Origin of the sequence: Citrobacter braakii, assembly GCF_009648935.1 — a bacterium.
Classification (GTDB): domain Bacteria; phylum Pseudomonadota; class Gammaproteobacteria; order Enterobacterales; family Enterobacteriaceae; genus Citrobacter; species Citrobacter braakii.
Genome location: NZ_CP045771.1, coordinates 4,201,686 through 4,259,356 on the forward strand (window position 1 = coordinate 4,201,686; position 57,671 = coordinate 4,259,356).

A 57,671-nucleotide genomic window follows, 5' to 3' on the forward strand; every position below is an offset into this window, starting at 1 on the left:
TGTGGGCGTATCCACAATGGCACATCGTTAAAGCGTTCAGCCAGCGCCTGTTGTTCCGTCAGGAAGATTTCGCTCTCCCCTTCCATAATCGCCATATGCACAGGTTGAATATTGGCGGTGATCACTTTTAATTGCGGAAGCTGGGCCTGTAACCATGGCAGCGCCGTACTCAGTTGTGCCAGTTTCGCATCGGAGCGCAGAACAAAACGCAGCATCATACCGCCATCAAACCGGCTTTCCGTTAACAGCAGATATTTCAGCTCCCCGCGTTTGCGCGCCACGTTATAGGGCGTCAACCCCGCACGGGCGATAAACGGTTTAAGTGCGGCAAACACCGGCGCAAAAGACTCAGGATAGAGCGGACACTCGCACAAATCCTCCGGCGTACCGTCACGATGCAGCATCCCCAGCAGCGGTTTTTCCACGCTGCCGCTGACCACCATTTTGGCTTTATTACGAAAAGCGCTCTCCGGGCCGCTGACCGGCGCGCACCATTCTCCGACCGGATAATCGGCCAGCAGATTCTGCAGATCGGCTGTTTTGGCGAAGAGTTGATCGGCGACAGGCTGCGTTATCCACTGACAAGAGCGGCAGCGTTCGGCGTCATAAAGTGCGCACTGCATACAAAAACCTAAAAATTAACAGGGGGCGAAGATTATACACGTTATTGCAAGCGGAAGAACCGCCTGCTGGACGCAGGAACAAACAGCAGTAGCAACACCAGCATATCCGGCAATTTTTGCATCACCAGCGTATGCAGGATTTCACGTCTGGACTCTCCCGCAATACTGAACAGTTCCGGATATCCATAGCCCAATGAGGCCGCCCACAGATAGAAGCTGGCGATAATCTGGGTCAGTAGATAGACCCAGCGTGCCCAGTTCCGACCTTTAACCAGCGAAAATGCGCAGTAAATTTCGATAAACAGCAGCACCAGGCTACCCAGAAACACCAGCGTCAAATTCCAGGTCTGGACGCTGCGATGAATAAACTCGCTGGTTCCGCGAAACCCGAGCGTATTAAAAATCATCAACAGATCGAGACAGCGGATCATGATAATAGCCAGCGCCGCCACCTGCACTAAAGTAGGGACGTTTAAACGGGCATGTGATGTGGATGATTTCTTAAAAAATCCCAACGCGTCGTCTTCCATGAAAACGGCGCAGCCACCGCAGCTGCGCCGTATAGACAGGTTGGCAGATTTTAGTTTTTTCAGCCGCGTCTTGCACGTTGGATATCGCGAATCCGTTGTTTTTCTGTTCGCGCCATCAGATACCACGCGATAAATCCGATAATTCCTACTACGCCAAGTATCAACGTCGCCAGCGCGTTGATCTCCGGATTGACCCCCATACGTACGCTGGAGAACACCAGCATGGGTAACGTTGTGGCGCCAGGACCAGAGACAAAACTGGCAATGACCAGATCATCAAGCGACAGCGTGAAGGCCAGTAACCACCCTGAGATCACCGCCGGCATAATCATCGGCAGCGTGATGACGAAAAAGACCTTCAGCGGCGTGGCGCCAAGATCCATCGCCGCTTCCTCAATGGAGTGATCCAGTTCGCGTAAACGCGAGGAAATCACTACCGCCACGTACGCTGTACAGAATGTGACGTGCGCCAGCCAGATGGTCAACATACCGCGATCCGCTGGCCAGCCGATGGCGTGCGCCAAAGCCACAAACAGCAGCAGCAGCGACAAACCGGTAATGACATCCGGCATCACCAGCGGTGCGGTGATCATAAAGGCGAAACCATTTGATCCACGAAAACGACCAAAGCGCACCATCACCACGGCGGCGATGGTACCGAGAATTGCCGCCATCGTCGCAGCACAGGCGGCAATCGTTAAGCTCATGCCGACGGCGCTTATCATCGCGCTATCGTGGAAAAGCTCACCATACCAACGCGTTGACCACCCCGCCCAGACCGTCACCAGCTTGGAGCTGTTAAACGAATAGATAACCAACATCAGCATCGGCGCGTACAGGAAGGTAAAACCCAGTACCAGGATAAAAATACGCCACGGCGAGCGAACGACCGGTAAGTTATTCATCCGTGTTCCCCCACGCTTTTTTGCTGATATTTATGGAACCACATGATCGGCACAATCAGTAACAGCAGCATAATAATGGCGACGGCAGAAGCCACCGGCCAGTCTCGGTTATTGAAAAACTCCTGCCAAAGCACGCGCCCAATCATGATGCTGTCCGGGCCGCCCAGCAGTTCCGGGATCACAAACTCTCCAACCGCCGGGATAAACACCAGCATTGACCCGGCGATAATCCCGCCCTTGGTCAACGGCACGATCACGCTAAAGAAGGTTTTCAATGGTCGGGCGCCTAAATCCAGTGCCGCTTCCACCAGCGAGTAATCAATACGCGTCAGCGCGGTATAAATCGGCAGCACCATAAAGGGCAAATAGGCGTAAACAATACCGATATAGACCGCCAGATTGGTGTGCAGAATCGTCAACGGTTGGTCGATAACGCCCAGCCACATCAGAACGTTGTTCAGGACACCGTTATTTTTTAGGATCCCCATCCAGGCGTATACGCGAATCAAAAATGACGTCCAGGACGGCAGGATCACCAGCAGCAACAGAATATTGCGTGTCGAGGGTTTGCTGTGCGCAACCGCCCATGCCAGCGGATATCCCAATAGCAGGCAACAGACAGTCGAAATCCCCGCTACCTGCAAAGATTGCAGGTACGCATCAAAATAGAGCGGATCGTCCGTCAGTTGCAGGAAATTGCCTAAATTGAGGGTGATGGATAACTGATCGTCAGCCCATGAAATGAGGTCGGTATACGGCGGAATAGCCCGCGCCATTTCAGCCAAACTGATTTTGAAGACGATCAGAAACGGCAGCAGAAACAGGAGCATCAGCCACACATACGGCAGCGCGATGACCAGCTTGCGCCCGTGCTTCATTTGCAGCCGCGACATAAACAGCGTGAAACGCCCCACGTTATCCACGCGCGCCGGAGGTTCAAGTGTACTCATCTTCGCTCCTTAAACCGTCAACACCACACAGCTGTCCGCATCCCAACATAAACGGACTTCGTCACCCCAGGTTGGTAATCCCTTGCGATAACGATGTTCATTTTGTAACTGAGCGCTCAGCATCTGGCCACTTTTCAAGCGTACGTGGTACACCGACAAATCACCCAGATAGGCAATGTGCACCACTTCGCCTACCGCGAAGTTATATCCCTCTGGCGGAGGGGCTTCGCAGAGCATGATTTTTTCCGGGCGCAGCGCAACATACACCGGGACGTTATCGACAACGGAAGCGTCTGCGTCCACTTTCAGCGGATGTACCAGTCCTGGAGACTCAATAACCAGACCATCTTCCTGACGCTCTTTCAGCAGTCCTTCAAAGACGTTAACCGAACCGATAAATTCTGCACTGTAACGCGTAGTCGGATGCTCGTAGATCTCTTCAGGCTCGCCGATCTGGACAAATTTGCCACGGTTCATGATCGCAATGCGGCCCGCCATCGTCATGGCTTCTTCCTGATCGTGCGTCACCATCACGCAGGTCACGCCGACACGTTCAAGGATATCCACCACTTCCAGTTGCATGCGGTCACGGAGCTTTTTATCCAGCGCCCCCATCGGTTCATCCAACAACAGCAGCTTCGGGCGTTTCGCCAGGCTACGCGCCAACGCCACGCGCTGACGCTGACCGCCAGAAAGCTGATGCGGCTTACGTTTGGCGAACTCCTGCATATGCACCAGGCCCAGCATCTCATTCACCCGACTGGCGATTTCAGCCTTTGGCAGCTTGTCCTGCTTGAGGCCAAAGGCAATGTTCTGCTCTACCGTCATGTGCGGAAACAGTGCATAGGACTGAAACATCATATTAATCGGACGCAGATAAGGCGGGACATGCGCTAAATCGACGCCATCAAGCATAATTTGCCCGGTTGTTGGCTGTTCAAATCCCGCCAGCATCCGCAACAGGGTCGATTTACCGCAGCCGGACGCCCCGAGCAGAGCAAATATTTCGCCTTTATAGATAGTAAGATTGACGTCATCAACGGCGTGCTGACCGTCAAAGGACTTGGTCAGGTTGCGAATTTCAAGCAGCGGGGTCAGCGCCTTGCGGATTTTCGCTTGTGGGCGTGGGGTTGCATCATTCAATTAGGCGCTCTCCGGCATAAAACAAAGAAACGGTGCAAATAACGCACCACGGTGGTGCGTATTGCCGGGTTATATGTGTCCGGGATCAACACTGCCCGGCAGGCGTAAATCCTGCCGGGTCACGTCCCGTACATCGGGTTATTTCCCGCTTTTTACCTTCGTCCAGGCGCGAGTACGTACACGGTCGATCTTCGGATCCTGTACTTTCAGCGTGAACAGCTTGGCGCGAACATCGGCAGGCGGGTAAATGCCCGGGTTGTCGCGCACGTCCTGGCTGACCAGTGCTGTCGCTTCTTTGTTGGCATTGGCATAGAACACGTGGTCAGAAATATGCGCAATTACATCAGGGCGCAGCAGGTAGTTGAGGAACTGATAGGCTTCGTCTTTGTTTTTCGCATCGGCTGGCATCGCGAACACATCAAAGAAGGCCATCGCACCTTCCTTAGGAATTGAGAAGGAAATATTGACGCCATTTTTCGCTTCTTTCGCCCGGTTTGCCGCCTGCCATACATCCCCGGCCCAGCCAATCGCCACGCAGGTATCACCGTTTGCTAGGTCGTTAATGTACTGCGAGGAGTGGAAGTAGCGAATGTTCGGGCGCAGTTTCAACAGCAGATCGGTTGCCGGTCCGGTGTAATCATCCGCTTTGGTACTGTTTGGATCTTTACCCAAATAATTCAGCACGGTGGCAAACACTTCTTCGGGCGCGTCGAGGAAAGAGACGCCGCAGCTTTTGAGTTTTTCCAGATTTTCTGGCTTGAGGATCAGATCCCAGCTATTAACCGGCGCATCTGGCCCCAGTACCGCTTTCACTTTATCCACGTTATAGCCAATACCGGTTGTTGCCCACATATACGGCATCGCAAACTTGTTGTCCGGATCGTGTTTACCCACCAGCTTCAGCAGCTCAGGATCGAGGTTTTTCCAGCCAGGCAATTTGCTCTTATCCAGCGGCTGGAAGACGCCCGCGGTCAGTTGACGCTCAAGGAAACTGGCGGATGGAACGACAAGGTCAAAGCCGGTACTGCCAGCCATGAGCTTACCTTCCAGCACTTCATTGGAATCAAATACGTCATAGATAACTTTAATTCCGGTCTCTTTTTCAAAATTAGCCACCGTATCCGGGGCAATATAATCAGACCAGTTATAAATATGCAGCGTTTTTTGTTCAGCAGCGAGCGTGCCAGCAGAGATGGCCATCAGAGCACCCGCAACCAGGCCTGGTAACCATCGTTTATTTAAGGCGGTCATAATCTCTTTCCTTCTGAAAGTTCGTTAACAAACGAACAAAAATGTCACACTCTAATGATATGCAAGAAACGTGCATATTCTTTCAAGCGGCACCCATGAAAAGAGAGGACTCTCCTCACGCCGCTATTGCGCGCTGTTATCCGCCCATGCATTCAATATGCATTGTGGCCACAGGTCAGGCCACAAGGGGCTGTTTGAATGATGACGTTGATAAGCTTCGCAAGAATAACTTTAGCCAGGATTTGTGGATATAGCCCAGATTAAAAAACGTCTTTTATCAATTTTTTATGCATGAATTGTCTATGACATACAGTGGAAGGCGCTGAATGGAGGTGAATAATTCTTTAATGAACGGTTAAATGCAGAATAAAAACAGGCAATACGCAACCGCTTTGGCAGCGGCTGCGCAATATATGTCCAGATTCAGGAAGAATTAATGGAGGAAATGAACTTCGGCGTTGCTGTTTTGCGCATCTTCTTCAGCGTTAAATAACAGCTGATGCGCACCGGCCTCGAGGATCACCATCGATATTTGCTCTTCACTCTGGCGAACAAAATATTCGAACTGCTCAAACGTCACGCCCGGGATAACGGATAAAGACTGGCAGACCACCAGCTTTGGCAGATTATCATCCTGCATATCCAGAAAGACTTTCACCGTGAGTGAACTGGCGTTAATCGCAGACAGATCGGCGGCCAGCGGCAGTAGTGCAGAAGGTCTGACTTCTGCCATCGCCGAAAACAGAATGACGTTATCGACCAAATCAACTTTTGCATCAAAGATGCCGTCAAAATTCTGCATGTGCGGCAAATGCAGCGCCTGACAGGTATCGCATTCAAAAAAACTCATGCCCAGGTCGTCGAGCCATTGACGCAACGTATCCAGAGTGGGAACGACCAGTGATGTCATAATAATGTGCGACCTCTATTGATGAAAAAAATACCGGCACAGCTTACGCAAAAAGAGCGTGTCATACTACGATCGCAATCGATATTGTGCTTAGCCGCCGATTTTAAGGCAAAATTCAGGCGTAGCGTGACGCTCAATCCACTGGATCATCTTGCCGGCAATGTCTATTCCGGTGGTTTTCTCCACCCCTTCCAGGCCAGGAGAAGCGTTGACCTCCATGACCAGCGGCCCACGTTCAGCACGCAGAATATCAACGCCAGCAACGTCCAGACCCATTGTCTGAGCGGCTTTGAGCGCAATTTCCCTTTCGCGCGGCGTGATATTCGCAATAGTGGCAACCCCACCGCGATGGAGATTAGAACGAAAATCACCTTCTTTGGCCCGGCGCTCAATGGCGGCCACCACCTCGTCACCGACCACGAAACAGCGAATATCTCGCCCTTTCGCTTCTTTGATATATTCCTGAACCAGAATATGGGCATTCAACCCACGAAAGGCATCCACCACGCTTTCTGCGGCCTGGCGCGTTTCCGCCAGTACCACGCCGATCCCCTGCGTACCTTCAACCAGTTTCACCACCAGCGGCGCGCCGCCAACCATGTCAATCATGTCGCTGGTATCGTCCGGAGAGTGAGCAATCCCGGTGATGGGTAAATCGATTCCCTGACGCGCCAGCAACTGCAGCGAACGCAGCTTATCGCGCGCACGCGTAATTGCTACCGACTCATTCAGCGGATAGCTACCCAGCATCTCAAACTGGCGCAACGCCGCAGTACCGTAAAAGGTAATCGCTGAACCAATCCTTGGGATCACTGCATCGAAATGAGGAAGCTGGCGGCCCTTATAATGAATTGAGGACGCCGCCGGGCTGATGTTCATATAGCAAGAAAGGGGATCGATAATTTCAACCAGGTGACCACGCTGCATCGCCGCTTCACGCAGGCGCTTACAAGAATAGAGCGTTCCGTCCCGGGACAAAATGGCAATTTTCACCCTGCACCTCTCTGAATGACCTGGTAAAAGCTGGCGTATCATACACTGCGTTAAAATCTTTAGCGCGTAGCCCATCCCTGTTTATGCAAATATTCCAGGATAAAGGGACGACTTTCTTTAATGATGGTGCGGCGAATATGGTCGCTCCAGGTGTCACGGCGCGTATTGCTCCCGCGGGTCAGATAGTACTGCGCGAGCTGCTCATCATATTGCGATAAAACGTCTTTGTTGAGTGGCTGATACTGATTTTCGTGCACCACAAGCGACGCTGGCAGTCGCGGCTTGATATCCGGGTTATCAGCAGGCCAGCCGAGGCACAGCCCAAACAACGGCAGAACGTGTTGCGGAAGCTTCAGCAGTTCAGTGACCGGCTCAATGTTATTTCGCAGACCGCCAATAAACACGCCGCCAAGCCCCAAAGACTCTGCCGCCGTCAGCGCATTTTGCGCCATCATCGCGGTATCAACAACGCCCAGTAGCAGCTGTTCCGCCAGCCCGAGTTGCGCGTCAGGGCAAATCTGCAAATGGCGATTAAAGTCAGCGCAAAACACCCAGAACTCGGCGGCCTGCGCCACATGTTTTTGTCCGCCGGATAAAGTAGCCAGTGATTCGCGCAGTGCGTTATCCGTTATGCGAACGATGGTTGTGCATTGTAAAAAACTGGAGCTTGAGGTCCCCTGAGCGGCGGCAATAATCGCCTCCCGCTGCGCATCCGAAATGGCATCATCGGTGAAATGGCGAATGGAACGGTGGCTACGAAGTAAATCAATGGTTGGCGTCATCTCTTTTTTCTCTGTCTGAACGTGAAGAATCACCGGGGGTTCGTGACATCAACTGCGGCGCAACCAGTTGAGCAATACGCCACGTTAATACCACCGCGGCGGGAAGCATCAGCAGCACACCCAGAAATATCATCACCACGCAGGCTAACGGACTGCCAAGCGGTGCGGGTAAAGTGAGGTAATCGTTAAGCGATAGCAGCGCCAGCGATAACAAAACCATCCCGATTATTTCCAGCATCAATACGCTTTTGGGTAATGCACCAATTGTGCGCATAAGCGGCCTCCCGGCGAAATGGCTTTCATTATAAAACGTTCCGGCTTGACGTGTTTAACAGTTATAGCTTGAGGATATCAAAGCAACAGGCTGAACCTGCTTTTCATCTGTCACAAATCGCGGCATCATAACAAGTATTGCCATCCGGCCTGATAAGTTCGAGGAGAGAGAGATGTTTGCCGTTATTTTTGGTCGTCCAGGGTGCCCGTATTGCGTGCGCGCAAAAGAATTAGCAGAAAAATTAAGCAATGAGCATGACGATTTTAACTTCCGCTACATTGATATCCATGCCGAAGGTATTACGAAAGCCGATCTGGAAAAGACGGTAGGTAAGCCAGTTGAAACCGTTCCGCAGATTTTTGTTGATCAAAAACACATCGGCGGCTGCACGGATTTTGAAGCGTGGGCAAAAGAGAACATGAATCTGTTCGCCTGATCGCCGTTTCTACGCCCTCCGCTGGAGGGCGTCTTCAGTTCTTTTTCCGTCGATGATGCTGATTGAACAAGTTGCTGATAAACAAAAAACACAATGCGCCAAGCGCGCACCAAAACACCGCACTAAACAACCACGCCAGCTCTTGCCACAATGAACGCGTCGGCATAAAAACGAACCGCATCAGTAACAGACAGCACGGCGCCGCCAGCATGGCACCAAGAAGGGGTTTGAGCACCTCCCGACGATGGGAGAAAAAGCTTGCAGCAGCACCAGGCAGGATAAAAAACAACAATCCGACCTCAGGATGCCCTGCCGCTCTGAATGCCCCTTTCACGTTCAGCGTTAATGAAAGACACACCACAATAAAGAGCACAAAGCAGCAGACCGCACCCGCCCAACTTTGCTTATGTTTCAATTGTTCCTCCTGACACATTCTCTATCGAACACTCTTTTCGCCCGCAGGCGTCCAGTCAGATAAAGTAACCAGGCATTCCATGCCAAAAACACACTCACACGATTCTTATAGCCGTTGATACGTAATGAGATTAAACTAACCGCATATATTGTTATGCTGCATTATTCGGGGCTGTGTACGAAGCTGTCGCCCCTTAATTTCTGGCAAAAACATTAGCGTAAATTGCCATTTCTTTCAATAGCTTACTAGTAAACAAGAAGTTAGTCTCCGTGAATATAAACGTCGCAGATTTGTTAAATGGGAATTACATCCTGTTATTATTTGTGGTCCTGGCACTGGGCCTGTGTCTGGGTAAATTACGTCTGGGTTCAGTCCAACTCGGTAATTCCATTGGCGTTTTAGTGGTGTCCCTATTATTAGGTCAACAGCACTTTAGTATTAACACCGATGCATTAAATCTCGGCTTTATGCTGTTTATTTTTTGTGTCGGCGTCGAAGCCGGTCCCAACTTTTTTTCGATTTTTTTTCGCGATGGGAAAAATTATCTAATGCTTGCTCTGGTGATGGTCGGCAGCGCCATGCTGATCGCCCTGGGGCTGGGTAAGCTATTTGGCTGGGACATCGGCCTGACGGCAGGTATGCTGGCCGGCTCGATGACCTCAACGCCGGTGCTGGTCGGCGCGGGTGACACCTTGCGCCATTCCGGAATGTCGGGGACATCGCTTTCAACCGCCCTCGATAACCTGAGCCTCGGTTATGCGCTCACCTATTTGATTGGTTTGGTCAGTCTGATTGTTGGCGCGCGCTACCTGCCGAAACTTCAGCATCAGGATCTGCAAACCAGCGCCCAACAAATCGCACGTGAACGGGGTCTGGACACTGATGCCAACCGTAAGGTTTATCTGCCGGTAATTCGTGCCTATCGCGTTGGCCCGGAACTGGTGGCATGGGCCGATGGCAAAAATCTGCGCGAGCTGGGTATCTACCGCCAGACCGGTTGTTACATTGAACGCATCCGTCGCAACGGCATCCTGGCCAACCCGGATGGCGACGCGGTACTGCAAATGGGCGATGAGATAGCCCTGGTGGGTTATCCGGATGCGCATGCCCGCCTCGATCCCAGCTTCCGTAATGGTAAAGAGGTGTTCGATCGCGATCTGCTCGATATGCGCATCGTTACTGAGGAGATTGTGGTGAAAAACCACAATGCCGTTGGCCGCCGCCTGGCCCAGTTGAAGCTGACCGATCACGGCTGTTTTCTCAACCGCGTGATCCGTAGCCAGATTGAAATGCCTATCGATGATAACGTCGTGCTTAATAAAGGCGACGTGCTGCAGGTCAGTGGGGATGCTCGCCGCGTCAAAACCATTGCTGATCGTATCGGCTTCATTTCCATTCACAGTCAGGTGACCGATCTGCTGGCCTTCTGCGCCTTCTTTATCATCGGTCTGATGATCGGGATGATCACCTTCCAGTTCAGTAATTTCAGCTTCGGCATCGGGAATGCGGCTGGACTGCTATTCGCCGGGATCATGTTGGGCTTCCTGCGTGCCAACCATCCAACGTTTGGCTATATCCCACAGGGGGCGCTGAACATGGTCAAAGAGTTTGGCCTGATGGTATTTATGGCAGGCGTCGGTTTAAGCGCGGGCAGCGGCATTGGCAATGGCCTTGGCGCCGTGGGTGGGCAAATGCTGATTGCCGGCCTGGTTGTCAGCCTGGTGCCGGTTGTCATCTGTTTCTTATTCGGTGCTTACGTATTGCGCATGAACCGCGCCCTGCTTTTTGGCGCCATGATGGGCGCGCGGACCTGCGCTCCGGCAATGGAAATCATCAGCGATACGGCACGCAGCAACATCCCCGCATTAGGCTATGCCGGGACCTACGCAATTGCCAACGTACTGCTGACATTAGCGGGGACACTCATCGTCATTGTCTGGCCTGGGCTTGGTTAGCGCTGAAATTTACTCTTAAACGAAAATTTTTTGCAGGTAAGCAGAACTTTTCTTCAAGACGTCAGTCATAACTATTGCCACTGCTTTTCTTTGATGTCCCCAATTTGTGGAGCCCATCAACCCCGCCGTTTTGGTTCAAGGTTGATGGGTTTTTTGTTGCCTGAATTTTGCGATCGCTGACTCCCTCCCCCGAAACTCTCTCACATTTGCAGCATGCTGGTTATGACACATACTTTTAGTCAGAGCTAAATGGTAATGGGGGGTGCTATGTTACTCGCAGGCAAAGTCGCGGTAATCTTCGGTGGCAGCGGCGCTATAGGCAGTGCAGTTGCGCATGCCATGGCGCGTGAAGGCGCTCATGTGTATCTGGGCGCGCGCAGTCAGGAAAAGCTGGATTGGGCGGCCAGTAGCATTCGAACCGCGGGCGGTGCCGTCGAAACCTTTGTCACCGATGTACTCGACGAATACGGCACCTCAAAACAAGTTACTCAGCTTGCGCAGCAAACCGGTGGAATAGATGTGGTGGTTAACGCAACCGGCTTTATGCATGAACAGGGCAAACGCATCGAGGCATTATCCCTTTCTGAGTTTATGAGCGGTATCACCCCTTTCCTCTCGGCGCAGTTCAATATCGCAAAAGCCGTAACACCACACATGGGCGGCAATCGTGCTGGCGTCATTCTCACCGTTGTTGCGCCAGCGGCCCCGATGGCGATGCCTGGACATCTGGGACACATCGTCGGTTGTGCGGGAACAGAGGCCTTTATTAAAGCGCTTGCCAGCGAACTGGGGCCGGCGAATATTCGGGTCGTCGGCGTGCGCTCGCATGCGATTGTGGATGCCGTTCAGGCCGGTTCCTATACCGGGGAAATTTTTACCGCTAAAGCGCAGTCAATGGGTATTACCGTCGCACAATGGTTAGCTGGTGCGGCGCAAAGTACCATGCTTGGGCGTCTGCCTACGCTTGCACAAATCGCTGAGGTAATGACCTTTCTGGCTTCAGACCATGCCGGAGCAATCACCGCAACGGTGGTGAATATTACCGGCGGCGCTACGCACAACTGACCGTTGCGGGCAACCCCGCAATACGCTCCACCATCAGCAAGATATCTTCTCGCCGCAGTGGTTTTTTGTCCGTGACAAAATGCAGCGTCATCCCTTCAATAAACGCATCCAGCGCCCGCGCCGTAACCGGAGCAAACCACTGCTCCAGCGTTTGTTGGCTGCGTAACATCCAGTTTTGCATCACCGTTTTTAGTGCCGGTTTACGGCTGGCGAAGGCATACAGCTGATACATGAGTTCCATGTTATCGGGTGTCGTGACCTGGGAGCTGTAAATCATATCGGTAATCGCATGGCAAGCCTGCGACGCATCCGCAACGTCGGCAAAAAAAGCCTGATACTGCAGCATCATCCTGTCAGTAAAACGGTCAAACGCCTCCATTAAAAGCTCATCAATTCCCGAAAAGTAATAGGTCATAGAACCCAAGGGCACCTGAGCAATTGTCGCAATCTTCCGATGTGTAACCGCATGAATACCATGGGCTATTACCGCATCCAGAGTCGCCTGAACTATTTTTTCCCGCCGCTGCGGATCGTTCGCACGTCGCACTGCATTACCTCTTCTTGCATTTGTGTACAAATGTACACAACCTTGCTAAGGTTGTCTTCTTTCCTCTTTTCTTCGGCTCGAATTCATGACTGGCATCTCATCACGCAAAGCCTTAAGACGTCGCACCTGGGCACTGTTCACGTTCTTCTTTTTACCAGGATTATTAATGGCCTCCTGGGCAACGCGTACCCCTGCCATCAGAGATATCCTCTCCATCTCAACCGCCGAAATGGGCGCGGTGCTGTTTGGACTCTCAATTGGTTCGATGAGTGGCATTCTTTGTTCGGCCTGGCTGGTGAAACGATTTGGCACGCGTAAAGTGATCCGCACCACCATGTCTTGCGCTGTCCTCGGAATGGCAATCCTCAGCGTGGCGCTCTGGCTGCATTCCGCATGGCTTTTCGCATTTGGTCTGGGCGTGTTCGGCGCCAGCTTTGGCGCAGCAGAAGTTGCCATCAACGTCGAAGGTGCGGCTGTTGAGCGCGAAATGAATAAAACCGTACTGCCGATGATGCACGGTTTTTACAGCCTGGGAACGCTGGCGGGTGCCGGAGTCGGGATGATGCTTACCGCCTTCAGCGTACCGGCGACCGTGCATATCTTGCTGGCGGCGATGGTGGCTATCACCCCTATCTTCATCGCCATCAAAGCCATTCCTGACGGCACGGGGAAAAATGCCGCTGACGGGTCTCACTCCAGCGAAAAAGGGCTGCCTTTTTATCGCGATATTCAGTTATTGCTGATTGGCGTCGTGGTGCTCGCAATGGCATTTGCTGAAGGTTCCGCCAACGACTGGCTTCCGCTGCTGATGGTGGACGGACATGGATTTAGCCCGACATCAGGCTCGCTGATTTATGCCGGATTTACGCTGGGTATGACCGTTGGACGATTTACTGGCGGCTGGTTCATCGACCGCTACAGCCGCGTCGCGGTAGTACGCGCCAGTGCGCTTATGGGTGCTCTTGGGATTAGCCTGATTATTTTTGTCGACAGCACTTGGGTGGCGGGTGTTTCCGTTATTCTGTGGGGACTCGGCGCATCACTGGGATTCCCACTGACCATTTCGGCTGCCAGCGACACCGGCCCCGATGCGCCAACCCGCGTCAGCGTTGTCGCCACTACCGGCTATCTGGCATTCCTGGTTGGACCACCGCTGCTGGGCTACCTGGGTGAACACTACGGCCTGCGTAGCGCTATGCTGGTGGTGCTGGCGCTGGTGCTTGTCGCCGCCATCGTCGCGAAAGCGGTGGCAAAACCGGATCTCAAAAACACCACTGTGATGGAGAACAGCTAATGCGTATCAAACTGATTGCAGTCGACATGGACGGCACATTTTTAAGCGACCAAAAAACCTATAATCGTGAGCGCTTTATGGCGCAATACCGCCAGATGAAAGAACAAGGGATCCGCTTTGTGGTCGCCAGCGGTAACCAGTATTACCAGCTCATCTCCTTTTTCCCTGAACTGGCCAGTGAAATCTCATTTGTCGCCGAAAACGGCGGATGGGTGGTCAGTGAAGGGGAAGATGTCTTTAACGGCGAGCTGGCAAAAGACGATTTCCAGGCCATCATGGAACATCTGCTGACCCGTACGGACATCGACATTATCGCCTGCGGTAAAAATAGCGCCTATACCCTGAAGCGGTACAGCGATGAGCATAAGACTGTCTCCGCCATGTATTATCATCGTCTTGAATTTGTGGATAATTTTGACAACCTCAACGACATTTTCTTCAAGTTCGGGCTAAATATTTCAGACGATCGTATCCCCCAGGTGCAGGCTGACCTCCATGAGGCGATTGGCGACATTATGGTGCCGGTACATACCGGCTACGGCAGTATCGATTTAATTATACCCGGTGTGCATAAGGCAAACGGTCTGCGTCTGCTGCAACAACGCTGGAATATTACCGACGATGAGGTTGTTGTGTTTGGCGATGGCGGCAATGATATTGAGATGCTGCGTCAGGCAGGATTTAGTTTTGCAATGGCGAACGCCCATGAGCCGGTTATCCAGGCGGCAAAATATCGCGCGGGGTCGAACAACGAAGAGGGCGTGCTGGATATTATCGACCGCGTGTTAAAGAATGAAGCACCGTTTACGCAATAACGCCTCAGCACAGACGGCAACAAAATGATGGCATGATCTATTCATAATCCGCCTCAAATTAACCCGCTGGATTATTACCTCCAGTGAATATTCAGACGAGCGGATTATGAAGAAAAGTGTACTGATAGCGACATTGTTGCTGGGTTTTGCGGGGACAACATTTGCGCAAAGCGTTACCGTTGATGTACCAAGCGGTTATAAGGTGGTGGTAGTGCCCTCTTCCGTCAACGTTCCGCAGGCGGTCAGCGTCACCACCGCACCACAAACGGTGTATGTTGCTCCGACGCCTGCCCCGGCCCCAGTCTATCGCGCACATCCTTATGCGCGACATGTTGCAAGCGTCGGTGAAGGAATGATCATCGAACACCAGATTGACGATCACCACTAAGTTTTTGCCTGGCCCGGGCAACCGGGCTTTAACCTTCCCGTGAATCCCCTACCCGTTTATCTTTCAGGAAGATAACCATCAGAATCACCCACAGTACGCCGCTTGCCAGATTGAACAGGCTGAACAAGCCGTTTCCTCCGAGCAGATAAGCGTGTTTACTCAGCTCAATACCGACGGTAAAAATCAGCATCTGCAACATACCCATGGCGGCAGAAACCGTGCCCTTACTCATTTCACTGGCAAACAGCGTCAGACGTACCAGTCCCGCATTCGCCACGCCAATACCAAACGCATAGATGCTTAAACCCGCCGTCATCCATAGATAAGCATGGGATGACACCACCGTGGCCGCAGCGGCAATCACCAGCCCGACGGCGATTGGCCAGCCGCCCATGATAATCAGCGAACGTACGGTTTTTCGCGAGGTCAGGCGCGCCAGTACCAGGTTACCGGCAATCAACGCGCCAAAAATCGGTACCTGCAACAGGCCATATTCGTAGCTGCTGAGATGTTCACCGCTGATGATAATAATCGGGGACTGCGCAATCCACGCCAGTAACGGCAGGCTGACAAAACCCAATGCCAGCGCGCCTGCAACGAAGCGCACGTTCCTCAGCACCAGCTTATAATCTTTGCCCAGCTCTTTAATCGACAGCTTTTCGCCAAGCCGGGTTGCCGTTTCCGGCATCGCGCGTTGCAGACCAAAAAAAGAGATGGCGGCCAGGGCGGCAAACAGGATAAACATCCCTTCCCACGGCAGAACATGTACCCAGGCAGCGCCGACCAGCGGCCCCAGCAGGGGCGCAATCAACGCTACGTTTGCCATCAGCGCGGTAATTTTTATGCACACCGCTTCTTCAAAGGATTCCTGAATTGCGGCGTAACCCACCGCGCCAATAAAGCACAGGCTTATCCCTTGTAAAAAACGCAGGAAGGTAAATTGCTCAATATTCTGCGCAAGCAGGGTTGCAAGGCAGGTCACAATGAACCAGAGCACGCCGGTTAACATCACCGGGCGACGTCCAATTCGATCCGACAGCGGTCCTAATAACCACTGCAAAAACATGCCGCCAGCCAGATAGGCGGTCATGGATGTGGGCACCCAATCTAATCCGGCATTATATTGCTCCACCACCGCCAACATTCCGGGCTGGATCATATCGTTGCCGATATAAGTAGAGAATTCGTAAAGCACCAGACAGAGAGGGAAAAGTAATGCCTGACGCCCCAAACGGGCGCCTGAAGATAAACGGTTCTGCATGCAGTCTCTTAACTATAGGAAAATCGCGCAAAGTGTAATAAATGCGCCGTACTGGTGATAGTGAATTATGTGATTTGCAAGCAAATTGCGCACATTTTTACACTCAATTGCTCAGGAACATTTTGCGTTAAGGTTAATTTAAGTTGAGGCCGCTATCATGTTCAATAAGTCTCATTAATTGTCTGAAAAATAGTCATTTAACAGACAAATAAGACAAGACCGCTTTTTATCCCGTGAAAGCAATTTTATGCTCTCCCCTCATGGGCCTTTTTAACGATTACACTGAGTCTGGACGTTATGCTGGAAAATCTGAACAACTCACTTTTTTATCTCATCAATGCCACGCCGGACTCTGCGCAATGGATGATATCGCTTGCCATTTTTATTGCCAAAGACCTGATTAACATCGTACCGCTGTTAGCCGTTGTGCTTTGGCTTTGGGGGCCGCGGGCCCAGGTTACTCTCCAGCGCCAGTTAGTTATAAAAATGGCGATTGCGCTGATCGTCGGTCTGACGATTTCATGGCTGATGGGGCATCTGTTTCCTCACGATCGTCCGTTTGTTAACCACATCGGTTACAACTTCCTGCATCATGCGGCGGATGACTCTTTCCCGAGCGATCACGGTACGGTTATCTTTACCTTTGCACTGGCTTTCCTGTTCTGGCATCGCCTGTGGACGGGCGCTCTGCTGATGGTCGTTGCTGTGGCGATTGCCTGGTCGCGGGTCTACCTTGGCGTACACTGGCCGCTGGATATGCTGGGAGGATTACTCGCCGGGCTGATTGGCTGCCTGAGTGCCCAGATGATCTGGCAGCGGTTTGGCACGCCCCTGTACCTCGGCTTGCAATATTGCTATCGCGCCTGCTTCGCTCTGCCCATCCGTAAAGGCTGGGTGCGTGACTAACCCACGGTAAAAAGAGTAGTATTAAGCGCGATACTGAGCACTTATTCTACTCTCCAGGGGAACTATGGAAACTCGACGCGACGAGCGTATTGGTCAATTACTGCAGGCGCTGAAACGCAGCGATAAATTACACCTCAAAGAAGCCGCGACGCTGCTGGGCGTATCTGAGATGACCATTCGTCGCGACCTGAATAATCACGATGCTCCCGTCGTCTTGCTCGGGGGCTATATTGTTCTGGAACCCCGCAGCGCCAATCACTATTTAATCAGCGATCAAAAATCCCGACTGGTTGATGAAAAGCGCCGTGCCGCCCAGATGGCGGCAAGCCTCGTGCAGGCACACCAGACTATCTTTTTCGACTGTGGTACCACCACGCCGTGGATCATTGAGGCTATCGACAATGAATTGCCTTTCACCGCAATCTGCTACTCGCTGAATACGTTTCTGGTGCTGCAGGAAAAACCGCAGTGCCGCGTCATTCTGTGTGGTGGCGAATTCCATGCCAGCAACGCAATTTTCAAACCGCTTGATTTCCAGGAAACGCTGAACAACCTGTGCCCGGATATCGCTTTTTATTCCGCAGCTGGCGTTCATATTGAGAAAGGCGCGACCTGTTTTAACCTGGAAGAGCTACCGGTGAAACACTGGGCGATGTCGATGGCGCAGCATCACGTGCTGGTGGTCGATCACAGCAAATTTGGTAAGGTGCGTCCTGCGCGGATGGGTGAAGTAAAACGCTTTAATACCATCGTCAGCGATAGCCGTCCTGACGAGGCGTTTGTTGAGTACGCGAAAGCGCAACGTATCAAACTGATGTATTAAGCGATACTGCCGGATGGCGATAGCGTCATCCGGCAAACGCTAAGATTAAGAGAACCAGCCGCCAAACCACTGGTGGAATTTCATCATCACAAAGTCCCACATGCGACTAAAGAATCCCCCCTCTTCCACGGCCTCCATCACCATCAGTGGACGCTGCTCGATGGATTTCCCGTTCAACTGGAAGTCGATAGTTCCCACAACCTGGCCTTTCTTCAGCGGCGCGGTTAACTGTGGTTCGGTCAGGGTAAAGCTGGCCTTCAGGTTTTTGAGCTGACCACGCGGGATAGTCACCGAGCCCGCTTCTCCGGCGCCCAAATTAACTTCACTCTTATCGCCAAACCAGACGCGCTGCGTCACGAAAGTGGCATCCGGTTTAATCGGCGTAACGGTTTCAAAGAAGCGGAAGCCCCAGGTCAGCAACTTTTCTGACTCATTAAAACGAATGCGGTCGGTTTTCGCCCCCAACACCACAGAGATCAGGCGCATATCCCCTTGGGTCGCGGAAGCAACCAGGTTGTATCCCGCCCCGGCCGTGGTACCGGTTTTCATACCGTCCACGTTCAGGTTGGTGCTCCACAACAAACGGTTGCGGTTCGGCTGGCGGATTTTATTAAAGGTAAATTCTTTCTCTTTGTGGATAGCGTACTCTTCCGGTACATCGTGGATTAGCGCCTTCCCGAGCAGGGCCATATCACGTGCGGTACTGAACTGTCCTGCCGCATCCAGGCCATGCACGGTCTGGAAAGTGGTATTGGTCAGCCCCAGTTTTTTCGCGTAGCCGTTCATCAGACCAATGAAGGATTCCTGGCTGCCGGCAACGTAATCAGCCAGTGCGATACAGGCATCGTTACCAGACTGGATGATAACGCCTTTGTTCAGATCGGACACTGCAACCTGATCGCCGGGCTTGAGGAACATAACAGACGAACCGCGCAGGGCCGGATTACCGGTCGCCCAGGCGTCTTTGCCCACGGTGACCATATCGTTGAGGTTAATTTTCCCGGCCTTCAGCGCCTGACCGACCACATAGCTGGTCATGATCTTAGTCAGACTGGCAGGATCCAGTTTCTCATCAGCATTACCTTCCGCCAGTACCTTACCGCTGGCGTAATCCATTAGGATCCACGCGCGCGCGTCGACGCTCGGTGGGGCCGTTGGTTGCTCCGCCGCCTGTACGCCCGGCGCCAAAAGGATTAAGAGTGCAGAACCTGCAGCAAAGCTGCGAAGTGAAGAGAAGTATTGCGTCATAAATGCCACCCGAGTATCCATTCCAAAAAACCACGTCATACCACACCGTGTTTACACAAAACCAGCCAGGCGACCCTGACCAACCCATGCAGAAAAGGTCTGATGGATGACGTGTAAAATAAGTGCGGTGAGTAATAACGCACTAACGAGCTTAAAGAAACCGTAAGTTGGTAAAGTTTTTAAAGTTTATGCAATAACACCGCGCTGCGCTGCTCCCGGCACGATTTTTTTAGACTTTGTTGCGTAAATATTAGGTTTACCCCACCATGTGGGCTAGTCAGATGGCATCAGCAGCCATAAAGCTGCTCAATTAATTTGCGGGGTTACTATGATTACACTGTGGGGTCGCAATAACTCGACCAACGTAAAAAAAGTATTGTGGACGCTCGAGGAACTGGAACTGCCGTATAACCAAATTCTGGCGGGCGGACAGCATGGCGGTAACCGCGATGCCGACTATCTGGCACTCAACCCGAACGGACTGGTCCCGCTGCTACGTGATGATGAAACGGACGTTGTTCTGTGGGAATCCAATACCATTGTCCGCTATCTGGCAGCTCAGTACGGACAAAAGCGTTTGTGGATTGACACCCCGGCCGCGCGCGCCGTCGGTGAAAAATGGATGGACTGGGCAAACCAGACGCTAAGTCCTGCGCATCGGGTTATCTTGTTTGGCCTGGTCAGAACCCCTGCCGAGAAACGCGATATGGCGGCAATAGAGGCGGGTAGTCAGGTGTGCGATAACCTGTTTGCTATTCTGGATAACGCGCTGGCGGACCAGCCATGGTTCTCCGGGGCTGAATTTGGCACTGCCGATATCGCCGTTGCGCCGTTTATCTATAACCTGTTCAACGTTGGCCTGAGCTGGACCCCGCGCCCACATCTGGAGCACTGGTATCAGCAACTGACCGAACGTCCGGCGTTTCAAAAAGTCGTGATGATCCCGGTCAGCTAACTAAATCAGGGACTCACTTTCAGTAATTCCCCGTCGGACTCGTCGGTTAGTACGTATAAGTACCCGTCTGGTCCGACACGCACATCACGGATCCGTTGCCCTCTTTCCTGCAACAGACGCCCCTCTTCGGTGACGGCATTCCCTTTGACGCTCAGCACGATCACTTCTTTATCTTTCAACGCGCCAATGAACAACTTCTGCCGCCACTGTGGGAAGGTATCGCTATTATAAAAAGCCATTCCGCTGACCGCCGGTGACTTTTCCCAGTAAAAGATGGGTTGCTCTGTTCCAGCAACAATTGGGCCTTTTGCTTCGGGAATTTTAAGACCACTGTAATTAACGCCCCAGGTCGCAAGCGGCCAGCCGTAGTTTTTCCCTTTCTCGGGGATATTGATTTCATCGCCCCCGCGTGGACCATGCTCATTAAGCCACAGCGTATCGCTCCAGGGATTCATCGCCATCCCCTGCGGGTTGCGGATACCATATGACCAAATCTCTGCCCGCGCTCCTGCCCTCTTCACAAACGGATTATCCGGCGGAATTTTTCCCTCATCGGTCAGTCGTACGACCTTGCCCTGCAACTTATCCAGATCCTGTGCGGTAGAACGTTGATTATTTTCACCAAGACCAATAAACAGATAACCGTTGCCATCAAAAACCATACGTCCGCCAAAATGGTTTCCGCTGGAGAGCTTCGGCTGTTGGCGAAAAATGGTCTGGAACCCTTGCAGATGTTTGAGATCGTCGCTCAGTCGTCCGTAACCAACCGCTGTCCCGGCGTTACCTTCACTGTCAGCTTCAGCAAAGCTAAGCCACACCCGGCGGGATTGTTTAAAATCCGGAGCTAATGCCACATCAAGCAATCCCCCCTGACCATTCGCCCAGACTTTGGGTACGCCGGTCAGCGGGTCGGAAAGCCCCTTCCCTGACTGCCAAAGTCGAAGCTGGCCGCCTTTGAGCGTAATGAGCATGCCGCGATTGTCGGGTAAAAACGCCAGCGACCACGGATGATCGAGTTTCGTTTGCAGCACTTCCACCTCTACCGCGGCGGCATAAGAGGAAAATAGCGCGAGTGGGACAGCACAGAGAAAGAGTCGACGCATAACACCTCCTTAATGGCTCTGCATAAAGCGTAGCCAGCAAGGGGAATTATCCCGCCACATTTACATAATCTTAACGAAAAGGGGGAGCGCCCTCCCCCTGATTCAGACGTGTTCCAGCGTTGAATAAGATTCCAAACACTGGATACTTAGCGTCAGCGTTGTCAGGCAGTTTTCCAGTTTCTCTGCGTTAACGGCGATAAAAGTTGGACAATCGTGATGTCCACTCATAAGACAAACAGCGGCGGCGGCTAACGCCCCTTCAGCACGATGAAGGGCATTCCACTCTTCCTGATCAAGATGCCTACCGTGAAGCTGTGATTGCTCGTGCAATTCGCGATTCAGTGCAAAAAAATTATCACGCAGACGATCGCTCTCGCTGACTGACATGTAGCCTTTCGCTTTTCTCAACAGCAGATAAGCGGCAAGTTCGACACGGGCGTTTATCAATTTGTTGAGAAGATCGGTTCTCAGTCTGTCAACAACCATACTTTGTTCCTCCTCTTTCCAACTATGGTGCAACTTAATAGTATGGTCATTTTTTGAACAAAGTCGTGTCCAGGATCAATCCATCACCGAAAATTAACACAATTTACAAATAATCTTTAATTCCACGCCGGGCGTGGCGACTGATGGTATGAGATTGCGATACAATTTTTATTCAGAACTCTGTAGAATCCGTGCCCTGAATATTCCAATAACTGAACAATTTTTACGCTATGAGCAATGTAACCCACCAGCCGAAAATCGGCTTTGTCTCCCTCGGCTGCCCGAAAAACCTCGTCGATTCTGAACGCATCCTGACCGAACTTCGTACCGAAGGCTATGACGTTGTGCCAAGCTACGACGACGCGGATATGGTTATCGTTAACACCTGTGGCTTTATCGACAGCGCGGTTCAGGAGTCGCTGGAAGCAATCGGCGAAGCGCTGAACGAAAACGGCAAGGTGATCGTCACCGGCTGTCTGGGCGCGAAAGTCGATCAGATCCGTGAAGTCCACCCGAAGGTGCTGGAAATCACCGGACCGCATAGCTACGAACAGGTTCTGGAGCACGTTCACCACTATGTGCCCAAACCAAAGCACAACCCGTTCCTGAGCCTGGTTCCTGAACAGGGCGTCAAGCTCACTCCGCGTCATTATGCCTATCTGAAAATTTCTGAAGGCTGCAACCACCGCTGCACGTTCTGCATTATTCCGTCAATGCGTGGCGATCTGGTGAGCCGTCCGATTGGCGATGTCCTCAGCGAAGCCAAACGTCTGGTGGATGCGGGCGTAAAAGAGATACTGGTCATTTCTCAGGATACCTCCGCGTACGGCGTGGATGTGAAGCATCGCACCGGTTTCCATAACGGCGAGCCGGTCAAAACCAGCATGGTTGATCTGTGCGAGCAGTTATCAAAACTGGGGATCTGGACTCGTCTGCATTACGTCTATCCCTATCCGCACGTTGATGACGTGATCCCACTGATGGCGGAAGGGAAAATCCTGCCGTATCTGGACATCCCGCTGCAACATGCCAGCCCGCGTATTCTTAAGCTGATGAAACGCCCAGGCTCCGTGGACAGACAACTGGCACGCATCAAGCAGTGGCGTGAAATCTGCCCTGAACTGACGCTGCGCTCAACCTTCATTGTCGGTTTCCCGGGTGAAACGGAAGAAGACTTCCAGATGCTGCTCGACTTCCTGAAGGAAGCGCGTCTGGACCGCGTGGGTTGCTTTAAATACAGCCCGGTAGAAGGCGCTGGCGCCAATGACCTGCCGGACCAAATCCCGGAAGAGGTGAAAGAAGAACGCTGGAACCGCTTTATGCAATTGCAACAGCAGATCTCCGCTGAACGTTTGCAGGAAAAAGTAGGCCGCGAAATTCTGGTTATCGTTGATGAAGTTGACGAAGAAGGCGCGATTGGCCGCAGCATGGCTGACGCCCCGGAAATCGACGGCGCGGTATACCTGAATGGCGAAACCAAGGTGAAACCTGGCGATATCATCCGCGTGAAGGTCGAAAACGCTGATGAATACGATCTGTGGGGCACCCGCGTTTAAATAAGCGCAACCCAACAGTAGGCCGGATAAGCGTTACGTCTTATCCGGCCTGTAATTTATCCTTTAATTTTCGGGTCCAGCGCGTCGCGCAGACCATCTCCCAGTAAGTTAAACGCCAGTACCGTCAGGAATATCGCCACCGCCGGGAAAATCGCCACGTGCGGCGCGATCACCATATCAGCGCGGGCTTCATTGAGCATTGCCCCCCACTCAGGGGTCGGCGGCTGCGCACCCAATCCCAGAAATGACAGGCTCGCGGCAGAGATAATCGACGTGCCAATTCGCATGGTAAAAAAGACCACGATCGATGAAACCGTACCCGGCAAGATATGGTTGAAGATGATGGTCGCATCGCTGGCGCCAATACTGCGCGCGGATTCAATAAAGGTCTGCTGCTTTAGCACCAGCGTATTTGCGCGCACCAGCCGCGCGAAGGCCGGAATGGAGAAAATGGCCACGGCAATAATCACGTTTGCAATGCCGCTGCCCAGCACGGCGACCACGGCTATCGCCAGCAAAATACCCGGAAAGGCAAACAGCACATCGCAGATACGCATAATCAGTCGATCCCACCAGCCTTCGTAGTATCCCGCCAGCAGACCCAGCACGGTGCCAATCGCTGCGCCAATAAATACGGCAAAGACCCCCGCCGCCAGCGAGATTTGCGCCCCCACCAGCACGCGGCTAAAAATATCCCGCCCCAGCGAGTCAACGCCGAACCAGTGCAGCATCGACGGTCCGTCATTCAGACGGTCATAATCGAAGTAATTCTCAGCATCAAATGGCGTTAACCAGCGAGCAAAAATCGCCACCATTATCAGCAGCAGGACAAATAACCCCGCTAACATCGCCATGCGCTGGCGACGGAAACGACGCCAGAATTCATGCCACGGCGTGCGTATCTGCTCAGGCTTAACAAGGGGCATCGCATTTAAAATCGCCTGTCGGCGCCAGTTAAAAAATCGCATCCTTACTTGTACCTGATAGCCGGATTAATGGCGGCATAGAGCACATCCACCACTAAGTTAATAAGAATAAACTCCAGAGAAAACAACAGCACCTCGGCCTGAATCACCGGGTAGTCGCGCATTTCGACTGAGTCCACCAACAGCCGCCCAAGCCCTGGCCAGTTAAACACCTTTTCAACCACAATCGAGCCGCCAAGCAAAAAGCCAAACTGTAGCCCCATCATGGTGACCACCGGGATCATCGCATTACGCAAACCATGTTTTAACACCACCCAGGTTTCACTCACCCCTTTGGCCCGCGCGGTACGCATATAGTCTTCACTGAGCACATCGACAAACGAAGCGCGGGTAAACCGGGCTAACACCGCAGCCACCGCCGCACCCAGGGTAATAGACGGGAGGATATAGTGCCGCCAGGTATCAGCGCCAACGGTGGGCAACCAGCCAAGCTCAACGGAGAATATCTGCATGAGCAGCATGCCGAGCGCAAACGCCGGGAAAGAGATCCCGGTGACGGCGAGCGTCATACTCAATCTGTCCGGCCAACGATTGCGCCATACAGCAGCAATGATCCCTGCCGTCATGCCGAATAACACCGCCCACGCCATGCTGGCAATGGTCAGCCATAGCGATGGCATAAAACGACTGGCTATCTCTTCGGAGACCGGGCGACGAGAAACCATTGAGGTTCCAAAATCGCCTTGCAACACGTTAGTAATGTAATGCCAGAACTGAATATGCAGCGGCTGGTCCAGACCCAACTGCTGACGCACCAGTTCGATCACCTCAGCATCAGCCTCCGGTCCGGCAATCAGCCGGGCCGGATCGCCGGGTAGCAGGTGAACAAATAAAAATACCAGCACCGCTACAATCAACAGAGTTGGAATCAACCCCAGCAGGCGCTTGAAAACATAGTTAAGCATCACACTCCCTTCGCCGGCCCCTGCGTGGCGGGGCCGGATGAATAGCTTATTTTAAATCCGCATCATCAAAGCTAAATCCGGTATCCGGCATGATCCAGAACCCGGTCAATCTGGTGTTGTGCGCCGAAATCAGTTGTTCCACTACCAGTGGGATCCACGGCGACTCTTTCCAGATAATATCCTGCGCATCCTTGTACAGCTTCGCTTTCTGGGCCGGATCGTTGGTTTGCAACGCTGCTGCTAAATCACTGTCCACCTGCTTATTGCTGTAGAACGCCGTATTAAACAGCGTTGGCGGCCAGTTTTGAGATGCAAACAGCGGTGACAGCGCCCAGTCTGCTTCACCCGTAGAGGCAGACCAGCCGGTGTAGAACATGCGTACCCCGCTCTCTTTCTGCGCTTTACCTTCGACTTGCGCCGCGCGCTGACCGGCATCCATCGCCGTCACCTGAGCCTTAACGCCCACCTGCGCCAGTTGCTGCTGGGTAAATTGCAGCACTTTCTGCGCGGTACTATGGTTATGAGAAGACCATAGCGTGGTGGTAAAACCGTTCGGATAACCCGCTTCTTTCAGCAGTTCGCGCGCTTTTGCCGGGTCGTATGGCCATGGCGTATAGCTTTGCGCATAGGCGATCGACGGAGGGAGAACGCCGGTTGCTGGCGTCGCATAACCGGCAAACGCCACTTTTACCAGCGCCTGACGGTTGATGGCATAATTCAGCGCTTCACGCACCTTCGGGTTATCGAACGGTTTTTGCGTGACGTTCATGCTGATGTAACGCTGCATAATAGACGGACTGGCCACCAGTTCCAGGTTTTTATTCTTCGTCAGTAGCGCCGCCTGCTCGTAAGGGATCGGAAAGGCAAACTGCGCTTCCCCGGTCTGCAGCATTGCCGCACGCGTGTTGTTGTCGGTCACCGGACGCCAGGTAATCGTATCCAGCTTTGGCAGCCCTTGCTGCCAGTAACCCGCGAACTTCTTAACCTTTACAAAATCCGTCTGATTCCAGGTCTCAAGCTGATACGGCCCGGTCCCCACGGGATGGAAACCGATCTCCTTGCCGTATTTCTCCAGCGCGGCGGGAGAGATCATCGCCGTAGCCGGGTGCGCCAGAATATTGATAAATGCAGAGAACGGCTGCTTCAGCGTTATCTTCACCGTCGACGGATCGACGACCTCGGTTTTATCGATATTCTTATACAGGTTGTAGCGTTTCAGATGGTTTTCCGGGTTGCTGGCCCGGTCGAGGTTAGCTTTAACCGCATCGGCGTTGAAGTCGGTGCCGTCCTGAAACTTCACGCCCTGTCGCAGCTTAAGGGTATAAGTCAGGCCATCATCAGAAACCGTATAACTCTCCGCCAGCACATTTTTCAGCTTCATCTCTTTATCAAGGCCAAACAGCCCCTGGTAAAACGACTTCGCTACCGCCTGCGACAACGTGTCGTTTGCGTCGTAGGGATCGAGGGTGGTGAAATTGGATCCTACCGCCACTACTACATCTTTGGCGGCCCAGCCAGGTGTGGCGGCCAGCGCAGAGGCCACTCCCACAGCAACCAGCCATTTTCGAGCAACAATTTTTGTCATGTTATTCTCCTTAAACCCTGCCTGCCTGTTATAAACGCGAAAGCGCATTTTCTGGTTGCGGACGCGCAACATAATGCCCCGGGCCAACTTGCTGGAGTGAAACGGGGGAAATCTCTTCACCGCGTTTGCGGATATTACTGGGGATATCATCCGACAGCAGCACGCGCTGGGGCCGGTGATGTGAGGGATCGGCGACCGGGACTGCCGCCATCAGTTTGCGGGTGTACGGATGCTGCGGATTTTCAAACACCGCGCGTCGGGTGCCGATCTCGACGATTTGCCCAAGGTACATCACCGCCACCCGATGACTGATCCGCTCCACCACCGCCATATCGTGGGAAATAAACAGGTACGCAATCCCCATTTCTCGTTGGAGGTCGAGCAACAGGTTGATAATTTGCCCGCGAATTGAGACATCCAGCGCCGAGACTGACTCATCGGCAATAATCACCTTGGGATTGAGCGCCAGCGCCCGGGCAATACAGATACGCTGACGCTGACCACCGGAAAACTCATGCGGATAGCGCCAGGCATGCTCAGGGAGCAATCCTACGCGTTCCAGCAGCCATGCAACCCGTTTTGCCGCCGCATCGCCTTGCAGTAGCCCATGCACCCGCAGCGGTTCTAAAATGGAATATCCCACGGTCTGACGCGGATCGAGCGAAGCATAGGGGTCCTGGAAGATAAATTGAATATCCCGACGCAGCGGCTGTAGCTTACTGGCGGCCAGGGTATCGATACGCTGTCCGTTGAAAACAATCTCCCCGCGTTGAGACTCTACCAGACGTAGCAGCGCCCGACCGGTGGTGGATTTCCCGCAGCCTGACTCCCCCACCAGCGAGAGCGTCTCTCCGGGCCACAGGTCAAAGCTAACGTTTTCCACCGCATGCACCTCGCGGGTCACCCGATTAAGAATGCCGCTGCGCAGCGGAAAACGCGTCACCAGATTACGTACCTGCAAAATAGGCTCGCCTTCAACCACTGTATCCTGTTCAGTCTGTGGTTCTACATGACTGGGATCGTGTAACGAAATGAGAGGAAACCGGCGCGGGTACGCTTGTCCGGTCATCGCCCCAAGCTGCGGCACGGCTGCCAGCAGCGCTTTGGTGTAAGGATGCTGGGGAGCGTGAAAAATCTGCTCAACGCTGCCGGTTTCTACCGCCTCGCCCTGATACATCACCAGCACGCGATCGGCAATATCCGCTACGACGCCCATATCGTGGGTAATAAAGATCACTCCCATCGACATATCCTGCTGCAACACTTTTATCAGTTGCAGGATCTGTGCCTGAATAGTGACATCCAGCGCGGTAGTCGGTTCATCGGCAATTAAAACCGCAGGGCGACACGATAGCGCCATGGCGATCATTACCCGCTGGCGCATGCCGCCAGAAAGCTGGTGCGGATAGCGCGATAAAATAGCCTTCGCCTCAGGAATACGCACCTGGTCGAGCATCCGTTTCGCTTCCACCATCGCCTCTTCGTGGCTGGCCCCCTGATGCAAACGGATTGACTCAGCAATCTGCTCACCCACGGTAAATACCGGATTAAGCGATGTCATGGGCTCCTGGAAGATCATGGCGATATCCGCGCCACGCACGTGACGCATCCGCGACGCGCTCTGTTCACCCAGCTCAATAACCTGTCGGTTACGGCGTCGAAGGAGCATTTCATCGCAGCTCACCTCACCGCCTGACTGTTCAATCAAACGCATTAGCGACAAGGCTGTTACCGACTTTCCTGAACCGGATTCACCCACTATCGCCAGCGTTTCACCACGCTTCAGGCGAAATGACAGATTACGCACCGCACTGATGCGCTGTTGCTCCTGTTCAAAGGCAATGTTCAGGTTGCTGACTGCCAGCACGTCGCTGGCGTCAAGCTCATCACTGTGTGGCAACGGTATCTCCTTTTTCCTGATAAATACCGGTGGTTGGCGTATCGCCTGCATATCCCCAGGCTCGGTACATGCCTTCGCTGTTAAACGGCAAGGCGACGTTGCCCTCGTGATCGATGGCAATTAAACCGCCGCTGCCGCCGAGCGCCGGTAATTTTTCCATTACTACGCGTTCGCACGCCTCCGATAAACTCAGGCCGCCATAGTCCATCAACGCCGCAATGTCATAGGCCGCCAGCGCACGAATAAAGACTTCACCGGTTCCGGTGCAGGAAACGGCCACACTTGCGTTATTGGCATAACAGCCTGCGCCGACCAGCGGACTGTCACCTACCCGCCCCGGTAATTTGTTGGTCATTCCGCCGGTCGATGTTGCCGCCGCCAGATTGCCAAACATATCCAGCGCGACCGCACCCACAGTACCCATTTTGTTGTTTTCATCCAGCGGGGTCGCGCTATGATCCAGCACCGTTTCACCCGCCGATTGCGCTGCCAGCAGTTGAGCGTAGCGTTCTGGCGTCGAGAAAATATCCGCCGAAACGCGCTCCATCCCCTGCGCAATGGCAAAGTTTTCAGCCCCTTCACCTATCATCATGACGTGGGGGCTGTGCTCCATCACCAGGCGAGCCGCGAGAATTGGGTTGCGCAGATGGCTAACCCCGGCGACGGCTCCCGCGTTTAGCGTATTACCGTCCATCACACAGGCGTCCAGTTCATGGGTTTCATCACGGGTATACACCGCGCCAATTCCGGCATTAAACAACGGACACTCTTCCAACAAACGCACGGCTTCGGTGACCACATCCAGTGCGCTACGACCGTCTTCAAGCATCCGTTGGCCGGTTTCAACGATATCCGACAGCGCTTGTATATAACGCAATTCTTGCTCCTGGCTCAGTAACGCGCGGGTGATAGCCCCTGCGCCGCCGTGAATTGCAATGACTGCTTTACCCATTTTATTCGTCCATTAGGTGGCGGGTACCGGGGGGTTATAAATATCAGAATTTCGGTGACTTATTGATTCGATTTTTGAATATAGAAAGATGCAGACGTCATGTAAAGGTAAAGGCCCGCACCTCACACCCCGTCTCATCAGGTCATTCAGATGTGTTTAACGGAAAGGAGATCTCTCGACGTTGGTGCTAAATTATTCAAGCCGATCGGTAATCTGTTTTTTTGCATAAAACACAAAGCGTTCTACAGACGGCATACACGCTGCCCAGTTATGTTTGGTTAACCCCAGATATTCCGCACGCGCCGCTTGCAGCAAATCAGCATGCTCAGCGGGTAATTGCGGCAGAAGCCAGGATGCGGCCTCATCTTTAGCGACAATATTACCCGTAACCACGCTATACCAGATACGTGCCAGAGCAAGGATGATATTACGCTCGTCCCCCTCTAAATCAGCCGGTTTCTGCCACATCTCAAGGATATGCCGAAATGTTTGCAATACATCGCTAAACGGAATGACGTTAAATAACGTCTCAGCCGGTTCACCGAACAGCGGTACGCTGGCGCGCCGGGCCTGGGTTAGCAGAATAGAAAGATCAGGATCCACCATTGCCGGTTCAAACACGCCAGCGCGAATATCATCACGCAGCCATTCGCCAAACTGCATTTCTCTCGCCGGTGGGAATCGCCACGGCACGATCTGCGAGTGCAGAACCACGGTCACTTCCAGCGCACGATATGGCCCGGAGGTGCCGGGAGGCGCTGAAATGGTCAGCAAATCCTGCATCAGTTTTTTTCTTTGTCGGGCATTTATTGGTTCACGCAGGGTGACCAATAAATCAATGTCGCTTTGGGGTTTTAAGCCGCCTTCAACCGCAGAGCCATACAAATGAAGGGCAATGAGATTCCCCGCGAAAATCTGGCGGATGCACGCACTGGCGGCCTCCACCTGTCGTCGAATTGCGTCTGGAATAATATTAGCCATTTAGCCCCAGGGAAAAATGAGCGGAAATATTGAGTCTATACTGCATTCTTCTTGCAGCGCTATCCCTGGCACAAAACCTTTACCAGATCTGATTCTAAGCCTGAGGTAGCATACTGCCCGCGTCCATTTTCTGACATAATGAGCAGATTCGATTTTGCCCCGCAGGAGTCTTCTCATGGAATTTACCGCCGGACTGATGCCGCTTGAAACGGCTCTCTCTCAGATGCTTTCGCGTATTACCCCGCTCACCGCCGTCGAAACGCTGCCGCTGGTTCAATGCTTTGGCCGTATTCTGGCCACCGACGTTGTCTCCCCCATTGATGTACCGGGATTCGATAACTCAGCAATGGATGGCTATGCGGTACGATTAGCCGATTTACAATCTGATCAGCCGCTTGCTGTGGCGGGTAAAGCCTTTGCCGGTCAGCCTTTCCATGGCGAGTGGCCTGCGGGAACCTGCATCCGTATTATGACCGGCGCCCCGGTGCCTGCTGGTTGTGAAGCGGTGGTGATGCAGGAGCAAACGGAACAAACTGACGACGGGGTGCGTTTTACCGCCGAAGTCCGCCGCGGGCAAAATATTCGTCTGCGCGGTGAAGATATTGCAAACGGCGCGGTGGTGTTTCCCGCCGGGACTCGCCTGACAACCGGCGAGCTTCCCGTTCTGGCTTCGCTCGGTGTTGCCGATGCACCCGTTGTACGCAAAGTCCGCGTGGCGCTGTTCTCTACCGGTGATGAACTGCAGTTACCAGGTCAGCCGCTGGGAGACGGGCAGATTTATGACACTAACCGTCTGACCGTTCACCTGATGCTGCAACAGTTGGGCTGTGAAGTGATCAACCTGGGGATTATTCGCGACGATCCCAACGCGCTGCGTGCCGCGTTTATCGAAGCCGACAGCCAGGCCGATGTCGTCATCAGTTCCGGCGGCGTTTCAGTAGGCGAAGCGGATTACACTAAAACTATTCTGGAAGAGCTGGGAGAAATTGCCTTCTGGAAGCTGGCCATCAAACCGGGCAAACCGTTCGCGTTTGGCAAACTGAGCAACAGCTGGTTTTGCGGTCTGCCGGGTAATCCAGTGTCTGCGGCCCTCACCTTCTATCAACTGGTACAACCGCTCCTGGCGAAACTCAGCGGCAACACCGCCTGTGGACTACCGCCTCGCCAGCGCGTGCGCACCGCCTCACGCCTGAAGAAAACACCTGGCCGTCTGGATTTTCAGCGCGGTGTATTGCAGCGTACCGCTGAAGGCGAACTGGAAGTCACCACGACCGGGCACCAGGGCTCGCATATTTTTAGCTCTTTTAGCCAGGGTAACTGTTTTATCGTGCTGGAGCGCGATCGCGGTAACGTCGAAGCCGGCGAATGGGTTGAGGTCGAGCCGTTTAACGCACTGTTTGGAGGCCTGTAATGGCAGAACTCAGCGACCAGGAGATGATGCGCTATAACCGGCAAATCATTCTACGCGGCTTCGATTTCGAAGGTCAGGAAGCGCTCAAGGACGCGCGGGTACTGGTCGTTGGTGTGGGGGGACTGGGATGCGCAGCAACTCAGTACCTTGCAGGCGCTGGCGTCGGGCATTTAACCTTGCTCGACTTTGACAAAGTCTCCGTGTCGAACCTCCAGCGCCAGACGCTGCACAGCGATGCGACCGTTGGACAGCCAAAAGTGCTATCCGCCCGCGACGCACTGGCGCGGATTAACCCTTATATCGCCATTACGCCGGTGAATGCGCTGCTGGACGAGAGCGAGATTCACACGCTTATTACCGAACACGATTTGGTGCTGGACTGTACGGATAATGTCAGCATCCGCAATCAGTTGAATGCCGGATGCTTCGCCGCCAGGATTCCGCTGGTTTCCGGTGCGGCAATTCGCATGGAAGGACAAATTACCGTATTTACCTACCAGGAAGGAGAGCCCTGCTACCGTTGCCTGAGCCGTCTGTTCGGTGAAAACGCCCTGACCTGCGTAGAGGCCGGAGTGATGGCCCCGCTGATCGGCGTGATCGGCTCGTTACAGGCGATGGAAGCCATTAAGCTACTGGCTAACTACGGTAAACCGGCTTCAGGAAAAATCGTCATGTACGACGCCATGACCTGCCAGTTTCGCGAAATGAAGCTGATGCGCAATCCCACCTGTGAGGTCTGCGGGAGTTAGCAGAGAAATCGTCGGCACCGCACTATTGCCAGAGGGCGATGCTAATGCCTCTTATCAGGCCTACTACAGCGCATTGTGTAGGCCGGATAAGGTGTCAGCCGCCATCCGGCAAAACAGACTTACAGAGAAGTGCGTCCAAATGCGCTCTGCCAGTCGTGCTCGAACTTCGCTACGGCAGCATCAACGGCCGGAGAGCTAATCATCTGCTGAGCGACATCCAGCGGCAGCGTGATGGACTCGCAGCCTGCCAGCAGGCAATCCAGCGCCTGACGCGGCGTTTTAAAACTGGCGGCCAGTACTTTGGCGTGCGGGGCATGCATTTTCAGTAAGGTCTGCAGATCGGTCACCGTCTGAATGCCGTCTCCCCCCTGCGCATCCACACGGTTAACGTATGGCGCAACGTATTCGGCCCCCGCAAGCGCAGCTAATAGCCCTTGAGCAGCGCCGTATACCGCGGTACCCAACGTCGGGATCCCTTCTTCTTTCAGCAATTTAATGGCCGTCAGACCCTCTGCCGTGACGGGCACTTTGACCACGATATCCGCAATGATTGCCCGCAGCTTACGCGCATCGCTGACCATGCCTTCGGCGGTGGTCGCCATTACCTGAGCAAACAGGCGTCCTTGCCCTCCCATCGCTTCCTGCAGTTGCGGCAGTAACACGTCCAGTGTCTGCTTACCTGCCGCCACAATGCTTGGGTTAGTGGTCACCCCTGCCAGCGGAAAAACACGCGCCAGAGCTTTTACCGCGTCAACGTCAGACGTATCTAAATAGAGTTCCATAACCTTTCCTCAAACGAATAATTAGCATGAATAAAAGGTAGCACGGCGAAACCTCACGGTTAGTTGACGTACGTCAATATAACTTTCATTCGAAAGTAATTTAATCTTTATACGAAAGATGAGAGGCCGCTTATGATTTTCAATATCCAGCGCTATTCCACACATGATGGTCCCGGTATCCGTACCGTGGTGTTCCTTAAGGGATGCTCTCTGGGCTGTCGGTGGTGCCAGAATCCGGAAAGCCGCGCCCGCACGCAGGATCTGCTCTATGACGCGCGTTTGTGCCTCGACGGTTGCGATCTCTGTGCTCAGGCCGCACCGAAGGTGATTGAACGCGCGCTGAGTGGATTGCTGATTCATCGCGAAAAACTGACCGATGATGCGCTCACGGCGCTGACCCACTGCTGTCCAACCCAGGCGCTGACCGTCTGCGGAGAGGAAAAAAGCGTGGACGACATCATGGCGACCGTAGTGCGTGATAAACCGTTTTACGATCGCAGCGGCGGGGGCCTCACCCTGTCTGGCGGTGAACCCTTTATGCAGCCAGAACTGGCGGCAGCGCTGCTCAAAGCCAGCCACGATGCAGGTATTCATACAGCGGTTGAAACCTGTCTGCATGTCCCGTGGAAGTATATTGAACCGTCATTACCTGACGTCGACCTGTTCCTGGCCGATTTAAAACATGTCGCCGACGCGCCGTTTAAACAGTGGACCGATGGCAGCGCCTCTCGCGTACTGGAAAATCTGAAAAAACTGGCCGCCGCCGGTAAAAAAATGGTTATCCGCGTCCCCCTGATTCAGGGGTTCAACGCTGACGAAGCCGCTATTCAGGCCATTACCGACTTTGCTGCCGACGAGCTTCACGTCGATGAGATCCATTTTTTGCCCTACCACACGCTGGGCATCAACAAATACCACTTACTCAGTCAACCCTACAACGCACCGGATAAACCGCTTGATGCGCCTGCGCTGCTCGAATTTGCCCAGCAGTACGCCAGCCTGAAAGGTTTAACCGCGACCCTACGAGGATAATCGCCATGACCACTCTGAAACTGGACACACTCAGCGACCGTATCAAAGCGCATAAAACGGCCCTGATTCACATCGTGAAGCCGCCGGTTTGTACCGAGCGCGCCCAGCACTATACCGAGATGTACCAACAGCATCTGGATAAACCTATCCCGGTTCGCCGCGCGCTGGCGCTGGCCCATCATCTGGCGGAACGCACCATCTGGATCAAGCATGACGAACTGATCATTGGTAACCAGGCAAGCGAAGTGCGTGCCGCGCCAATCTTCCCGGAATACACCGTGTCGTGGATTGAAAAAGAGATCGATGACCTCGCCGACAGGCCGGGCGCGGGCTTTGCGGTAAGCGAAGAGAACAAACGCGTGTTGCACGAGGTGTGTCCATGGTGGCGTGGTCAGACCGTGCAGGATCGTTGCTACGGGATGTTTACTGACGAGCAGAAAGGGCTGCTGGAAACCGGCATTATCAAAGCCGAAGGTAACATGACCTCCGGTGACGCACACCTGGCGGTAAACTTCCCGCTGCTGCTGGAAAAAGGTCTCGACGGCCTGCGCCACAAAGTTGATGAACGTCGTTCCCGCATCAATCTGACATGTCTGGAAGACCTCCATGGCGATCAGTTTCTGAAAGCGATTGATATCGTGCTGGAGGCCGTCAGTCTGCACATTGAGCGCTTTGCCACGCTGGCACGTAAAATGGCGGCCACGGAAACTCGCGCCAGTCGTCGTGATGAACTGCTGACCATGGCGGACAACTGCGATGTGATCGCCCATGAGCCGCCAAAAACGTTCTGGCAGGCGCTGCAGTTGTGCTATTTCATCCAGTTGATCCTGCAAATTGAATCAAATGGTCACTCGGTGTCGTTTGGTCGCATGGATCAGTACCTCTATCCGTTCTACCGTCGTGACGTAGAACTGAACCAAAGCCTCGATCGTGAGCACGCCATTGAGCTGCTGCACAGCTGCTGGCTGAAACTGCTGGAAGTGAACAAAATCCGCTCCGGCTCCCATTCGAAAGCCTCGGCGGGTAGCCCGCTGTATCAGAACGTGACCATTGGTGGCCAAAACCTGGTTAACGGTCAGGCAATGGATGCTGTCAATCCGCTCTCCTACGCCATTCTGGAATCCTGCGGCCGCCTGCGTTCTACTCAGCCAAACCTGAGCGTGCGTTATCATGCAGGGATGAGTAATGATTTCCTGGATGCCTGTGTACAGGTGATCCGCTGCGGCTTCGGGATGCCTGCCTTTAATAACGACGAAATCGTCATACCTGAATTCATTAAGCTTGGCATTGAACCGCAGGACGCCTATGACTATGCGGCCATTGGTTGCATCGAAACCGCTGTTGGCGGCAAATGGGGCTACCGCTGTACCGGTATGAGCTTTATTAACTTTGCCCGCGTGATGCTGGCAGCGCTGGAAGGTGGTCGCGATGCCACCAGCGGTAAAGTATTTCTGCCACAGGAAAAAGCGCTCTCGGCTGGTAACTTCAACAATTTCGACGAAGTGATGGATGCCTGGGATGCGCAGATTCGCTACTACACGCGTAAATCTATCGAAATTGAGTATGTTGTCGACACCATGCTGGAAGAGAACGTACACGATATTCTGTGCTCTGCGCTGGTAGATGACTGTATTGAACGCGCGAAAAGCATTAAGCAAGGCGGCGCGAAATACGACTGGGTATCGGGTTTGCAGGTGGGTATTGCCAACCTCGGCAACAGCCTGGCTGCGGTGAAGAAACTGGTCTTTGAACAAGGCGCTATCGGTCAGCAACAGCTGGCCGCCGCGCTGGCCGACGATTTTGACGGTCTGACCCACGAACAATTACGCCAGCGGCTGATCAACGGCGCACCGAAATACGGCAACGATGACGATAGCGTTGATACGCTGCTGGCCCGCGCTTATCAGACCTATATCAATGAGTTGAAACAGTATCATAATCCACGTTACGGACGTGGCCCGGTTGGCGGCAATTACTACGCGGGTACCTCATCGATCTCCGCAAACGTACCGTTTGGCGCGGCAACGATGGCCACACCGGATGGTCGTAAGGCGCACACTCCGCTGGCAGAAGGCGCAAGCCCGGCTTCCGGAACGGACCATCTCGGCCCAACAGCGGTAATTGGCTCGGTGGGTAAACTGCCGACCGGTTCAATCCTCGGCGGCGTGTTGTTAAACCAGAAGCTGAACCCGGCCACGCTGGAGAATGAATCCGATAAGCAAAAGCTGATGATCCTGCTGCGTACCTTCTTTGAAGAGCACAAAGGCTGGCATATTCAGTACAACATTGTCTCCCGTGAAACGCTGCTGGAAGCCAAAAAGCACCCGGATCAGTATCGTGACCTGGTGGTCCGTGTAGCAGGTTATTCGGCCTTCTTCACCGCGCTGTCTCCAGATGCGCAGGACGATATCATCGCACGTACTGAACATATGCTGTAATCCCCCTTACCCGGCGGCATTTCGCTTGCCGGGTATTCTTCTTTCGAATGAAATAAATTTGTGCTTTAGCTCACATTGTTATTAAAATGTTTCTGGTCGCAGTTATGAGCCAGGAGCAAGTATGACCATCAAAGTTATCGTCACTGATATGGACGGAACTTTTCTCGACGACGCCAAAAAATACGATCATGCACGTTTTATGGCGCAGTATCAGGAACTGAAAAAACGAGATATTGAATTTGTCGTGGCCAGCGGCAATCAGTATTACCAACTGATCTCCTTTTTCCCGGAACTCAAAGATGAGATCTCTTTTGTTGCCGAGAACGGGGCGTTAGTCTTTGAACATGGCAAACAGCTGTTTCACGGTGAGCTGACCCGCCACGAATCCCGCATTGTCATTGGCGAACTGCTCAAAGATACGCATCTCAACTTTGTGGCTTGCGGCCTGCAAAGCGCCTACGTTAGCGAAAATGCCCCCGAGTCCTTTGTCGCATTGATGTCAAAACACTACCATCGCCTGAAACCCGTGAAGGATTATCAGGACATCGATGATGTGCTGTTCAAGTTCTCGCTGAATTTACCGGACCACCAAATCCCATTAGTGATCGATCACCTTCATTCTGCCCTTGACGGTATAATGAAGCCCGTCACCAGCGGCTTTGGGTTTATCGACCTGATCATTCCAGGCTTACATAAAGCCAACGGAATCAGCCGTCTGCTAAAGCGCTGGAACCTGTCCCCGCAAAACGTGGTCGCCATTGGCGATAGCGGCAACGACGCAGAAATGCTGAAAATGGCGCGCTACTCTTTCGCCATGGCCAACGCGGCAGAGAGTATCAAATCGATTGCCCGCTATCAGACCGATGACAATAACCATCAGGGCGCGCTGAACGTGATTCAGGCGGTGCTGGATAACACTTCCCCTTTTAATTGCTAATCCTGCCCAACCGGGGTATCCCCTTGCCCCGGTTTCCACGCTTTTTCATGTTTCTCACACCATCAAATTTTAAACTTGCGTTAACTAAATTTTAACTTATATTATCACCTGTAAGTTAAATAAGTTTCGAATGAAAGTTAATGCGAGGTGGATATGGCTTTTACTTTTACCAGCGACACGTTGCCCACCGATCACAAAGCGGCAATCCGGCAGATGAAAAAGCAATTGCGTGAACAGCTTGGAGATGTTCAGTCGATTTTCAATCAGTTGAGCGAGGCCATTGCTAATCGCGTGGCGGAAATCAACGACCTCAAAGCGCAAGGCTCTCCAGTATGGCCTGTGTTGTCCTATGCGGATATCAAGGCAGGTCGCGTGAGTGCTGAGCAGCGTGAAGAAATTAAGCGTCGCGGATGCGCGGTCATTAAAGGCCATTTCTCTCGCGAACAAGCCCTCGATTGGGATAGGTCAATGCTGGACTATCTGGACCGCAACCATTTTGACGACGTTTACCAAGGACCGGGTGATAATTTCTTTGGTACCCTGAGCGCATCGCGGCCTGAAATCTACCCCATCTACTGGTCCCAGGCGCAGATGCAGGCCCGTCAGAGTGAAGAAATGACAAATGCGCAGTCATTTCTCAACCGTCTTTGGACATTTGCAGGCGAAGGTAAGCAATGGTTTAACCCGGATGTCAGCGTTATCTACCCCGACCGCATACGCCGTCGTCCACCGGGAACGACGTCCAAAGGGCTGGGCGCGCATACGGATTCCGGTGCGCTGGAACGCTGGCTTCTGCCGGCATATCAGCAGGTCTTTGCTAATGTTTTCAATGGTAAGCTGGAAGATTACGACCCGTGGCAGGCCGCGCATCGCACTGAAGTAGAAGAGTACACGGTGGATAACACCACCAAATGTTCAGTATTCCGTACCTTCCAGGGCTGGACTGCACTCTCTGATATGCTGCCAGGTCAGGGGTTGTTGCACGTGGTCCCTATCCCTGAAGCGATGGCGTGGGTACTGTTACGTCCATTGCTTGACGATGTGCCGGAAGATGAACTTTGCGGCGTAGCGCCCGGCAGAGTTCTGCCGATTTCTGCGCAATGGCATCCGCTGCTGATTGAAGCGTTAACCAGCATTCCGCAACTGGACGCCGGAGACTCCGTATGGTGGCATTGTGATGTGATCCACTCCGTCGCACCGGTAGAAAATCAGCAGGGTTGGGGCAACGTGATGTACATCCCTGCCGCACCGATGTGCGAAAAGAATCTGGCCTACGCCCATAAAGTGAAGGCCGCGCTGGAAAAAGGCGTATCGCCGGGTGATTTCCCACGCGAGGATTATGAAACTCACTGGGAAGGACGCTTCACGCTGGATGATTTGAATATCCATGGCAAGCGTGCGCTGGGGATTATTTAATCTGTAACTTACACAAGTTTCCCTAAGTATTTCGCGTTACAGGAAGGCGGCCAGCCTGTAAATCCCCGCAAGCTTACACAAGTAAGTGACCGGGGTGTACAGGTGCAGCCAACACACCTGTAACACGAAAGACGACGGGAAAATTATTCGACGCCCTTGCTGCGCAGGTAATCTTCGTAGTTACCGGTGAAGTCGATTACGCGTTCCGGCGTAATTTCAATCACGCGGGTTGCCAACGAACTGACGAACTCACGGTCGTGAGAAACGAAGATCAGCGTACCCTGGTACATTTCCAGCGCCATGTTCAGCGACTCGATAGATTCCATATCCAGGTGGTTGGTCGGTTCATCCATTACCAGGATATTCGGCTTCTGCATCATCAGCTTACCGAACAGCATGCGTCCTTTTTCACCACCGGACAGCACTTTAGCAGGTTTCTTGATATCGTCCTGACTGAACAGCAAGCGACCAAGGAAGCTACGTACTACCTGCTCATCGTCGCCTTCCTGTTTCCACTGACTCATCCACTCGAAGACCGTCAGATCGTTTTCGAATTCGTACTCATGATCCTGAGCGTAGTAACCAACCTGGGCGTTTTCAGACCATTTCACGGTACCGTTATCCGGCTGTAATTCGCCGACCAGCGTTTTCAGCATGGTTGATTTACCCACGCCGTTGGCACCAAGAATGGCAATTTTCTCACCGACTTCCAGCAGCAGGTTAAAGTTTTTAAACAACGGACCTTCATCAAACCCTTTCGTCAGCGCTTCCACTTCCAGCGCGTTACGGAACAGTTTCTTATCCTGTTCGAAGCGGATGAACGGGTTCTGACGGCTGGACGCCTTCACTTCGTCAAGCTTGATCTTATCAATCTGACGCGCACGAGAAGTCGCCTGACGAGATTTTGATGCGTTGGCGCTAAAGCGGCTGACGAAGGATTGCAGATCGGCAATCTGCGCTTTCTTCTTGGCGTTATCGGCCAGCAGACGTTCACGCGCCTGAGTTGCCGCCGTCATATATTCGTCGTAGTTACCCGGATAAACACGCAGTTCGCCGTAGTCCAGATCCGCCATGTGCGTACAGACCATGTTCAGGAAGTGACGGTCGTGCGAAATGATGATCATGGTGCTGTCACGCTCGTTCAGCGTCTGCTCCAGCCAGCGGATGGTGTCGATATCCAGGTTGTTCGTTGGTTCGTCGAGCAGCAGAATGTCGGGGTTAGAGAACAGCGCCTGTGCCAGAAGCACACGCAGCTTCCAGCCGGGGGCGACTTCGCTCATCGGGCCATAATGCTGTTCTACCGGAATACCTACGCCCAGCAGCAATTCACCCGCACGCGCTTCCGCAGAGTAGCCGTCCATTTCGCCATACTGAACTTCAAGGTCAGCAACTTTATAGCCGTCTTCTTCGCTCATTTCGGCCAGGGCGTAAATGCGATCGCGCTCCTGCTTTACTTCCCACAGTTCACCGTGACCCATGATCACGGTGTCAAGCACGGTGAACTCTTCAAAGGCGAACTGATCCTGACGCAGCTTACCAATACGCTCGTTCGGATCGAGGGAAACATTGCCCAGCGTCGGTTCGAGGTCGCCGCCGAGAATTTTCATAAAAGTGGATTTACCGCTACCGTTCGCGCCAATCAGGCCGTAACGGTTGCCGCCGCCAAATTTGACGGAAATATTTTCAAACAGCGGCTTACTGCCGAACTGCATGGTGACGTTGCTGGAAACTAACACTGGCGTATCCTGAAAGAGAAAGAAATATGTGACGAACCGCTTATTATGCCATAAGTCTGCAATAAGATCGCGCCTTGATGCTGAAGGGTTAAAGTGAAAGCAAAAGGAAAAAAATGTGATTTAGTACACATCCGAATTCCTTGTTGCTCAGATTGCACATATAATGCGTGCCCAACACTACATAAATCTCAACCCACTAGCCTGCCTGGCACTGAATCTCGCATACATGAACATGAATATGAAATTAACAACGCTTTTCGCGGCGGCACTCGCAATAGTTGGTTTTTGTAACACCGCTTCTGCCGTCACGTACCCGCTGCCTACCGATGGCAGCCGTTTGATCGGCCAAAACCAGGTCATCACTATTCCTGAAGGCAACACCCAACCGCTGGAGTATTTTGCGGCGGAGTATCAGATGGGTCTGTCTAATATGCTGGAAGCCAACCCGGGCGTGGATACCTTCCTGCCGAAGGGCGGTACCGTACTGAACATACCTCAGCAATTGATCCTGCCGGATACCGTGCATGAAGGTATTGTTATTAACAGCGCTGAAATGCGTCTGTACTACTACCCGAAAGGCACCAACACCGTTATTGTTCTGCCGATCGGTATTGGTCAGTTGGGCAAAGACACGCCAATCAACTGGACCACCAAAGTAGAACGTAAAAAAGCGGGCCCAACCTGGACGCCAACGGCAAAAATGCATGCGGAATACCGCGCTGCTGGCGAACCACTGCCAGCCGTTGTTCCGGCAGGTCCGGATAACCCGATGGGCCTGTACGCGCTGTATATCGGTCGCCTGTACGCCATCCACGGCACCAATGCTAACTTCGGCGTCGGCTTACGCGTCAGCCACGGTTGCGTGCGTCTGCGTAACGACGACATCAAATTCCTGTTTGAAAATGTGCCGGTCGGCACCCGCGTACAGTTTATCGATGAGCCGGTAAAAGCCACGACTGAACCAGACGGCAGCCGTTACATCGAGGTACACAACCCACTGTCTACCACTGAAGCACAGTTCGAAGGCGGGGAAATCGTACCGATTACGCTGAACAAGAGCATTACCAGCATCACCGGTCAGTCTGACGTCGATCAGGCCGTCGTTGAGCAGGCGGTACAGAACCGTTCAGGTATGCCGGTTCGTCTGAACTAAGCATCAAAACTGCCCTTTCGCCTTATCGGGCCTACTTGACCTGTAGGCCCGATAAGCGCCAGCCCCATCGGGCACCATCCTCACATCACCTGCAATAAACCATACCCTACCAGCGCCGCCCATATTAGCATCGGCACCGAATACCAATGAAAACGCCACCAGATCCGTCGATCGTTTGCCATCCGTAAAGCAATAAGATTCGCCAGCGATCCCGGCAACAACCCAAAACCGCCCACATTGACCGCCCAGGCCAGCAGCAGCGTTGGCGGGACGTAGTTCAGCAGCAAAATCGTGCTGGGAACATTACTGATAAACTGCGACAGGCCAATGGCCGTCAACCAAAGCCCCGGCGCTGAAAGCGTGCCAATCTGGTGGGTAATCTCCTGCAAGGCCGGGAGCTGCGTCAGCAAGTGCACATCAATGAACATCGCCATAAACACCAACAGCAGCGTCCAATCCACGCTGAGGATCACGCGGCGAGCCAGCACCATGAATCCTGCCGCGACGATCGCCAGGCCCCACAGCTCTTGTTTTAGCTCCAGTGCCGCCAGGAAAATGATATACAGCCCCAGACAGCTCCACACCAGGCGCGGTTGCCAGTCAGGCGCGCGCGTACCGGTATGATAATGCAAAGCTTTATGCGGGAAACTGAACCAGCACAGCGCCACCAATGTCAGCATCATGGTCCCCGCAAGCGGCGCCATCTGCCAGGTAAACGCGGTAAACGATAAGCCGGAGCGTCCCCACATCAGAATGTTTTGCGGATTACCTATTGGCGTGAGCAACGATCCGGCGTTTACCGCCAGCGCCTCAAAGATAATCAGGCGATTTACAGGAATGGCGCACAATTTTTTCAGGGTGATCGTCAGCGGAACAACAATAAACAGCGCAACATCGTTGGTCAGAAACGTCGACAGCAGGGCCGCCGCCAGCACCATAAATATCGCCAATTGACGTTCGGTGTTAAAGCGCCGGGTCATCTTGCGCCCTAACACATCGAAGTAACCGCTTAGCTCCACGCCTTTGGTCAGTAACATCAGGCCGCTAAGCGTAATGATCGTGTGCCAGTCTATCGCCCCCGGCCACGACCTTGGCGTAAACGGCACGAACAGGCTCAGTACAACCCCGACGATGATTAACAGCTGAAAAAAGCGATCGCGCTGTAAGGCGCGTAGTAAAGGAAAACTCATTCAGAGCCTGTGCCTTGCTGTTGCGTAAACCGGCTAAAAGCCTCCAGCGTTTCCTTACTGACGTGATGCTCCATTCCTTCCGCGTCGCGACGGGCAATTTCCGGGCTGATACCTAACATCAGCAGGAAATTCTCCACAATCTGGTGACGCTCCCGACTCTCCTGAGCCAGTCGCTCACCTTCTGCGGTTAAAAACACGCCCCGCCAGGGGATCATTTCAATCAACCCAACTGAAGCAAGACGCTTAAGCATTTTAGCAACCGTCGGCTGGGAAACCCCAAGCCGTGCGGCCATATCTACCTGGCGCGCTTCACCCACCTCAATAATGAGATCGGAAATCAGCTCTACGTAGTCATCAATCAGCTCACGGCGATGTGCCTCCCGGACCTGACGAAATCCTTCAACGTGTTCTTCGACATTCACCAATTGCGTCACTTTTTTTGTTGTTGGCATACCTGCGCGACGACTCATTCTGCTTCCTCGTTACTGTGACGCGTTAACGGCATCTGATTAGAGAACGCTCATTGTAAACCAGAGTTGCGTGGGCACAAAAAATTAACGTTTTAGCAATAGCTATATAATATAGCCTGTGCTATATCTGTATATAATAAAGACATCCCTCAAGGACTGATGGGATCGTGAAGTCAGGAGGTTTATATGAATGAATTTAAGAGGTGTATACGCGTGTTTAGCCACTCTCCCTTTAAAGTACGGTTAATGCTGATCTCTATGCTGTGCGACATGATTAACAGCAAACCAGAGCAGGACAAAACTGCAGATAAATAATGCGGCGTCGCGGTACGCCGCTTCATTTTCCTGCCGTAACTCGGATACGGTGATCGTTTTCGTGCCAATAACCCTTCTTTTTGTCAGTTTTGCCACGCCCCTCGCAAAACAATTTCTTAGTAGTAGTTGACCTTCTCTTGCACACACTCTATCTTTTCGCAGCCCTGCATATATTGCGGCTCGCGGATGCGGACCCTATCCCCCTTCTCGCTCTCTCAGGCAGGCAATGACCCTTAGCGCCAGGGTAAGCACATGGCGTTTTTGTAACAGTGGCATATGAATTTAACCCTCAAAGATTCAATCATTGCTCGTAGCCGGGCGATTAGTCCGTGGACTGGCCTCTATTTCTTACAGTCTCTGCTGATCAACCTTGCGCTGGGCTATCCGCTTAGCCTGCTCTATAGCGTTGCTTTCACCTGTATATTGATGCTGCTGTGGCGCAGCGCGCCGCGTGCGCAGAAAGTGCTGATTGGCATTTGCTCGCTGGTAGCGGCAATGTACTTCCCGTTTGGCCAGGCTTACGGTTCGCCGAACTTCAATACCTTGCTGGCGCTGCACTCAACCAATATGGAAGAGTCTACTGAAATCCTCACCATCTTCCCCTGGTACAGTTATCTGGTTGGGGTGTTTATTTTCGCCCTCGGTGTTATCGCCGTACGCCGTAAAAAAGAGGTGCCGCAGCGTAGCTGGAATAAGTTCGACAGTATTTGTTTGCTGTTCAGCATAGTCGCGTTCTTTGTAACCCCGGTGCAAAACCTGGCCTGGGGCGGCGTGTTCAAGCTGAAAGACACCGGCTATCCGGTTTTCCGCTTTGCCAAGGACGTTATCGTTAATAACAACGAAGTGCTCGACGAACAAGAGCGTATGGCGAAGCTGGCGAGCGTGAAAGACAGCTGGACGGTAACCGCCGTGAAGCCGAAGTATCATACCTACGTGGTGGTCATCGGCGAAAGCGCCCGCCGCGATGCGTTAGGCGCTTTTGGCGGTCACTGGGATAACACGCCGTTTGCCAGTTCCGTTAACGGCTACATCTTCGCGGATTACATCGCGGCAAGCGGTTCGACACAAAAATCACTCGGCCTGACGCTAAATCGGGTGGTCGACGATAAACCCCAGTTCCAGGATAACTTTGTCACTCTGGCCAACCGCGCGGGATTCCAGACGTGGTGGTTCTCCAATCAGGGACAGATTGGTGAATACGATACGGCCATCGCCAGCATTGCGAAGCGAGCTGATGAAGTTCAGTTCCTCAAAAGCGGTGATTTCGAAGCGGATAAAAATACCCGTGACGAAGCGTTGTTGAAGATGACCGCCCAGGTGCTGGCAACCGAGCGCACTCAGCCACAGCTTATCGTGCTGCATTTAATGGGCTCGCATCCGCAGGCCTGCGACCGGACGCAGGGTAAATACGAGACTTTCGTCCAGTCAAAAGAGACATCTTGCTATCTGTACACCATGACGCAGACGGATGACCTGCTGCGCCAGCTTTACGATCAGTTACGTAACAGCGATAACAGCTTCTCGATGGTCTATTTCTCCGATCATGGCCTCGCGTTTAAAGAGCGGGGGAAAGAGGTGCAGTACCTGGCGCATGACGATCAGTTCCAGCAGAATTTCCAGGTACCATTTATGGTGCTGTCGAGCGATGATAAAGCGCACCGGGTGATTAAAGCCCGTCGCTCCGCCAATGATTTCCTCAGCTTTTTCTCGCAGTGGACGGGGATAAGCGCGAAGGAAATCACCAACAGCTATCGCTTTATTTCAGAGAAAAAGGCTGGCCCGGTGTACATCACCAACTTCAAATTGCAGAAGGTGGACTACAACCATCTGGGTACCGACATCTTTGAGACCAAATCTCGTTAATCTCTGAGTTGCGCACAAAAAAAATCCGCCCCGAGAGGCGGATTTTTTGTATCACCGAAGTGATTAGAAGCGGTAACCCACGCCAGCGATCCAGGTGCCAACGTCAACGCTACGAATACGGCTCTGCTCGTAGGAGAAGTCCAGAGCAACGTTTTCGATCGGGTTGAACTGCAGACCAGCACCGTAAGAGAAACCGTAGTCACTGGTGGTGTGGTTATCAGCCGGGGATGCTGCGTTCTGGAATTTACCGTAGCCAACACCCACTACACCGTAGATGCTTGCCCAGTCGTTCAGACGGTAAGCCGGACCAGCAGTGATGCCGTAGTACTGGGTTTTGTTGTAGTCGCCAGACGCATCGGTACGATCTTTTTCAGTGTAAGTGAAGGAACCGATAACACCCAGCGGGTTGCTGTCCTGCTCGTAGCGATACTTCAGGTTAAAACCGTTCATTTTGTTCGCTGCGCCCTGAGCATCGCTCTGAGCGTAACCACCGGTAACGGTAGAAGTCGCAGCTACAGCAGTACCTGCGGAGAAAGCCAGAACAGCGGCCAGTGCTGAAAGACATGCAATTTTTTTCATAACCACCTCAAATGTGCTTCAAGTAAATCCTAAGTTTTAAATATACCAAAAATTGATGGGAAACTCTTTGCGATTCGCGATGTCTAACGGGGTCTTTCATGTAACAGAACGTTTCAGAAACCCGCTATCTCTTTCAATTAACATCACTTTTCTAACCTAAAATGCCATTATTGCGCGCACAATATGGCACATTCATCCAGAATATTCCTAATCACACAGATTATTAATCCATCACTTTCATGCCATTGTACGGAACTGAGCAATTTTTTTTTCAACGAATACTCAACCAGCGGTGCGTATTTCCATTACACTCGCTGTTTTACTTTTCTATACATCACGTCATCCGTGTCGTAGCAAATTTGCAACGTCACGCAGATGAAGGCGTGTAATTATCATTTGACAGGAGAAAGGATGCCGGGGTCGTCACGTAAAGCGCCAGTCTGGTTGCCTATTTTGGTTTTGCTTATTGCTATGTCCTCCATTCAAAGCGGAGCATCTCTGGCAAAATCGCTATTCCCACTCGTCGGTGCGCCGGGCGTTACCGCATTGCGCCTTGCGCTGGGCACCCTCATCCTTATTGCCTTCTTTAAACCCTGGCGTTTGCGATTCGCCAAAGAACAACGCCTGCCGCTGCTGTTTTATGGTCTGTCTCTGGGCGGGATGAACTATCTCTTCTACCTGTCAATCCAGACCGTCCCGCTGGGAATTGCCGTAGCGCTGGAGTTCACCGGCCCGCTCGCGGTAGCGCTGTTTTCATCCCGACGTCCGGTGGATTTCATTTGGGTTGCACTGGCTGTACTCGGACTTTGGTTCCTGCTGCCGTTAGGTCAGGACGTTTCTCACGTGGATTTAACCGGTGCTGCGCTGGCGCTGGGCGCTGGCGCCTGCTGGGCAATCTATATTCTTACCGGGCAACGTGCCGGCGCGGAACATGGTCCGGCGACCGTTGCGGTAGGGTCATTAATTGCGGCGCTGATTTTTGTACCCATCGGCGCGCTCCAGGCTGGGGATGCCTTGTGGCACTGGTCCATTCTGCCGTTAGGCCTGGCCATTGCGGTCCTCTCTACTGCGCTTCCCTACTCGCTGGAGATGATTGCGTTGACGCGGCTGCCAACGCGCACTTTTGGTACTCTGATGAGTATGGAACCCGCACTGGCTGCGGTTTCAGGAATGATTTTCCTCGGTGAAACGCTGACGCTTGTCCAGACGCTCGCTCTGGGCGCCATTATTGTCGCATCAATGGGTTCGACGCTCACTATTCGCAAAGAACCACAAATTAAGCAAGTTGACGTGAATTAACCACTTATTATTCTGCATGGTTTGCATAATCATGCAGAATATCCAATTGTAAATCTGCGTGATAATTATTCTAATAAATATAATTTTCTCATCTGCATATTTCTTGAAATTTTTACATTAACATAAAAATAACACACCCCCATTAATAACCATCATATCTATATGATTTTATTAGTTATTTCATACCCACCCCTCTCTTCGCTATTAAAGTGATAGGTAACACCAGAAAAATAAATCCAAAATTCACGCTATACTTATTCCCGTTGAAGAGCTGGGACATAATTATCAAGAGGATATGAAAATATGAGTACCGCAAAACTGGTAAAAACAAAAGCATCTGCCCTCCTTTATACCCGCAACGATGTAACAGATAGCGAAAAGAAAGCGACCGTAGAGCTGCTGAATCAGCAAGTGATCCAGTTCATCGACCTGTCTTTGATCACCAAACAGGCTCACTGGAACATGCGCGGCTCGAACTTTATTGCTGTGCATGAAATGCTCGATGGCTTCCGTACTGCCCTGACCGACCACCTCGATACCATGGCTGAGCGCGCCGTACAGTTAGGCGGTGTGGCATTGGGTACCACCCAGGTTATTAACAGCAAAACGCCTCTGAAAAGCTATCCGCTGGATATCCATAGCGTACAGGACCACTTAAAAGAGCTGGCCGATCGTTATGCCGTCGTCGCTAACAGCGTCCGTAAAGCCATTAGCGAAGCAAAAGACGAAGATACAGCAGATATCTTCACCGCCGCTTCACGCGACCTCGACAAATTCCTGTGGTTTATCGAAGCCAACATTGAATAACAGCAGACATAAGAATTACCTATATAACCCTCGCCCTGGCGGGGGTTTTGCACATCTATGGTGCATGACATTGATCGTTCGTCACTCCAAAGTAAATTATTTGTAATAATCACTTCACACAATCGTTAACGAAAGATTGTTTTATCAACAATTTTTACGCTAAATAGTCATACCGTTTGCACTGTGTCAGGTGCGCACCAAATGAGTGCCTCAAAACAGTGCAGATTGCCCACTTTGCCCTACTTATTGTGCAGAGAAACGAGACACCCTCTTGTTAAAACAATGAGTTGCAAAACTGGCACGATTTTTTCATTAAGCCATATGTTCTCGCAGGGGATCGCCCCGTGGATAAAAAAGGAAATCCTATGAAGTCTGTATTAAAAGTCTCACTGGCTGCACTTACCCTGGCTTTTGCGGTGTCCTCCCATGCCGCAGATAAGAAACTGGTTGTCGCAACCGACACCGCATTTGTACCGTTCGAATTCAAACAGGGTGACAAATACGTTGGTTTTGATGTGGATCTGTGGGCTGCCGTGGCCAAAGAACTGAAGCTGGATTATGAACTGAAACCAATGGATTTCAGCGGCATCATCCCGGCTCTGCAAACCAAGAATATCGACCTGGCGCTGGCGGGTATTACCATCACTGATGAGCGTAAAAAAGCGATCGACTTCTCTGACGGCTACTACAAAAGCGGTCTGTTAGTGATGGTCAAAGCGAATAATAACGACGTGAAAAGCGTGAAAGATCTGGATGGTAAAGTCGTCGCTGTGAAGAGCGGCACGGGTTCCGTTGATTACGCGAAAGCTAACATCAAAACCAAAGATCTGCGTCAGTTCCCGAATATCGATAACGCATATATGGAACTGGGCACCAACCGCGCAGACGCCGTACTGCACGACACGCCAAACATTCTTTACTTCATCAAAACCGCTGGCAACGGTCAGTTCAAAGCAGTAGGCGAATCCCTGGAAGCCCAGCAGTACGGTATCGCCTTCCCGAAAGGCAGCGATGAACTGCGTGAGAAAGTGAACGGCGCGCTGAAAACGCTGAAAGAGAACGGCACATACAACGAAATCTACAAAAAATGGTTCGGTACCGAACCTAAATAACAAGAACGTTCTGTAACGCCCGGTAGCGCCAGCGCCGCCGGGCCTGCAATTTTGAGTCATCGCGTTATGGCTCATTACTTTTCTCACCACGGTAACAGGAACGAAATATGCAGTTTGACTGGAGTGCCATCTGGCCCGCCATCCCGCTTTTGATTGAAGGCGCCAAAATGACCCTGTGGATCTCGGTCCTCGGTCTGGCAGGCGGTCTGATAATCGGGCTTGCAGCAGGGTTTGCGCGTACTTTCGGCGGTTGGATAGCCAACCACGTAGCGCTGGTGTTTATCGAAGTCATTCGCGGTACGCCAATCGTTGTGCAGGTGATGTTTATTTACTTTGCCCTCCCAATGGCATTTAACGATTTACGCATTGATCCCTTTAGCGCCGCCGTTGTCACCATCATGATCAACTCCGGCGCCTATATTGCGGAAATCACCCGCGGCGCGGTGCTCTCAATCCATAAAGGATTCAGCGAAGCCGGACTGGCGCTTGGGCTTTCACGTACGGAGACTATCCGCCACGTTATTTTACCTCTCGCGCTGCGTCGTATGCTGCCACCGCTGGGCAACCAGTGGATCATCAGCATTAAAGATACCTCGCTGTTTATTGTCATTGGCGTCGCTGAACTGACCCGTCAGGGCCAGGAAATCATTGCCGGTAACTTCCGCGCACTGGAAATCTGGAGCGCCGTTGCGGTGTTCTATCTGATCATTACGCTGGTGCTGAGCTTCATTCTGCGTCGTCTGGAAAGAAGGATGAAAATCCTGTGATTGAATTTAAAAACGTTTCTAAGCACTTTGGCCCAACCCAGGTGCTGCACAATATTGACCTGAACATTCAGCAGGGCGAAGTGGTGGTAATTATCGGACCATCCGGGTCCGGTAAATCAACCCTGCTGCGCTGCATTAACAAACTGGAAGAGATAACCTCTGGCGATCTGATCGTCGATGGTCTGAAGGTAAACGATCCAAAGGTAGACGAGCGGTTAATCCGCCAGGAAGCCGGGATGGTGTTTCAGCAGTTCTACCTGTTCCCGCATCTGACGGCGCTGGAAAACGTCATGTTCGGACCGCAGCGCGTACGCGGGGCGAATAAAGAACAGGCCGAGAAACTGGCTAAAGAGCTGCTGGCGAAAGTAGGTCTGGCCGAGCGTGCGCATCACTACCCTTCTGAGCTGTCTGGCGGTCAACAGCAGCGTGTGGCGATCGCCCGTGCGCTGGCGGTGAAGCCGAAAATGATGCTGTTTGATGAGCCAACCTCAGCGCTGGACCCGGAACTGCGCCACGAAGTTCTGAAAGTTATGCAGGATCTGGCGGAGGAAGGGATGACCATGGTCATTGTGACCCACGAAATCGGCTTTGCCGAAAAAGTGGCTTCACGCCTGATTTTCATCGATAAGGGACGTATTGCCGAAGACGGTAATCCGCAGGCCCTGATTGAAAATCCGCCCAGCCAACGTTTACAGGAATTCTTGCAGCACGTTTCCTGATAGCTTTCCCTCCCTTCGCCTGAAGGGAGGTTTTTCACCAGAATCCTCTCATTTCATTTCTCCCCCGCCCTGACATCTATACTTATCCTTTTGAATTTATTTTCTCATGGGAGGAGTCATGCGCTGGATCCTGTTCATCTTTGTTTGTCTGGTGAGTCTCCCGACTCAGGCGGTGACGATACCTGGCGTCACTACGCCAACGTCAACCAACGCGCAAACCGCGCCGGCGAAAGAGCCGGATGTTGAACAGAAGAAAGCGGCCTACGGCGCACTGGCTGATGTGCTGGAAAATGACGCCTCGCGCCAGGAACTGATCGGTCAGTTACGCAAAGTGGCGACAGCGCCCCCTGCCGAGCCGGTGCCAACCATTGTTCCGCCCACGTTAACGGAAGAAAAAACGGTGCTGGAAAACGTCACGGATGTCACCCGCCACTACGGTGAGGCGCTCTCCAGCCGCTTTGCTCAGCTTTACCGCAATATTACCGATGCACCACACAAGACCTTTAACCCGCAAACGTTCACCAATGCCCTGACCCATTTTTTAATGCTGGCGGCGTCAGTGTTCGGTTTTTTCTGGCTGCTTCGCCTGTGCGCGCTGCCGCTGTATCGCAAAATGGGGCAATGGGCACGACGGAAAAACCGCGAACGCAGCAACTGGCTCCAGCTTCCGGCGATGATCATCGGCGCATTCATTATCGATTTGCTTCTGCTGGCGCTGACTTTGTTTGTCGGGCAGATACTGAGCGACAGAATGAACGCCGGTAGCCGCACTATCGCCTTTCAGCAAAGTCTGTTCCTCAATGCCTTTGCGCTGATTGAGTTCTTCAAAGCCATTCTACGCCTGATATTTTGCCCTACGGTGGCCGAACTGCGCCCGTTTAACATTCAGGATGCCGGTGCGCGCTACTGGAATCGCCGTTTAAGTTCATTGAGCAGCCTGATTGGATACGGACTTATCGTTGCCGTTCCCATTATCTCGAATCAGGTCAACGTGCAGGTCGGCGCGATGGCAAACGTCATCATCATGCTGTGTATCACGCTATGGGCGCTGTACCTGATTTTCAGAAACAAGAAAGAGATAACGCAGCATTTGCTGAATCTAGCGGAAAGATCGTTAGCGTTTTTCAGCCTGTTTATCCGCGCCTTTGCACTGGTATGGCATTGGCTGGCCAGCGCCTACTTCATTGTGCTGTTTTTCTTCTCGCTGTTTGATCCTGGCAACAGCCTGAAATTCATGATGGGCGCTACGCTGCGTAGCCTGGTGATCATTGGAATCGCCGCCTTTGTTTCCGGTATGCTTTCCCGCTGGATAGCCAAAACTATTACCCTTTCGCCACACACCCAGCGCAGCTATCCGGAACTACAAAAGCGGCTGAATGGCTGGCTGTCGACGGCGCTAAGCGTGGCCAGGATCCTGACGGTGTGCATCGCGGTAATGCTGCTACTGAATGCCTGGGGATTATTCGACTTCTGGAACTGGCTGCATTACGGCGCAGGAGAAAAAACGGTGGATATCCTGATCCGTATCGCGCTGATTTTATTCTTCTCCGCCATCGGCTGGACGATCCTTGCCAGCCTGATTGAAAATCGTCTGGCTTCCGATATTCACGGCCGCCCGCTCCCCAGCGCTCGTACCCGCACCCTGCTGACGCTGTTTCGCAACGCGCTGGCGGTGATCATCAGCACGATCACCATCATGATTGTGCTATCCGAAATTGGCGTCAATATCGCGCCCTTACTGGCCGGGGCCGGGGCGCTGGGGCTGGCTATCTCTTTCGGCTCGCAAACGCTGGTAAAAGATATTATTACCGGGATCTTTATTCAGTTCGAAAATGGCATGAACACCGGCGACCTGGTGACCATCGGTCCACTCACCGGTACGGTTGAACGGATGTCCATCCGCTCTGTGGGCGTCCGTCAGGACACCGGGGCGTACCATATCATTCCCTGGTCATCGATAACGACCTTCGCCAACTTTGTGCGCGGGATTGGATCGGTCGTCGCCAATTACGACGTAGACCGCCATGAGGATGCAGATAAAGCGAATCAGGCGTTGAAAGACGCTGTGGCTGCAGTGATGGAACAGGACGATATTCGCGGGCTGATTATTGGCGAGCCGTCGTTTGCCGGGATTGTGGGGTTAACCAATACGGCCTTCACGCTACGGGTCTCATTTACCACATTACCGCTGAAACAGTGGACGGTACGTTTCGCGCTCGACAGCCAGGTGAAGAAATACTTCGATCTGGCCAACGTACGCGCGCCGGTACAGACGTATCAGGTTTTGCCTGCACCGGTGAATGGCCCTGCGTCGGCAGCAAGCGAACCGCTGCCGCCAACCGAGCCAACGCTTTAGCGTTTACGCGCCATAAAACGGCGACGCTGATCGTTATCCATAAAGGTCCAGGCAATAAAGCGACTCTGCTTTTGCCCCTGGGCCATCTCTTTCTTAACCACTTTCACCGCGCCCGCATCCGTTAACGCGTGGTACAGCGGAGGCAAATTCTCACCGCGCGAAACCAGCGTGGTGAACCACATCACCTGACGGCCAAAGGCCTGGCTTTCGGCGATCATTTTTTTGATGAATGCCACTTCACCGCCTTCACACCACAGCTCCTGCTGCTGCCCGCCAAAGTTCAGCGCATCATCTTTATCCTGCCCCAGATTACGACGTTTGCGCTCGCTTCCGGCACGGGCTGAAGCCGCAGAATCATGGAACGGCGGGTTACACAATGTGGCTTCATATTGCTCATTCTTGTGAATGATACCGTTGAAGATTGCCGTAGCATCTTTCTGGCGACGCAGACGAATAGCACGGGTTAACCCCGGATTGGCGTTTACGATCGCCTGAGCGCTGTTAAACGCTTCGCTACTGGTCTCACTGCCGGTGAATCGCCAGCCGTATTCATGCACGCCGATCAGCGGATAAATACAGTTTGCCCCTACTCCCACGTCCAGCACGCTCGCATTTGCCGGAATGGTTCCGCTGGTTTCACCTAACAGGTCGGCCAGATGATGAATGTAGTCAGCGCGACCAGGAACCGGCGGGCACAGAAAACCGTCTGGAATATCCCAGTTTTTCACCGCATAAAAATGCGCCAGCAGTGCTTTATTGAGCGCCTTCACTGCCTGCGGATTCGCGAAATCAACACTCTGCTCGCCGCCCGGCGTGAGGGTGAGAAATTGCGTCAACTCGGGTGTAACCTGGCATAAAGTCGCAAGATCATAACGGCCATTGTGGCGGTTACGTGGGTGTAATCCCGGTTTCTGGGGGGACATAGCATTCTCCTTTTAACAGCGGCGTAAGATACCCGCATAACGCCACGCGGTAAACACACAGCAAGGAAATTTGCTTTTTTTATACCTATTTGATGGCTTGCTGATTGTTCAAAAAACAGACATCTCATCACCAGTTTTTTGCGGTAAATGTCATCCGCTGACGGCCTAAACTTATCAGGCACGACCTGTTGTTTCTCAGAGGATATCACCATGAAGAAATGCCTCACATTCCTTGCCGCTACCGTACTGACCGGCATGACATTTGCGTCCTTTGCTGCACAGCCCTACACCAGCCCTCAAACCGGCCAGCTACAAGCTTCCGGCACTGTTTTCGCTACCGGAGCTTCTAGCCTGAGCGATCTCGAAGACAAGCTGGCAGAGAAAGCGAAAGAGCAAGGCGCAAAAGGCTTTGTCGTCAATTCTGCGGGCGGTAAAAACCAGATGTACGGCAGCGCAACTATCTATAAGTAGTCCCTCACCTTAGCCCAACTGCATTCACCCCGAATGCAGTTTGCTACCTGCTGTTCACGTCGTTCACCGCTCAAATTGTAATCATCGTGTAGCAATTTTGAATCCAATGTAAATAAATGTATTTATTTTTGAATTAATGAATGCTAAAACGTCGCACTGATTAGTAATGCTTATCAAAATCATTATCAATTACACATTCACTCCCGCGAGGCCTGCAGGGTATAACATCCACAGAGATGTCCCTTCGCGCGAGTGAAACCGTCTACTCAAAAAATAATAAGTCACTCACTAACATGGATAAAAATCGCAATTTGCCTGCCAGTAGTTTTCATTCACTGACTTTTTTTGCCGGTCTGTGTATTGGCCTGTCTCCGGTAGCTCAGGCTGTCGCCGCGGGCGATCAAGATAAAAAACAAGAAGATACGCTGGTTGTTGAAGCGGCCAAACCTTCGCTATACGCCCCAACGCAGTCTGCCGACCCTAAGTTCTCCCGCCCGCTAGCGGATACAACTCGCACCATGACAGTGATTTCTGAGCAGGTGATTAAGGATCAAGGTGCAACCAATCTGACCGATGCGCTGAAAAACGTACCGGGCGTTGGCGCGTTTTTCGCCGGTGAGAACGGTAACTCCACTACCGGTGACGCGGTGTACATGCGTGGTGCGGATACCTCGAACAGTATTTATATCGACGGTATCCGAGATATTGGCAGCGTTACGCGCGACACTTTCAATACCGAACAGGTTGAAGTGATCAAAGGCCCCTCCGGCACCGACTATGGCCGTAGCGCGCCAACGGGCTCCATCAATATGATCAGCAAACAGCCGCGCACCGACTCAGGGATCGATGCCTCGGCCAGCGTCGGTAGCGCCTGGTTCCGCCGTGGTACGCTGGACATTAACCAGGTCATCGGCGAGACCACCGCTGCACGGTTAAACCTGATGGGTGAAAAAACGCATGATGCCGGTCGCGATAACGTTAAGAATGAACGTTATGGTGTGGCCCCCTCTCTCGCCTTTGGCTTAGGCACTGAGAACCGACTGTATCTGAACTATCTGCATGTCACCCAGCACAACACCCCGGATGGCGGTGTCCCCACCATCGGTCTGCCGGGATATTCCGCGCCTTCCGCGGGGACTGCTGCACTGAATCAGTCAGGAAAAGTGGATACGCATAACTTCTACGGTACCAACTCGGATTACGACGATTCAACGACCGATACCGCAACGATGCGTTTTGAACATGACCTGAACGACAGCACCACTATTCGCAACACCACCCGCTGGTCACGCATTAAGCAGGATTATCTGATGACGGCGGTGATGGGCGGCGCGACTAACATCACTCAACCCTCCAGCAGCGTCGACACCTGGACCTGGTCACGCCTGGCAAATACCAAAGATGTCAGCAATAAGATCCTGACCAACCAGACCAACCTGACCTCAAAATTTTACACGGGAGCCATCGGTCACGACATCAGCACCGGCGTGGAGCTAACGCGTGAAACGCAAACCAACTATGGTGTAAACCCGATCACCCCGCCGCCGGTAAATATCTATCACCCCGACAGCAATGTGAATATCGGCGGATTGTCTCGTAACGGCGCTAATGCTAACGGGCAAACCGATACCTTCGGTGTATACGCGTTTGATACGCTACAGATTACCCGTGAGTTTGAACTAAACGGTGGTATTCGCCTCGACAATTACCGCACGGAATATGACAGCGCTACCGCTTGCGGCGCTTCTGGTCGCGGCGCGGTCGCGTGTCCGACAGGCGTGGCGAAAGGTTCTCCGGTCACCACCGTGGATACTGCCAAATCAGGCAATCTGGTGAACTGGAAAGCGGGCGCGCTGTATCACCTGACCGATAACGGTAACGTTTACATTAACTACGCCGTTTCTCAGCAACCGCCGGGCGGCAGCAACTTTGCCCTCGCTCAGGGCGGAAGCGGTAACAGTGCGAACCGTACCGATTTCAAACCGCAGAAAGCGAAAACCAGCGAGATCGGCACCAAATGGGAGGTGCTGGATAAGCGCCTGCTGTTAACTGCCGCGATTTTCCGTACGGATATTGAGAACGAAGTTGAGCAGAACGACGACGGCACATATTCCCAGTACGGGGAGAAGCGCGTTGAAGGTTACGAACTCTCGGTAGCAGGGAACATCACTCCCGCATGGCAGGTTATTGGGGGTTACACCCAGCAGCGCGCGACGATCCACA

The 57,671-nt window shown here is 52.7% G+C and carries 55 protein-coding genes (2 of these 55 cut by a window edge); 27 read left to right on the forward strand and 28 right to left on the reverse strand.

Annotated features, from left to right (window positions below; translation table 11 throughout):
* The 10 genes from rlmC to GFC06_RS19895 all read right to left on the reverse strand — a co-directional run.
* Positions 1-623 carry the 5' portion of a 23S rRNA (uracil(747)-C(5))-methyltransferase RlmC gene (rlmC, locus tag GFC06_RS19850; RefSeq protein ID WP_153690561.1) on the reverse strand. It extends 505 nt beyond the left edge of the window, so 623 of the gene's 1,128 nt are visible here — the first part of the coding sequence; the start codon lies at positions 621-623; its stop codon lies off the left edge, out of view.
* A gap of 41 nt (positions 624-664) precedes the next feature.
* Positions 665-1,153: a YbjO family protein gene (locus GFC06_RS19855; protein WP_047501197.1), complete on the reverse strand. Its 489-nt coding sequence runs from the start codon at positions 1,151-1,153 to the stop codon at positions 665-667.
* Positions 1,154-1,212: 59 nt separating this feature from the next.
* Positions 1,213-2,058, reverse strand: coding sequence for a putrescine ABC transporter permease PotI (gene potI / locus GFC06_RS19860; protein ID WP_016152417.1), 846 nt, complete (start codon positions 2,056-2,058; stop codon positions 1,213-1,215).
* On the reverse strand, positions 2,055-3,008 hold the full coding sequence (gene potH / locus GFC06_RS19865; RefSeq protein ID WP_016152416.1) for a putrescine ABC transporter permease PotH: 954 nt from the start codon (positions 3,006-3,008) through the stop codon (positions 2,055-2,057). The genes potI and potH overlap by 4 nt, the downstream gene beginning before the upstream one ends.
* A 9-nt stretch (positions 3,009-3,017) precedes the next feature.
* The gene (gene potG / locus GFC06_RS19870; protein ID WP_043015733.1) at positions 3,018-4,151 is read right to left on the reverse strand and encodes a putrescine ABC transporter ATP-binding subunit PotG; all 1,134 of its coding nucleotides are present in this window, start codon (positions 4,149-4,151) and stop codon (positions 3,018-3,020) included.
* Between the two features lie 138 nt (positions 4,152-4,289).
* Positions 4,290-5,402, reverse strand: coding sequence for a spermidine/putrescine ABC transporter substrate-binding protein PotF (gene potF / locus GFC06_RS19875; RefSeq protein WP_016152414.1), 1,113 nt, complete (start codon positions 5,400-5,402; stop codon positions 4,290-4,292).
* 433 nt (positions 5,403-5,835) lie between these two features.
* Entirely contained in the window at positions 5,836-6,312 is a 477-nt protein-coding gene (locus tag GFC06_RS19880; RefSeq protein ID WP_153690562.1) for a type III secretion system chaperone family protein, read from the reverse strand.
* Positions 6,313-6,402: 90 nt separating this feature from the next.
* Positions 6,403-7,305: a 30S ribosomal protein S6--L-glutamate ligase gene (gene rimK, locus GFC06_RS19885; RefSeq protein WP_016152412.1), complete on the reverse strand. Its 903-nt coding sequence runs from the start codon at positions 7,303-7,305 to the stop codon at positions 6,403-6,405.
* Between the two features lie 59 nt (positions 7,306-7,364).
* Positions 7,365-8,087: a nitroreductase NfsA gene (gene nfsA / locus GFC06_RS19890; RefSeq protein ID WP_016156098.1), complete on the reverse strand. Its 723-nt coding sequence runs from the start codon at positions 8,085-8,087 to the stop codon at positions 7,365-7,367.
* Positions 8,071-8,361 (reverse strand): YbjC family protein, encoded by a 291-nt coding sequence (locus GFC06_RS19895; RefSeq protein ID WP_016152409.1) that lies wholly within the window; start codon positions 8,359-8,361, stop codon positions 8,071-8,073. The genes nfsA and GFC06_RS19895 overlap by 17 nt, the downstream gene beginning before the upstream one ends.
* Before the next feature lie 172 nt (positions 8,362-8,533).
* Between GFC06_RS19895 and GFC06_RS19900 the strand changes: the two genes are divergently transcribed.
* Positions 8,534-8,797 carry a GrxA family glutaredoxin gene (locus GFC06_RS19900; protein ID WP_016152408.1) on the forward strand — a complete coding sequence of 88 codons (264 nt, stop codon included), beginning with the start codon at positions 8,534-8,536 and terminating at the stop codon, positions 8,795-8,797.
* A 34-nt stretch (positions 8,798-8,831) separates the two neighbouring features.
* Here the strand turns inward: GFC06_RS19900 and GFC06_RS19905 are convergent, their stop codons facing one another.
* Positions 8,832-9,212: an inner membrane protein YbjM gene (locus GFC06_RS19905; protein WP_016152407.1), complete on the reverse strand. Its 381-nt coding sequence runs from the start codon at positions 9,210-9,212 to the stop codon at positions 8,832-8,834.
* A 269-nt stretch (positions 9,213-9,481) separates the two neighbouring features.
* Between GFC06_RS19905 and GFC06_RS19910 the strand changes: the two genes are divergently transcribed.
* Positions 9,482-11,167: an aspartate:alanine antiporter gene (locus GFC06_RS19910; RefSeq protein WP_016152406.1), complete on the forward strand. Its 1,686-nt coding sequence runs from the start codon at positions 9,482-9,484 to the stop codon at positions 11,165-11,167.
* Positions 11,168-11,434: 267 nt separating this feature from the next.
* Positions 11,435-12,232 (forward strand): SDR family NAD(P)-dependent oxidoreductase, encoded by a 798-nt coding sequence (locus GFC06_RS19915; protein ID WP_046274660.1) that lies wholly within the window; start codon positions 11,435-11,437, stop codon positions 12,230-12,232.
* Here GFC06_RS19915 and GFC06_RS19920 read toward each other — a convergent pair.
* Positions 12,219-12,779 carry a TetR/AcrR family transcriptional regulator gene (locus GFC06_RS19920; protein WP_029139468.1) on the reverse strand — a complete coding sequence of 187 codons (561 nt, stop codon included), beginning with the start codon at positions 12,777-12,779 and terminating at the stop codon, positions 12,219-12,221. The genes GFC06_RS19915 and GFC06_RS19920 overlap by 14 nt on opposite strands.
* 85 nt (positions 12,780-12,864) lie before the next feature.
* On the opposite strand from GFC06_RS19920, the gene GFC06_RS19925 reads away from it, so the two are divergent.
* From GFC06_RS19925 to GFC06_RS19935, 3 genes are all read left to right on the forward strand, one after another.
* Entirely contained in the window at positions 12,865-14,073 is a 1,209-nt protein-coding gene (locus GFC06_RS19925; RefSeq protein WP_141875024.1) for an MFS transporter, read from the forward strand.
* Positions 14,073-14,888: a Cof-type HAD-IIB family hydrolase gene (locus GFC06_RS19930; RefSeq protein WP_049282702.1), complete on the forward strand. Its 816-nt coding sequence runs from the start codon at positions 14,073-14,075 to the stop codon at positions 14,886-14,888. Before GFC06_RS19925 ends, GFC06_RS19930 begins: the two co-directional genes overlap by 1 nt.
* 106 nt (positions 14,889-14,994) lie before the next feature.
* Positions 14,995-15,276, forward strand: coding sequence for a hypothetical protein (locus GFC06_RS19935; protein ID WP_047501213.1), 282 nt, complete (start codon positions 14,995-14,997; stop codon positions 15,274-15,276).
* A gap of 28 nt (positions 15,277-15,304) precedes the next feature.
* Here the strand turns inward: GFC06_RS19935 and GFC06_RS19940 are convergent, their stop codons facing one another.
* Positions 15,305-16,537 (reverse strand): MFS transporter, encoded by a 1,233-nt coding sequence (locus tag GFC06_RS19940; protein WP_047501216.1) that lies wholly within the window; start codon positions 16,535-16,537, stop codon positions 15,305-15,307.
* A 297-nt stretch (positions 16,538-16,834) separates the two neighbouring features.
* On the opposite strand from GFC06_RS19940, the gene ybjG reads away from it, so the two are divergent.
* A complete protein-coding gene (gene ybjG, locus GFC06_RS19945) occupies positions 16,835-17,443 on the forward strand; it encodes an undecaprenyl-diphosphate phosphatase (protein WP_047501218.1) in 609 nt (202 codons plus the stop codon).
* A gap of 64 nt (positions 17,444-17,507) precedes the next feature.
* Complete coding sequence (deoR, locus tag GFC06_RS19950) at positions 17,508-18,266, forward strand: DNA-binding transcriptional repressor DeoR (RefSeq protein ID WP_019076372.1); 759 nt, start codon at positions 17,508-17,510, stop codon at positions 18,264-18,266.
* A 45-nt stretch (positions 18,267-18,311) separates the two neighbouring features.
* Here the strand turns inward: deoR and dacC are convergent, their stop codons facing one another.
* Positions 18,312-19,514, reverse strand: coding sequence for a serine-type D-Ala-D-Ala carboxypeptidase (dacC, locus tag GFC06_RS19955; protein WP_141875515.1), 1,203 nt, complete (start codon positions 19,512-19,514; stop codon positions 18,312-18,314).
* A gap of 328 nt (positions 19,515-19,842) precedes the next feature.
* Here dacC and GFC06_RS19960 point away from each other — a divergent pair, with 328 nt between their 5' ends.
* Entirely contained in the window at positions 19,843-20,469 is a 627-nt protein-coding gene (locus tag GFC06_RS19960; RefSeq protein ID WP_141875023.1) for a glutathione S-transferase family protein, read from the forward strand.
* A gap of 5 nt (positions 20,470-20,474) precedes the next feature.
* Here GFC06_RS19960 and GFC06_RS19965 read toward each other — a convergent pair whose 3' ends face one another.
* Positions 20,475-21,572, reverse strand: coding sequence for a PQQ-dependent sugar dehydrogenase (locus GFC06_RS19965; RefSeq protein WP_103283664.1), 1,098 nt, complete (start codon positions 21,570-21,572; stop codon positions 20,475-20,477).
* A gap of 102 nt (positions 21,573-21,674) precedes the next feature.
* Positions 21,675-22,058, reverse strand: a complete 384-nt coding sequence (bssR, locus tag GFC06_RS19970; RefSeq protein ID WP_141875022.1) for a biofilm formation regulator BssR — start codon at positions 22,056-22,058, stop codon at positions 21,675-21,677.
* 230 nt (positions 22,059-22,288) lie between these two features.
* On the opposite strand from bssR, the gene rimO reads away from it, so the two are divergent.
* The gene (rimO, locus tag GFC06_RS19975) at positions 22,289-23,614 is read left to right on the forward strand and encodes a 30S ribosomal protein S12 methylthiotransferase RimO (RefSeq protein WP_016152393.1); all 1,326 of its coding nucleotides are present in this window, start codon (positions 22,289-22,291) and stop codon (positions 23,612-23,614) included.
* Positions 23,615-23,670: 56 nt separating this feature from the next.
* On the opposite strand, the gene gsiD is transcribed toward rimO, so the two are convergent.
* The 6 genes from gsiD to GFC06_RS20005 all read right to left on the reverse strand — a co-directional run bounded on the left by gsiD (position 23,671) and on the right by GFC06_RS20005 (position 30,923).
* Positions 23,671-24,582, reverse strand: a complete 912-nt coding sequence (gsiD, locus tag GFC06_RS19980; protein ID WP_047359421.1) for a glutathione ABC transporter permease GsiD — start codon at positions 24,580-24,582, stop codon at positions 23,671-23,673.
* A 2-nt stretch (positions 24,583-24,584) separates the two neighbouring features.
* Complete coding sequence (gene gsiC, locus GFC06_RS19985; protein WP_016152391.1) at positions 24,585-25,505, reverse strand: glutathione ABC transporter permease GsiC; 921 nt, start codon at positions 25,503-25,505, stop codon at positions 24,585-24,587.
* Between the two features lie 46 nt (positions 25,506-25,551).
* Positions 25,552-27,090: a glutathione ABC transporter substrate-binding protein GsiB gene (gsiB, locus tag GFC06_RS19990; RefSeq protein WP_153690563.1), complete on the reverse strand. Its 1,539-nt coding sequence runs from the start codon at positions 27,088-27,090 to the stop codon at positions 25,552-25,554.
* 28 nt (positions 27,091-27,118) lie between these two features.
* Positions 27,119-28,990: a glutathione ABC transporter ATP-binding protein GsiA gene (gene gsiA / locus GFC06_RS19995; protein WP_019076365.1), complete on the reverse strand. Its 1,872-nt coding sequence runs from the start codon at positions 28,988-28,990 to the stop codon at positions 27,119-27,121.
* Positions 28,977-29,942: a beta-aspartyl-peptidase gene (iaaA, locus tag GFC06_RS20000; RefSeq protein WP_153690564.1), complete on the reverse strand. Its 966-nt coding sequence runs from the start codon at positions 29,940-29,942 to the stop codon at positions 28,977-28,979. The genes gsiA and iaaA overlap by 14 nt, the downstream gene beginning before the upstream one ends.
* Positions 29,943-30,134: 192 nt before the next feature.
* Entirely contained in the window at positions 30,135-30,923 is a 789-nt protein-coding gene (locus tag GFC06_RS20005) for an aminoglycoside adenylyltransferase family protein (RefSeq protein ID WP_103766079.1), read from the reverse strand.
* 175 nt (positions 30,924-31,098) lie between these two features.
* On the opposite strand from GFC06_RS20005, the gene moeA reads away from it, so the two are divergent.
* Together moeA and moeB are read left to right on the forward strand one after the other, a co-directional pair.
* A complete protein-coding gene (moeA, locus tag GFC06_RS20010; protein WP_115190784.1) occupies positions 31,099-32,334 on the forward strand; it encodes a molybdopterin molybdotransferase MoeA in 1,236 nt (411 codons plus the stop codon).
* Positions 32,334-33,083 (forward strand): molybdopterin-synthase adenylyltransferase MoeB, encoded by a 750-nt coding sequence (gene moeB, locus GFC06_RS20015; RefSeq protein WP_141875019.1) that lies wholly within the window; start codon positions 32,334-32,336, stop codon positions 33,081-33,083. Before moeA ends, moeB begins: the two co-directional genes overlap by 1 nt.
* 119 nt (positions 33,084-33,202) lie before the next feature.
* Here the strand turns inward: moeB and fsa are convergent, their stop codons facing one another.
* Positions 33,203-33,865 (reverse strand): fructose-6-phosphate aldolase, encoded by a 663-nt coding sequence (fsa, locus tag GFC06_RS20020; RefSeq protein WP_019076360.1) that lies wholly within the window; start codon positions 33,863-33,865, stop codon positions 33,203-33,205.
* A 132-nt stretch (positions 33,866-33,997) separates the two neighbouring features.
* Between fsa and GFC06_RS20025 the strand changes: the two genes are divergently transcribed.
* The 4 genes from GFC06_RS20025 to GFC06_RS20040 all read left to right on the forward strand — a co-directional run bounded on the left by GFC06_RS20025 (position 33,998) and on the right by GFC06_RS20040 (position 39,688).
* On the forward strand, positions 33,998-34,897 hold the full coding sequence (locus GFC06_RS20025; RefSeq protein ID WP_016152383.1) for a glycyl-radical enzyme activating protein: 900 nt from the start codon (positions 33,998-34,000) through the stop codon (positions 34,895-34,897).
* Positions 34,898-34,902: 5 nt separating this feature from the next.
* Positions 34,903-37,335 (forward strand): glycyl radical protein, encoded by a 2,433-nt coding sequence (locus tag GFC06_RS20030; RefSeq protein ID WP_016152382.1) that lies wholly within the window; start codon positions 34,903-34,905, stop codon positions 37,333-37,335.
* 121 nt (positions 37,336-37,456) lie between these two features.
* A complete protein-coding gene (locus GFC06_RS20035; RefSeq protein WP_103766076.1) occupies positions 37,457-38,272 on the forward strand; it encodes a Cof-type HAD-IIB family hydrolase in 816 nt (271 codons plus the stop codon).
* 153 nt (positions 38,273-38,425) lie between these two features.
* On the forward strand, positions 38,426-39,688 hold the full coding sequence (locus GFC06_RS20040; RefSeq protein WP_153690565.1) for a DUF1479 domain-containing protein: 1,263 nt from the start codon (positions 38,426-38,428) through the stop codon (positions 39,686-39,688).
* A 143-nt stretch (positions 39,689-39,831) separates the two neighbouring features.
* Here GFC06_RS20040 and GFC06_RS20045 read toward each other — a convergent pair whose 3' ends face one another.
* Entirely contained in the window at positions 39,832-41,424 is a 1,593-nt protein-coding gene (locus tag GFC06_RS20045) for an ABC-F family ATPase (protein WP_016156073.1), read from the reverse strand.
* Between the two features lie 232 nt (positions 41,425-41,656).
* Here GFC06_RS20045 and ldtB point away from each other — a divergent pair, with 232 nt between their 5' ends.
* Positions 41,657-42,577: a L,D-transpeptidase gene (gene ldtB / locus GFC06_RS20050; protein WP_003035268.1), complete on the forward strand. Its 921-nt coding sequence runs from the start codon at positions 41,657-41,659 to the stop codon at positions 42,575-42,577.
* Positions 42,578-42,657: 80 nt separating this feature from the next.
* On the opposite strand, the gene GFC06_RS20055 is transcribed toward ldtB, so the two are convergent.
* Both GFC06_RS20055 and mntR read right to left on the reverse strand, forming a co-directional pair.
* Positions 42,658-43,767, reverse strand: coding sequence for an anion transporter (locus GFC06_RS20055; RefSeq protein ID WP_153690566.1), 1,110 nt, complete (start codon positions 43,765-43,767; stop codon positions 42,658-42,660).
* Positions 43,764-44,237 carry a manganese-binding transcriptional regulator MntR gene (gene mntR, locus GFC06_RS20060; RefSeq protein ID WP_003831586.1) on the reverse strand — a complete coding sequence of 158 codons (474 nt, stop codon included), beginning with the start codon at positions 44,235-44,237 and terminating at the stop codon, positions 43,764-43,766. The genes GFC06_RS20055 and mntR overlap by 4 nt, the downstream gene beginning before the upstream one ends.
* A gap of 186 nt (positions 44,238-44,423) precedes the next feature.
* Here mntR and mntS point away from each other — a divergent pair, with 186 nt between their 5' ends.
* Both mntS and GFC06_RS20070 read left to right on the forward strand, forming a co-directional pair.
* Positions 44,424-44,552 (forward strand): manganase accumulation protein MntS, encoded by a 129-nt coding sequence (gene mntS / locus GFC06_RS20065; RefSeq protein ID WP_153690567.1) that lies wholly within the window; start codon positions 44,424-44,426, stop codon positions 44,550-44,552.
* A 276-nt stretch (positions 44,553-44,828) separates the two neighbouring features.
* A complete protein-coding gene (locus tag GFC06_RS20070; protein ID WP_153690568.1) occupies positions 44,829-46,415 on the forward strand; it encodes a phosphoethanolamine transferase in 1,587 nt (528 codons plus the stop codon).
* A gap of 63 nt (positions 46,416-46,478) precedes the next feature.
* On the opposite strand, the gene ompX is transcribed toward GFC06_RS20070, so the two are convergent.
* A complete protein-coding gene (gene ompX, locus GFC06_RS20075; RefSeq protein WP_016152372.1) occupies positions 46,479-46,994 on the reverse strand; it encodes an outer membrane protein OmpX in 516 nt (171 codons plus the stop codon).
* A gap of 411 nt (positions 46,995-47,405) precedes the next feature.
* On the opposite strand from ompX, the gene rhtA reads away from it, so the two are divergent.
* The 6 genes from rhtA (at position 47,406) to ybiO (ending at position 54,054) form a co-directional block, all read left to right on the forward strand.
* Entirely contained in the window at positions 47,406-48,293 is an 888-nt protein-coding gene (gene rhtA, locus GFC06_RS20080) for a threonine/homoserine exporter RhtA (RefSeq protein ID WP_016156069.1), read from the forward strand.
* A 303-nt stretch (positions 48,294-48,596) separates the two neighbouring features.
* Positions 48,597-49,100, forward strand: coding sequence for a DNA starvation/stationary phase protection protein Dps (gene dps / locus GFC06_RS20085; RefSeq protein WP_153690569.1), 504 nt, complete (start codon positions 48,597-48,599; stop codon positions 49,098-49,100).
* A 365-nt stretch (positions 49,101-49,465) separates the two neighbouring features.
* Entirely contained in the window at positions 49,466-50,212 is a 747-nt protein-coding gene (gene glnH / locus GFC06_RS20090) for a glutamine ABC transporter substrate-binding protein GlnH (protein ID WP_016152370.1), read from the forward strand.
* A 107-nt stretch (positions 50,213-50,319) separates the two neighbouring features.
* Entirely contained in the window at positions 50,320-50,979 is a 660-nt protein-coding gene (gene glnP, locus GFC06_RS20095; RefSeq protein ID WP_003035248.1) for a glutamine ABC transporter permease GlnP, read from the forward strand.
* On the forward strand, positions 50,976-51,698 hold the full coding sequence (gene glnQ, locus GFC06_RS20100; RefSeq protein WP_003035246.1) for a glutamine ABC transporter ATP-binding protein GlnQ: 723 nt from the start codon (positions 50,976-50,978) through the stop codon (positions 51,696-51,698). The genes glnP and glnQ overlap by 4 nt, the downstream gene beginning before the upstream one ends.
* A gap of 118 nt (positions 51,699-51,816) precedes the next feature.
* Positions 51,817-54,054, forward strand: a complete 2,238-nt coding sequence (gene ybiO / locus GFC06_RS20105; RefSeq protein WP_153690570.1) for a mechanosensitive channel protein — start codon at positions 51,817-51,819, stop codon at positions 54,052-54,054.
* Here ybiO and rlmF read toward each other — a convergent pair.
* Positions 54,051-54,977 carry a 23S rRNA (adenine(1618)-N(6))-methyltransferase RlmF gene (rlmF, locus tag GFC06_RS20110; protein WP_016152368.1) on the reverse strand — a complete coding sequence of 309 codons (927 nt, stop codon included), beginning with the start codon at positions 54,975-54,977 and terminating at the stop codon, positions 54,051-54,053. The two genes, ybiO and rlmF, sit on opposite strands and share 4 nt — an antisense overlap.
* A gap of 210 nt (positions 54,978-55,187) precedes the next feature.
* On the opposite strand from rlmF, the gene mcbA reads away from it, so the two are divergent.
* Both mcbA and GFC06_RS20120 read left to right on the forward strand, forming a co-directional pair.
* Positions 55,188-55,448 carry a DUF1471 family periplasmic protein McbA gene (gene mcbA, locus GFC06_RS20115; RefSeq protein WP_047501255.1) on the forward strand — a complete coding sequence of 87 codons (261 nt, stop codon included), beginning with the start codon at positions 55,188-55,190 and terminating at the stop codon, positions 55,446-55,448.
* Positions 55,449-55,741: 293 nt separating this feature from the next.
* On the forward strand, positions 55,742-57,671 hold the 5' portion of the coding sequence (locus GFC06_RS20120; RefSeq protein ID WP_153690571.1) for a catecholate siderophore receptor Fiu. The gene runs 356 nt beyond the window's last position; only the first 1,930 of its 2,286 coding nucleotides appear in the window; it begins with the start codon at positions 55,742-55,744; its stop codon lies off the right edge, out of view.

Bases quoted from the DNA above. Each gene is read 5' to 3' on its own strand.
- GFC06_RS19855 (WP_047501197.1), bottom strand. From the start codon at position 1,153: ATGGAAGACGACGCGTTGGGATTTTTTAAGAAATCATCCACATCACAT.
- potI (WP_016152417.1), bottom strand. From the start codon at position 2,058: ATGAATAACTTACCGGTCGTTCGCTCGCCGTGGCGTATTTTTATCCTG.
- potH (WP_016152416.1), bottom strand. From the start codon at position 3,008: ATGAGTACACTTGAACCTCCGGCGCGCGTGGATAACGTGGGGCGTTTC.
- potF (WP_016152414.1), bottom strand. From the start codon at position 5,402: ATGACCGCCTTAAATAAACGATGGTTACCAGGCCTGGTTGCGGGTGCT.
- GFC06_RS19880 (WP_153690562.1), bottom strand. From the start codon at position 6,312: ATGACATCACTGGTCGTTCCCACTCTGGATACGTTGCGTCAATGGCTC.
- nfsA (WP_016156098.1), bottom strand. From the start codon at position 8,087: ATGACGCCAACCATTGATTTACTTCGTAGCCACCGTTCCATTCGCCAT.
- GFC06_RS19895 (WP_016152409.1), bottom strand. From the start codon at position 8,361: ATGCGCACAATTGGTGCATTACCCAAAAGCGTATTGATGCTGGAAATA.
- GFC06_RS19900 (WP_016152408.1), top strand. From the start codon at position 8,534: ATGTTTGCCGTTATTTTTGGTCGTCCAGGGTGCCCGTATTGCGTGCGC.
- GFC06_RS19915 (WP_046274660.1), top strand. From the start codon at position 11,435: ATGTTACTCGCAGGCAAAGTCGCGGTAATCTTCGGTGGCAGCGGCGCT.
- GFC06_RS19925 (WP_141875024.1), top strand. From the start codon at position 12,865: ATGACTGGCATCTCATCACGCAAAGCCTTAAGACGTCGCACCTGGGCA.
- GFC06_RS19930 (WP_049282702.1), top strand. From the start codon at position 14,073: ATGCGTATCAAACTGATTGCAGTCGACATGGACGGCACATTTTTAAGC.
- GFC06_RS19935 (WP_047501213.1), top strand. From the start codon at position 14,995: ATGAAGAAAAGTGTACTGATAGCGACATTGTTGCTGGGTTTTGCGGGG.
- GFC06_RS19940 (WP_047501216.1), bottom strand. From the start codon at position 16,537: ATGCAGAACCGTTTATCTTCAGGCGCCCGTTTGGGGCGTCAGGCATTA.
- ybjG (WP_047501218.1), top strand. From the start codon at position 16,835: ATGCTGGAAAATCTGAACAACTCACTTTTTTATCTCATCAATGCCACG.
- deoR (WP_019076372.1), top strand. From the start codon at position 17,508: ATGGAAACTCGACGCGACGAGCGTATTGGTCAATTACTGCAGGCGCTG.
- dacC (WP_141875515.1), bottom strand. From the start codon at position 19,514: ATGACGCAATACTTCTCTTCACTTCGCAGCTTTGCTGCAGGTTCTGCA.
- GFC06_RS19960 (WP_141875023.1), top strand. From the start codon at position 19,843: ATGATTACACTGTGGGGTCGCAATAACTCGACCAACGTAAAAAAAGTA.
- GFC06_RS19965 (WP_103283664.1), bottom strand. From the start codon at position 21,572: ATGCGTCGACTCTTTCTCTGTGCTGTCCCACTCGCGCTATTTTCCTCT.
- bssR (WP_141875022.1), bottom strand. From the start codon at position 22,058: ATGGTTGTTGACAGACTGAGAACCGATCTTCTCAACAAATTGATAAAC.
- rimO (WP_016152393.1), top strand. From the start codon at position 22,289: ATGAGCAATGTAACCCACCAGCCGAAAATCGGCTTTGTCTCCCTCGGC.
- gsiD (WP_047359421.1), bottom strand. From the start codon at position 24,582: ATGCGATTTTTTAACTGGCGCCGACAGGCGATTTTAAATGCGATGCCC.
- gsiC (WP_016152391.1), bottom strand. From the start codon at position 25,505: ATGCTTAACTATGTTTTCAAGCGCCTGCTGGGGTTGATTCCAACTCTG.
- gsiB (WP_153690563.1), bottom strand. From the start codon at position 27,090: ATGACAAAAATTGTTGCTCGAAAATGGCTGGTTGCTGTGGGAGTGGCC.
- iaaA (WP_153690564.1), bottom strand. From the start codon at position 29,942: ATGGGTAAAGCAGTCATTGCAATTCACGGCGGCGCAGGGGCTATCACC.
- GFC06_RS20005 (WP_103766079.1), bottom strand. From the start codon at position 30,923: ATGGCTAATATTATTCCAGACGCAATTCGACGACAGGTGGAGGCCGCC.
- moeA (WP_115190784.1), top strand. From the start codon at position 31,099: ATGGAATTTACCGCCGGACTGATGCCGCTTGAAACGGCTCTCTCTCAG.
- moeB (WP_141875019.1), top strand. From the start codon at position 32,334: ATGGCAGAACTCAGCGACCAGGAGATGATGCGCTATAACCGGCAAATC.
- fsa (WP_019076360.1), bottom strand. From the start codon at position 33,865: ATGGAACTCTATTTAGATACGTCTGACGTTGACGCGGTAAAAGCTCTG.
- GFC06_RS20025 (WP_016152383.1), top strand. From the start codon at position 33,998: ATGATTTTCAATATCCAGCGCTATTCCACACATGATGGTCCCGGTATC.
- GFC06_RS20030 (WP_016152382.1), top strand. From the start codon at position 34,903: ATGACCACTCTGAAACTGGACACACTCAGCGACCGTATCAAAGCGCAT.
- GFC06_RS20035 (WP_103766076.1), top strand. From the start codon at position 37,457: ATGACCATCAAAGTTATCGTCACTGATATGGACGGAACTTTTCTCGAC.
- GFC06_RS20040 (WP_153690565.1), top strand. From the start codon at position 38,426: ATGGCTTTTACTTTTACCAGCGACACGTTGCCCACCGATCACAAAGCG.
- ldtB (WP_003035268.1), top strand. From the start codon at position 41,657: ATGAATATGAAATTAACAACGCTTTTCGCGGCGGCACTCGCAATAGTT.
- GFC06_RS20055 (WP_153690566.1), bottom strand. From the start codon at position 43,767: ATGAGTTTTCCTTTACTACGCGCCTTACAGCGCGATCGCTTTTTTCAG.
- mntR (WP_003831586.1), bottom strand. From the start codon at position 44,237: ATGAGTCGTCGCGCAGGTATGCCAACAACAAAAAAAGTGACGCAATTG.
- mntS (WP_153690567.1), top strand. From the start codon at position 44,424: ATGAATGAATTTAAGAGGTGTATACGCGTGTTTAGCCACTCTCCCTTT.
- GFC06_RS20070 (WP_153690568.1), top strand. From the start codon at position 44,829: ATGAATTTAACCCTCAAAGATTCAATCATTGCTCGTAGCCGGGCGATT.
- ompX (WP_016152372.1), bottom strand. From the start codon at position 46,994: ATGAAAAAAATTGCATGTCTTTCAGCACTGGCCGCTGTTCTGGCTTTC.
- rhtA (WP_016156069.1), top strand. From the start codon at position 47,406: ATGCCGGGGTCGTCACGTAAAGCGCCAGTCTGGTTGCCTATTTTGGTT.
- dps (WP_153690569.1), top strand. From the start codon at position 48,597: ATGAGTACCGCAAAACTGGTAAAAACAAAAGCATCTGCCCTCCTTTAT.
- glnH (WP_016152370.1), top strand. From the start codon at position 49,466: ATGAAGTCTGTATTAAAAGTCTCACTGGCTGCACTTACCCTGGCTTTT.
- glnP (WP_003035248.1), top strand. From the start codon at position 50,320: ATGCAGTTTGACTGGAGTGCCATCTGGCCCGCCATCCCGCTTTTGATT.
- ybiO (WP_153690570.1), top strand. From the start codon at position 51,817: ATGCGCTGGATCCTGTTCATCTTTGTTTGTCTGGTGAGTCTCCCGACT.
- rlmF (WP_016152368.1), bottom strand. From the start codon at position 54,977: ATGTCCCCCCAGAAACCGGGATTACACCCACGTAACCGCCACAATGGC.
- mcbA (WP_047501255.1), top strand. From the start codon at position 55,188: ATGAAGAAATGCCTCACATTCCTTGCCGCTACCGTACTGACCGGCATG.